We start from the raw sequence: 56,954 nt of genomic DNA, 5'->3' as shown, positions 1-56,954 counted from the left end.
CGTAGTGCAGTGCTGGCTCGAAGCCGCGACGGACGACGTCCTATCGCTCTACGCCGACACGGCAGTTCGTCACGTCGCGGCGTTCCCGCCGCTCGTCGGCAAGGACGAGATCGCGCGAGGTTTGCGCACCGCTCTCAACGGCCGGGACCTCGAAGTGCGTGCCATCCATGAATCCGGAGAATGGGCCACCCTTGAGTGGCGCCACGGCGAGGGCATCGGGTGCAGCGTCTTCCGTGTTGTCGACGGCCTGATCGTCGAGCACCGCGAATACTGGGATCGCGCTTCGTTCTTTTTCCGCTCGGTCCGCACCTGACAGCTCTTCGGCGCACCATCAGCCGCTAGCGACTCTTCGTACAACACCGGTACGATTGCGGCATCCATCGAGCAGTTCCGCTTGTACCGGGGCCGGCAGATGAGACTTCGATGTCGGGCGCCTTTCGCGACCCCACGCCTCTTGGCAAACCCCGCGCGGTTTGCCCTCAACTGTTGCTGGAGTATCCATGTCTGACTTCCAATTCCCCACTGATCCGCCGCGGTTCGTTGCCGTCCCGAGCGCTGGGCGAGGGCGGGTGATCCTGGTCTCGGAACCCCTGAACCCGGCTCCGACTGCCGTCCAGGTCGCCACCGCCCCCGCCGATGTAGACGTCAAGCACCTCGTGGAGGTGCTGAACCGAACGGCATGGACCGGAGACGAAGCGGAGCTGGCCACCGTGCTGAAGGCGCTGCCTGGCGACGTCGCACAATCCTGCCGGGACGCGATTGCAGCTGTTCCGCCTTCCGCCAGCGTTGCGCTTTCGGACGACGAGCTGCCTGTGCAAGTGATCCGCGAGTTCTGGACCAGTTTGCGTGCGCCTGACATCACTGAGGCTGCGGACGCCGCAGTCACCCTTGGATTGCAACTGTTGATCACGAACAAGCTAGACGACGACCTCGGTGTGGAACTCCACGCGCGTCTCCTGTCTGCGGATCGCGAATCTACGACCCGTGAAGGTACGTGGTGGCCGTTACCTGATGGCCGATCGGTCATCGGCCGAGTTTCAGCGACAACGAACTTCGCGGAGCTGTTCGATGACCCGCGCTGGGAGACGAATCACGCGCGCGCCTTCTGGGGGTGGGTGGCGGACGACGAAACCATGCACACCGCTACCTGGACCGTGGAGTTTCTCGACACTCCACTTGAGCCTGACCGCAACTTCCGCATCTTCGTCACTGCAGATGAGGGCAGCGATGACGAAGAGCTCGGCGTCATGTCGCCTCGCAACCGATTTGTCCTTTGGCTCGCTCTGTCGGAGATTGCTGCCGATCTGGATGGCGCCGTGGCTCTTCCGCCCTGGGATCCAGAGCGGTGCCTTACCTGCGCGGGCATGCCTCAGATCACCCGAGGGCAACCAATCGAGTGGTGGCGACGAATGGGCATCTCGGCGACCGAACTGGAGGAGGCCGCCCGCACGGGTGACCTTGCTCGGCTAGAGCCACAGACCATCGCCGAAGAGGCGCTCATTGCGTTGGCAACGCGTAGGACCTGGATCGACATGGCGTTCGACCGAATCGAGGACGAGGGGTACCGCGACGCATACGAGGCACTGCCCCACGGTGGCATGGACGGCGAGTTCCGCGAGATCCTTCCCGAGCTCACCGGCGATACTGACATCGAGCTGCTGTGGACGCCGCGCTTCGATGGCATCGAGGACCCGTCCGAACTCGCCAATACCATTCTCGGAATCGGAGACTACCGCCCCACCGCCTGGCACGAACCTTTCAACCGCGCAACGTGACCCGGGCAGTTCGATGAAAACCGCCATTCGTCGGCACTAACGCTGACCAGGCGGGGCGAGGTATCTCGCGAGGGTGTCGATGCCGGCTCGAGCCTCTTGTTCGAGCTGGTGTGTGTACTTCCGGGAGATGTCCTCGGACCCGTGGCCGGAGATGCCGGCGTACACGACCCACGGGATGCCCGCGTGCTCAGCCATCGTCGTGTAGGTGTGGCGGAGCCAGTGGGTGGTCGCGGGGCGCTTGATCCCGGCAGCGGCAAGCGCTGCTCGGAAGGCGGTGTTGCTGGCCTCATTCGTGAGCGGCCTCCCCGTAGGTCGATGCCACACCAAGTCGTGAGGGTTTGGGTCGCTGTCCTTCTCGATGTGCGTCCGCAGTGCTGCGGAGACCTCGGGCGTGAGCGGTGCTACGCGCGGCTTGTAAGACTTCGGGCGTACGAGCGCCCAGCGGCCTTCGAGTAGCTCGTACTCGAGGCTGGGGGCGATGTCGAGGATCCGCTGCGGGCATCGTCCTGCGACCTTGAAGCCGCAGGTTCCGCCGCAGCCGTGGAGTGACGTGACCTCGACGAGGTTCCAGGACACGTGGGCGAGGTTGTGGTCCAGGTCGAGATCGTTGTGTCGAAGGCCGCGCATCTCGCCGTCGCGTGCACCGGAAAGAAGGGGAAGATTCCACCTCGGATCTCCGAGAGCGATGAGTGCCGCTGCCTCATGCCGGGTGAGCGAGTCTCGCGCGGCAGGGGCCTGCTTAGGCAGATCGACCGCCTCGGCGACATTGCGATTGATCATCCCGTTCTCGACGGCGTAGCCGAGCATCGCGGACAGTGTCCGGTGGGCGCCGGCGACGGAGGCGGGTCCGACCCCGCGGGCGAAGATCGCGCTGTGCAGTCGCCGTACGTCGGTGGGAAGGAGCTCGGCGACGACTCGCTTTCCGAGGATGGGGATGATGCTCGTGGCCAGGTGGGAGCGGTAGCCCTGCATCGTCTTCGGCTTCAGGCGGTCGCCGGCTTCCTCGAGCCAGCTGTCGGCGAGGTCGCTGACGCGGGTGCGGTGGTCGAGCGGTTGACCATGCTCGGCGAGCTGCTGCATGAGCTTGCGAAGCTTCTTGACGCACTCTTCGCGGGTCTTGGCGTGGACGTACCGCTGTCGTCTGCTGCCGTCGGGCTTGAATCCGTCATCGACGACCCCGCGCCAGAGGTCGCGACTTTTCAGGTAGTACAGACCGCCCTGCCCGTGGTCTCTGCGCTTTGGCATCCGGGGTCACGCCGACGGAAGATGCTCCGGGTGGGTAGGGAGCTGCTCGATGAAGCGCTCGAGATCGGTGACCAGGTAGAGCGGCTTGCTGCCGGAGAAGTGTGGGGTGATGTCGCCGAGTCGAACGTGATGGCGCAGCCGGGACGGGCTCAATCCAAGCGCGGCGGCCGCGGTGACATGGTCAACCGCGACGACGGTCTGTCCTGTCGTCGTGACGGTGGTCACGCGCGCGGTCGACCCACATTCGACTCCAGCCCCTCCATGCGACCCGCCGCGCGGGCGCTGCGGATCCAGTCCTGCGCGGTGCGCTCCGGGACGTCCAATTCCAGCGAGATGAGCTTGACGGGGGACCCGTCCGCGAGCGCCGCCGTGCCGTAGAGGATCTCGATGACGTCCCACCGTTCGTCCTTGACGCCCCGCTTGACGACGGCGGCAGCCATCCATGGCGGGATGATGCGTCCGTCCGCTGATGACGTCAGGTCGGAGACGGTGAGCCAGCGCTCGGCCGGTCCGTCTTCGAGCTTAACCATGATGCATCGCGGGATTGCGGTCTGCAGGATCGCCTGCGGGGCTGTGTGGCGTAGCCGGTAGTCGCTGAACTCGCCGCTGATCGCCCGATTGAGGATCGCGGTGACCACATAGCGACCCCGCTCAGCGCTGTACATCGCCTCGATTGTGGTCTCCACGCCGGCCTGCTCATCGCGTGTCGTCGCCACGAACGCCGGGGCAATGCGCAATGCGGACCCGACTGGCTGCGTGGCTGCGCGCCCCGTCATTTCTTCGCCATCGAGTGTCTTCACGTCGACCTTCACCCCCTTATTTTGCCTAACCGCATCGGCATTCCACGAAGCCTCTTGCTAACTATACGCCTAAGCGGTCTACTAATGCCAAAGGAATTTTGAATTCCACGGTTTCGAAGTTCGGAGGTCCGTCATGCGGGTGATCGCGATAGCGAATCAGAAGGGTGGGGTCGGGAAGACCACCGTTGCGATGCAGGTGGGCGCGGAGCTGTCGCGGCGGCATCGGGTGCTGGTGGTGGATGTGGACCGGCAGCAGTCGACCGTGTGGTGGGCGCAGAACGCCAGCGACGGGCTGCCGTTCGATTTCGCGGGCAGCCAGCACCCGAACAAGCTGAGCCGGCTGCGGGAACTGGGCGCGGACTACGAGGTGGTGCTGGTGGACACCCCCGGCAGCCTCGAGGACACCGCCGTGTTGGAGACGGTGCTGGACGCTGCTGACTTCGCGCTCATACCCGTCACCCCTGAGCCGCTCGCGGTCGACCCCACCCTGCGCACGCTCAGCCGGCTGATCGAACCGCGCCACCTGCGCCACGGGGTGGTGCTGAACCGGATCGACCCGCGCGTGCCGAATCAACTGCAGACGTGGCAGCGGCTGCTGGACTGTGAGCTGGGTGTGCCGCGGCTGGAGGCGCATCTGCGGCAGTACAAAGTGCAGTCGGATGCCCCGGTGCTGGGTCAGCTGGTCACGAGCCTGCGGCGAAACCGGCGCACCGAAGGACCGATCGCGGACATCGCCGCCATTGCCCGGGAACTCGAGCAGCTGCTGTCGCCGTCGCCGGCGGGAGCGTGGGGATGATGGCCAGAGTCGATCTCGCCGGCAGGCTGAGCGACGCCCGCGCCCGGGTCGCCGCGGAGACGACGCTCGGCGAGGGTCCGGTCCCGATGTTCGCCCAGCTGGCGCGGAAGGACGCCCGGATCCGTGACGATCAGGCCACCGCGTTGACCGCCCTGGCGGATGGGGTGATGCGGCGCCGCCGGTTCAAGGCGGAGCGGATCACGGAGAACACGCTGATTCGTGTCGCGATCGATCTGCTGCTCGCCCACGCGGACCGGCTGCGTGGCTCGACCGAGGACGAACTCCGCAGCTCCGTGACTTCGGCGCTTCCGAACTCTGCGGCTCCCGTACTCCCGGACTCCGGACCTTCCGGACGGGCCGCCGCTGTGGAGTCGACGGCGGTGACCGGCGGCGGTGCGGGAGTGCTCGCGAGCGGTGCACCGGCGTCTGCGGACTTCGGGCGTTCGGACGTTCGTGAGTTCGGCAGTTCGGCGCCTGCTGTCCTCGCTCGGAGGGAGGACTCCGCATGAGCGCCGGGTTCGATGGTGAGGAGGATCGCTCCGCCGCGGAACGAAAGAAGGAGGCGCGTCGCGTCTATCGGGAGCGCAACGCGGAGCGGATCAGTGCGGGGAAGCGGGCGTGGCGGGAGCGGAATCAGGAGCACGTCCGCGCTTACCGGTCCGGGTATGACGCGGAGCACCGCGAGGAGGTGCTCGCGCAGAAGCGGGAGTACGGCAGGCGAGACAGTGCCCGGAAGGCTGCCGAGCGGCGCCGGAAGGAGTCGAGAAAGGTCTCGTCGAAGAAGTACTACGAGGCGCACAAGGCGGAGCATCGCGAGTACACCCGGCAGTGGCAGGCGCGGAAGCGTGCGGAGGATCCGGAGGGGTATCGGGCGATGCGTGCGAAGGCGCAGCGGCGCTGGTGGGAGGCGCACAAGGACGAGTACAACGCGAAGCTCCGGGCCCAGCACCGGGAGAACCCGGAACCGAAACGCGCCCAGGCACGCGCCTACTACGCCGGCCACGCCGAGGAGATCAAGGCGAAGAAGCGCGCCTACTACGCCGCCAACCGGGAGAAAGTACTCGCAAACAATCGGGCCTGGAAGGAACGGGAGAAGCGCCGCCTCGAGGCCGGGCTCCCGCCCCGCCGGATCCACACCACCCCTGCCGCAGAGCGCCGCGCCAACGCCGCCGCCGCCGCCGCATTCTTCGCCCGGGCTCGGACACCAGAGGAGATCGCGGCGATGCGCCGCAAGCCGCGGCCTGTCATCGAACTGCTGCAGAGGACGCCCCCGGAGCTGGTTGCGGCGTTCGAACGCGACAGCAAGCGCGCCCGGATCGAACACGCCCTCGCCACCGATGGCAGCCACGCCGGCCGCCGCCAGATCGCCGAATCCCGGCGATGGCTCGCCGCCCAACAACCGACGCGCCGACAACAACGGCAGGCGATCGAGGACGCCCGCATGGACGCGATCGGCAAACAGGTCAACGACCGGCTGCGGCACCGCGACCCCCCGCGGCGTCGCCATCACCTGGACCCCGACCCCGCCGCGCCACATCCGATGCTGAACCCGAACACCACGATGGGAATGAACCGATGACCCTCACCCCGACCGGAGAACCGCTCATGCTCGACCCTGCCGCCGCCGAGGCCGCCCTGTACAGGGTAGCGATCTGCGCCTTCACCTGGCACCCCGACAAGGAGGTCGACGAACCCGGCTGGACCATCACCGAGGACCTCGACTGGTGCCTCGCCCCACTGGCCGGGGTCCCGAGCGACCAGCTCACCGACCTGCGTGCCACCGTCCAGACGCTGATCACTACCCCGACCGCGGACCGGCAGGCCTTCATCCGTCACCTCGCCGCCCTCAGCGGCGACACCTCCTTCGACAACCTCTAGCCACCGGCATCCGGTGCATCTCGGAAGGAACCGCCATGAACATCCCCGCCCACCTCATCCCGCTGCTCGCGGCCACCGCGATCGGCTCCACCCTCGTCGTGCTGCTGCTCCCCGTCGCCGCCGCCCAACTCATCCGCGGCCATCCGCTCCGCGCCGCGCGCGCCACCGGCGCCGCCGTGCTCTGTGTTGGGGTCGTCGCCGTGCTCGCAGCCGGACTGGCCGCATCCGCCCTCCCTGCCGCGCTGACCTGACCTGACGAAGTCACGAAACGAGGCAACCATCATGAACACGACAACGACGTCCCCGACCCGCGCCGCTGCGGGATCGCACCCGGACAGCATCGTCGCGTGGGACCGGCTGGAAGCGACCATCGACCGGCTCGCCGACATCCTCGATCAGCGACTCGCCGGCCACGATGACCAGCTGGTCTGCAGCCTGCAGTTCCCCGAAGCCGAAGCGCTCGCGGAGGTGCTCGACGCGGGCAGGCACACCCACACCGCGGCAAGGCTGATGCACCGGTGGGCGCTGACCGAACCCGACTGGGACGACGACCACGCCCACGAAGAGACCGTCCGCGGCTGGCTCGACCTCGACCGCCAACCGCGCCTGCCGGGCGTGGGTCGCTAGCCTGCCGGGTCGGGGTGCCGGGGGAGCGGGGCGAGCGCGCGTTGCACCGAGTTTGCGCTCACCCCGAGCACCCTCGCGATGTGGGTGATCGGGCGATCTAGGTTGCGCAGCTCGACCGCCATCGCGACCTTCTCCGGTGTCATCACCGTCGGTCGGCCGGGTCGTTTCCCGGCGGCGACCGCGGACGCCATCCCCGCCCGGGTGCGCAGACTGACCAGCCGGCGCCGCAGCCCCTCCTCCGCCGTCAGCACCTCGGCAGGATTCACCGGATTGTCCGCACCGGTGCACAGTGCCGGCTCGGTCAACGACCGGAACTCCACCCCCCGTGCGGTGAGCGCGCTGACGGTGCTGATGAAGTGGGTGACGGCGTGCGACAGGTGCGCCGCGCTCGGCGCCACCAGCACATCGCCGGCCTCAAGGAATGCCAGGCAGTCGGTCAGCGCGGGGCGTTTGCGGGGGTCCGTGGTCTGGTCGTCCACGAACACCCGCATCACCCCGGCCCCGGTCAACGCCGTCACGTCGGGGGCAGCGTCCAGGTCGGGGGCGAGCTGCCGGGTGTACCCGACGAGGCGGGTCACCGTGACACGCCCCCACGCTCCGGACCCGCCGGCGAGGCGATCACTGGCGCGGCGATGTCGATCGGCCCCACGGTGGGGGTGAGGGTCGGTCGGAGGGCGACGAGTGCGGCGACGGTCTTCTGCTCGATCGCGGTCGCGAACTTCCCGCCCGCGGGGACATGCAGCTGCGGGATCACGTCCCGCAGCGCCGTCTCATGCAGGTCCACCAGCAGCTCACCCACCCCGTCCGGCATCGCCCGCAGCGTGGTGGCGTAGTCGGTGATGTGGTGCAGCTCACTCAACCACTGCGTCGCATCGAACCGGCCCATCCGGGCCGACTGCGCCGCAACCAGCGCCGCCTGCGCCCCCGCGAGCCCGGTCTCGGTGTGGGTCCCGTCGAACACGGTGCGGCCGTCGCGGGCAACCACGGTCACCCGGTCAACCCACCCGGAATCCGCTACGGCCGCCACCAGCCGGCGGGTGGCGGCGAACGCCTCATCATGCGCCGCGCGGTCGGTCAACACCGCCGGGCGCCGCGCCTGCACATCGCGCAGATACCCGGAGGTCACCGACAGCAGGCTCTCCGCCCGCGTCGATCCCACCACAACAAGCCGGGTGGTGAACCCCTCCGCCGCGAACCGTTTTGCGGTGCCGGCCGCGGCGGTCAGGTTGCCGAACGAGCCTTCCAGCACAAGCGACCGGTGATGCTCACGCGCGTACCGGATGCACCCGGCCACCCACCCCGCCACCGCCTGCGCAACCTCCGCCGAAACCGCGCCCCCTTGGGCAAGGAAGCCGGGGTGGAAGGCACGCAGGTCATCGCCGCTCACCACCGCGGCGCCGCCGTCCCCTCCCTCACGTCCCGCCAAGCGACCTCGTCCGGCGCCGGGCTGCCCGGCGAGCAGCGTGAACGTCGGAGCCGGGCTCGAAGCGTTCCCGGGGAAGCACAGCGGCAGGATGTCGCGCCGCAGGATCTCGTCGCGAACCGCGTCGTCCACGATCGAGGCGCTCACTGCGGCACCTCAAGCTCACGGATCCGACGGTCGATGCGGTCCGCGAGCGCGGTCACCGCGGCCCGGTCGAACCCGCCCACCGTCTCCACCTCGCGACGCCACTCCGCCAACTCGACCCGGGCCTGCTCCGCCTCGTCACCACCGGCGCGGGCAACAGCGATCAGCAGTGCGGTGAGTGTGGTGGCGTTGTGGCGCATCCGGTCGTCTGTGACCACATCGTTGACTCGCCATGGCGAGGTCGCTCCGGGCATCGACCCTCCTCGCGGCCCATCGTACCGAGAACCCAAAAAGGGTGTGCCACCACTTTTGGTGTTGATCGCGGAATTCGAGTGGTCAGCCGCGGGCGGCTGGCAGTACTGGTCCGCCCGCTGCCGCGGGCGTTGTTCGCCGTGAAGCCTGCGGCAGTCTACGGTCGGCGCCGCTGCGCGCAAACAGCTGACGCTGCCGGCTCCTCCGAGACTTTCGGCACGCGGTCGCTGCGCTCCCTTATTTCGCGCCGAAACTCTCTCCCCCTCCGCCCTCCGGGTTGCACTCCACGTCGCGCTCCCTGACAGGCACTTCGTGCCTTCACCGGCAAACAACGAAAAGGGAGAAAGACATGACCATCAACACCACCCCCACCGGGACGGTCGAGCACATCGACCCCGGCACGCTCATCGTCGAGACCAACGTGCGCACCACCGCACCACTCGAACCCGGGTTCGTCGACAGCATCCGGCAAGTCGGGGTCCTCACCCCGTTGTTGGCGTGGCGAGACACCGGCGGGGGAGTACACGTGCGTGCCGGGCAACGCCGCACCCTCGCCGCCCGTGAAGCCGGCATCCCCACCGTCCCGGTCTACGTCGTCGACGCGTGCGATGACGACGCGGCGCGACGGATCGTGGAGCAGCTGATCGAGAATGACCAGCGCGAAGCGCTCACCGATGCCGACCGCATCCAGGCCTGGCGTGCCCTCGAACTGGAAGGGCTATCCGCGACGGCGATCGCCAAGCGCACCGGTACCAAACGCGACCGGGTCAAGACCGGCCTGGCCGTCGCTCAGAACACCACCGCCACCGATGCGGTCAGCGAGGCAGGGTTGACACTCGATCAGGCGGCGATCCTGTTGGAGTTCGACGGCGACACCGACACCGTCGCGGAACTGACCGAGGTCGCGACCACGGATCCCGGGTACTTCCCGGTCGCGGTCGAGCGGGCACGGCAGGACCGGGTCGCGCGGGACGCGAAAGAGAAGGTCGAGCAGGAGGAAGCCGCCAAGGGGCACCGGATCCTCGACGAACGCCCCAGCGACTACAACACCGCCCCGTACCGGGTGCGGATGCTCCGCACCGCCGACGACGAACCCGTCGACCCCGACACCATCCAAGGCAAGCCCGGCGTCGCCGTGTACGTCGCCACCTACTACGGGGGCGAGGCACGGGCGGAGTACTACATCGACGACCCCGCCGCGCTCGGATTCACGGTCCGCGAAGAGTCTGGCTACGGAAGCGGCGGTGCGCCGTCGGGACCGATGACCGACGAACAGAAGGCGGAACGGAAGGAACTGATCGCCCACAACAAGGAATGGGATGCCGCCGGGACGGTGCGCCGTGAATGGCTGACCCAGTTCCTCGCCCGCAAGACCGGCCCGAAGAACGCGCAGACCGTGATCGCCGAAGCCCTCACCACCGCCCGATGGAAGATCGCCGAAGGCCTCACCCGAGGCTCCACAACCGCGAAGATGCTCCTCGGCATCGATGGCAGCGACTACGGCGACCAGATCGCCGAGTACCTGACCGCGCACCCGCACCGTGCCGTGCACGTCACCCTCGCGGTGGTGCTGGGCGGGATCGAGCAGAACACCAGCCGCAACACCTGGCGCGCACCCGGCCCGGACACTGCCTGGTACCTGCGCACCCTCCAGGGCTGGGGCTACCCGCTGTGCCCCGTCGAACGCATCGCCGCGATGCTCACCGACAACACCACCGAATAGCCGGCAATGGGTGGGCATCCCGGATGGATGCCCGCCCGCGTCCCGACTCCCAGCCCTACCCGAAGGAAGGAAATGTCATGAACACCGTGACCGTGTACACCACCGGACCTGGCTGCCAACGCTGCAAGCTCACCAAAGACATCCTGACCCGCAGAGGCGTGGCCTTCGTCGAGGTCGACATCCGTGAACAGCCCACCGCACGCGAGTACGTGGTCGACGAACTCGGCTACACCGAGGCTCCCGTCGTCGTCGTCGACGAACACGACCACTGGAGCGGCTTCCGCCCCGACCACATCGACCGGATCGCCCGATCATGAGCACGCTCATCGACCTCTGGCTTGAAGCCGCACACGAGGCGTATGCGCTCCGGGCACAACTGGCCCACCTCGAGGAAGCCTGGCTCCGCGCCGAAGCCGACGCGGACTTCTGGTACTTCCAGGCCTGCAATCGCAATCTCCCGGAAGCGCCAGCCTAAGCACAACAACCCCGATGCGGTGACACAGGCAGATGCCGTAGCCGAGGTGCGCCGGATTATCGGGACGCAACCGAACGCATCCCTGAAAATCGGTCAAGGGCTGGTGAAGCGAGCGGCGAGGGCGCATTGTTGGTTCGGAGGTTCAGATGATCACTGTCGATCAACAGAATCTGGTGTTCGAACCGCTCGACGAATCAGCGTGGCGGCTGTGCGACACCAACATTGACGAGCACGACGCCGCGCGTCTGGTTGCCTACGTCGAACGAGTGGACGGCGGCTACGAGGCAATCTGGCTGGGGCTTGGCGTGCGCCCCAGCTGGTATGCATCGCGGGACGATGTGCTCCGTACCGCTCGAGGCCTGCGGCGACCGGACGTGACGAGGACGCAGTCTATCCCGGACCCGATTCCCCGGGTCGCGCCGGTGTGAACCGTGCGCCCCGGGCGGGCCATCCCGTGGGCGCCACACCGCGCGTAGCGAGCTCTCCCGGAATCTCCCTGTCTCGTGGCGTTAACACGGGTGCCATAGCATCGCATCAGCACCGCGACCACTCCTGAGAGTCAGACCCGGGATGAGGTGATTGCATCGTGACGGCACCGGGGTACGAGGTGAGCGTCTGGGAGCGCTACGCCACCGAGTTCACACTTGCTTTCGGTGACAATCCGTCGCGCATCCGGGCGGTCCGAGTGGCTTACTACGCGCACGGGTTCGACGTCGACTTGATTGCGCAGCTCAGCGGCTTTCCAGTCTGGAGGATCCGACAGGCGTTATCCCACGGGCTTCCACAGGCGAGCTGAACGGACGTCGACCACAGTCCCAGAGCTGCCTCGCCCATCTGGGATCGGTAACCGGGCACTGCGGCATGGCGCTGACGTGGGCAGCAATGAGCGCGACCTCGACACGAGCAGGCGGCACTGCTCCGTTCGCTTAGTGCTCGCGCTGCCAGCGGCGCGCGGCCGGGCCACGCAGACGATGGCGGCGTGCGAGTTCATCCTCGTAGGCGGCCAGCCACACGACGGCGCGTTCACGTCTGACATGGCCCTTCGCCGCGTCCCATACCGCCGGCGACAGCGCCACAAGCAGTACACCGACGAGAGTAACTGTCATGATTAGCCTGGCCCACCATGACGAAGCGAGCGTTGGATCAGGCTGCACCGTGATAAGTGGCGCTGCAATGACGACGAAGATAGCCAGGACCAAGCTCGCGATACTGAGCTGCGTCGCGACGCTGTCGTCGGCACTCTGGGCACGCAGTTTCGCGAGAACGTTGACTTGAGTGGATCGACTAGCGAGGGCAAAGTCGTTCAATCGATCCGCCGTGACGTCCACGTCGTTGTGGATGTGCGGTTCAGCCTTTCTGCGTGCCACAGTTCGTCCTCTGCCGATGGTCCAGGAGAGAGCACACTATCGGTCAGTGCCGACATCGCTCGCAGCCTTATGTGCGAGTTAAAGGATCGGCCGAGCGCACACGATCCATCTCCGGGCAATGCTCAACCGATCACATCTATGCGAGAACGCAAGAGGCGTGCACGCCTGTGCAGTATCCCCTATGCCGCTACTATCCGGGCCATGGGGTTGTTCGACCGATTCAAGAAGAAGGATCCTTCGCCGGCACCTGCTGAGCCAGCCGCTGAGGCAGATGTGGTGATCCGTGTCGAGGTCACGACTCGAGCAGAGCGAAGCGGGCCTCCCCCGGGGTACGTGTCGCCGTACATCTCGAGCGGCCAGGCGGAGTCGCTGTTGGTTCCGGGACACGATCGACTCCCGCCTCTGCACTTCGTGCGACGCGATGGCGCGTGGTGGTTGGCTGAGGACTCGACTGGACTACTCGTGAATGTCGGTAATCGGCGGCTACGCGGACTCGGAATCTGGAGTTGCCGGGTGCGAGGCGACGGCTACGCTCCTGGATCTCTCCGCCTGGGGGTGGCCGAATTGGTCCGCGAGCCCGATAACGCGCACGACCGGAACGCGGTGTCCATCCGGCAACGAGGGCAGCACGTCGGGTACTTCAATAAGGGCATGACGCCAGGGGTCGCGAAGACGCTCGATCGTGGAGACAAACTGCAGGCGGTCGGAGTGTCCGTCGATCCGCCGAAAGTGGTTGCCGCGAGCCCAGAGATCATGGCCCACCTGGTGCGCCGCATGCGGGGCTTCGATCAGTTGACTGATGCTTAGTCAACTGCCCCACTCAATAAGCCAGACTCGCGTCCACACCCGTCCACATTGAATCCCCGTCCGACCACTCGTCGTGTCGGCTCACGTTGATAAGTTCGATCGTGGCGTCAGTTCTGGGGTAAGAGGCGCCACCTCGACACCAGGGATGGTTATCGACAATGGGGGAAACATGAGTAGCACCACGGAGATCGCTGCGGGCTGGTTCCCGGATCCCACCGCCAGGCACGAGCGACGCTACTGGAACGGCGCCGCATGGACGGAGCACGTCTTCACGGCCGGTTCGCAAAGCATCGACCCCATGCCGTCTGCAACAGACGTCGAAACCGCGGAGGAAGCTACCGTGGCGGACGCACCCACGTCGCGCCGAAGCGCCCGGGAGTCCGTAGCCGCTCAGAACGGTGTCTCGACACCTCCCACGCAGCAGGTCTCCGCCGACGGCGACGCCAAGTCGCGCAAGGTCTCGTTCTTCGGTGCGAAGAAGCAGGCTGAGTCGCTGATCACGGAGAACGAACGCCTCGAAGCGCTCATCTCGCAGTACGGCCTCAACGACGTCAGCCAGCTCGACGACATCAAGCGCGGGCTTCACCACCAGATTTCGGCCGCGGAGCAGGAGCTTGCGCGACTTCGGGCTGAAACGGGCGCTTCTGAGGCCGAGCGGGCACAGGTTCAGGACGAGATCGTGAATCTTCGCGATACCGCGCACCTGCAGGAGTATGGCCTGTTCGACTTCGAGAACCCTGCTGAGTCATCGGTCGCGCTCGCGACCGAACTCGAATCCGTGCGTTCCGAGATCAAGCGCCTGGTGCGGGCAGGCGACGCGACCGTCGCCACATCCAACTTCACCTTCAACAACAGTGCAGCCAAGGGCCGGAAGTTCGTCAACGACATGTCTAAGCTGCTTCTTCGCGCGTACAACGCGGAAGCGGAGAACTGCATCAAGACCGTGCGCGCAAGCAACCTGGATGCCGCGCAGAAGCGCCTCTCCACCGTTTCCACGCAGGTGGAGCGCCTGGGGACGATGATCGACCTCCGAATCACGTCGGGTTACCACCGGCTGCGGTTGAAAGAACTGGAACTCGCAAGCCGTCATCTGCAGGCGCTGCAGGTGGAGAAGGAGTTGGAACGCGCGCGGCGTGATGAGTTGCGTGAGCAGAAGAAGGCGGAGCAGGAACTCGCGCGGGAGAAGGAACGCCTCCAGAAGGAACGCACGCACTATTTGAACGCCCTTGCCGCTCTCGAAGCGAACGGCGATGTCGAGGGTGCCGACCGGCTCCGCGCGAAGCTCGACGACGTCGAGCACGCGATCGAGAATGTCGATTACCGCGCAGCGAACATCCGCGCCGGCTACGTGTACGTGATCAGCAACATTGGTGCATTCGGCCCCGACGTCGTGAAGATCGGACTCACGAGACGACTCGATCCCATGGACCGCGTGAACGAGCTCGGCGATGCATCCGTTCCGTTCCGATTCGACGTGCACGCGCTCTTCTTCGCAGACGATGCAGTCGCTATCGAGACGATGCTGCATCAGGAGTTCGCCGACCAGCGTCTCAACAAAGTGAACCTCAGGCGCGAGTACTTCCGAGCAACGCCGGAGCAGGTTCTCACCGCACTCAGGGAGCACAACGTGGAGGTGCTCGAGTTCACTCTGGACCCCACCGCTGCCGAGTATCGGAGCTCCATCGCTCCGCAGGGGTAGACGGCTGCTCCCGCCGATCCGTATACGGGCATTGCCCGGTGGAGGCACCAAGAGTACGGCTCAGGGCACGTCCATCTGCCATCAAGATACGGCGCTGCCCGGCCCTCACGCACCGCTTGTTGGACAGAGCCGTAGACGCCGCAGGCGACCGGGTCAACCCGGTGGTGCGCGTCCGGGCGCTCGAGACACGATGGACGCGTCACCGCATGAGAGAGGAGACGCCCATGTCCGACCGCACCGACACTGGACCGGTCGACCCGGATACGGGTCTGCCCGCCGAGCCGAGCCTTCCCGAACCGAGCGTGGAAGAACCCGACCCTGACCTTCGGATAGACATCGCTCGCGACACAGGCCTCGACGAAGTGCCCGGCAGCGGCTCCTGACATCACCCTCACCAGGGCAACCGCCGCGAGAAATCGCCAACCCGCTTGGATCCGCATACGGGCGCAGGATGGGATGGGAAATGGTGAACGTGCTTGGGGTCAATTCGCGAGCCTGAAGAGAAAGCGCTGTCGACAGAGCGACCATCAGGCACTCAATGGAAGTCATTTCTGGCGGAGACTCACCCGCAGCTGGTCCCCTTGTAGCGGGAACTTGGAGACAACGCCGGCATCCTGGAGCGCCTTCAGGAGGGTGCGTGCCTGCGGCGAATCGGTGATCTCCGTGACACCAAATCCGGGATCAGCGACCTTCGACCAGGGCTTCCCAAGCGTCCGGAGGATCTCGCGTAGTTCGTCGCTGGTCATACGATCGATGAACTTGGCTAGCAGGCGGATGGTCGTGTCGACGCCGATTTCTCCGTTCAGCATCTTGATGCTGCCGGCGCGGAGTGAGTATCCGCCAGCGAGAGCTCGATCGGCGTAGGCCTGGTAGGCTTCGCGCGGCAGTTTCGAGTAACTCGGGAAAGCCTTGGCGACCGCCAGGTGCAGCGCTGCGTGCGCAGGATCGCGCAGGAGCGGCGCCACGAATGTCTTGTCAAGCGTGGTGGGTGAGACGACCTCAACGAAGCTTTCGGAGTTCGCCATCGCGTGCGACTGCGTGGCCCAGTCGACCATGAGTCGCGGGGCGAACGCGTCATCGTCGTCTTCGATCAACTCGGCGGCGAGCAGGTCTCCGACGAGCGATCCGGAACGAGGCTCGATCTGTTCCGCCAGCAAGACTCCGGGATCAAGCGCGCCCGTAAGCTTCACACGGTGGCCGGCGTCGAGGCTACCCGCCGGGGAGTTCAGGATCGCCAACGCGAGCTGTACCCGTTCGTGCGGTTCCTCAGCTGCGGAGTCGCCGATCTCAGAGACTGTCGCTAGGGATGCTCCGAGGTCGTCGTCGACCTTCCCGTACTGATCGATGTACGCCGCAACGTTCGTGAAGGTCATCGGTGCCCGCAGGTTGCGCACGATGGTTGGCCACGAAGCGACCGGCACTTCGCTCAGCTGCGCGACACGACAGTTCGGATCGGCGTTGGTGACGACGGTATCGACCGCCGTCGAGTCGGAGTCACCAGCCGCCACGAGGAACTTGATCAGGAGCTCGGACGAAGAAACGGTGTACTTCGTCGTGTCTGATGCGACGAACGCCTGCACATACTTCGCGGTAGACGTTGCGGCGTAATCGAAGGCTTCCTCGTGCGCGTCTTTGAGCCGGTCTAGCGACACATCGGACCCGGCGATCAGTTCGAGGTTCTCACGGGTCAGCGCGTACGAACGGGTTGAGCGGAAGCTCGAGATGGCGTCGTCGGAGAGTCCTGAGATTGATGGGACGACAGCGCCGATGTACGAAATAAAGCGCACGACGGTGGCGGCAGCATCGGGTGACGCGCCCGGCGCGAGCCCCGGCAACTTCATGTAGACGCCTTCAACAAACGTGCGAAGGCTATCCGAGACTCGATAGCGCACGTCCCGCGCACGGTTTGCGATGGCGGTGTCCATGAGGACCACACGCTCGGCGGGAGAAAGCGCTGGTGTGGTCTGGAGGTGGAGGTAGATCTCGGACACCAGCGGGGTGAGCCGAGCGACGAACTTCTCCTTCTCCGAACCAGATTCAAGGTAGCGGTCGATGAAGTCGCTGCCGCCGGCGCTGTTCGCGATGCTCGTTACGACCGTGCGTGCGTCCGTCGGCCGCTTGGCAAGGAGATGGTTCATAATCCCGATGTTGAACATGCTCGGTTCGACGAGAACTGAAACTCCCTGATCCCAAAGGATGGCATCCACGTCGTCCGCATCGAGGGGGTAGTCAGGCTCGGCCTGACCGTGATCGATGAAGCGCATGACGTAAGTCATCGCGTCCGGACGGATCAGCTTGCCGTAGAACGAGGAAACGTGGAGCGGAAAGTACGACGTGATGTAGCCGTTGATAACTAGGTCGGCCGCAAGCCGCGAGGGGAGGATCTCCTCTACCCATCCTCGAAAGCTAAGGGAATTCGCTCCGTCCAGCTTTGAGTGGGTGAACCTCGCATCGGCCGCCAGCTTCTTCCAGGTATAGCGCTGGAGCAGCACGGAGTCCGCGGTGTTCTTCTCGAGCTTGCTCGCGGCGTCCGCAACGGCATCTTCTTCGAACTGCGTCGAGTCGAGCGGTCGGCCGATGAGGGCCTCCACCACGTTCTGGTTAAGCTGCATCTGCTGGGTGTTGTAGCCCGAGGCGTAGACCTGGATGGTGAGCGAACTGCCGTTCTCAACGAACGCGCGCCAGAATGCCGGCGAACGCAGCTTCTCATCGCCGATCGTCACACCTGCGAGCTGGATGTCTGGCGTCACGAGCCCGGTTCCGCGGGCGGCAGCCAGCGCGGAAACCTGCGCGCGTAGCCGCACGCCTACTTCCTGGGCGTACGTGGAAGCTGCCGAACGTTTCACAAGGCTGGCGCGCAACGACTGATTCTCAGCGCGGAGACGGTCAGCGTTCGTGCGAATGAGATCGCGCCAGGTCTCCCACAGGATGTCGAGGCTGCTCTCCGCGTGGCGGATCTTCTCGAAGTCGCCCATGTGCGCGTTCTTGAAAAGAATCATCGCGAAGAGTCGGTCCGGGTCAAGCTCGGGCACCGGAGTTTCGACGTCAAGAAGCCGGTGTTTGAACACCTCGTACTCATTCAGCGCGTTGTGAACGAGTCGCATGTCCGCGAGGTGGCGGGCCGCGAGATCGATCAGGTCCTTCGAGATCGCGTGCCCACGCTTCTCGAGAAGGTCGGACATCAGGTCCCGCGCATTCTTATGCGTGATGAATGGGACCACGGGGATAACAAGCTCGAAGAACTTCGTCCGGTTGGCGCGTGCCAGCTCAGCACGCGCCTCGTCGGTTGCCGCGGCAGTCAAGTCCTGTCCGAGCTTTTCGAACACACTGTCTCGCACGGCGTAGATGAACCGGATCTTCCTCCCCCCGAGCTGCTGCGCCGCATTCAGCAGCCCGTTCAGTGATCGCAACGCTTCAAAGATGTTCGGATCGTTGAATCGATCAAGGTCCTCAATGATGACGATGTCGTGCTTTCGATTCGTCTCGAAGAAGTAGATGATTTCGTCGAGATACTCGTCGAAGTAGCTGACTGACCGTGGCGGGAGGGTGATCGTTGCCGGGCCCGCCGTCACACGCTCTATTCCGACCCGCCCGCGGGCCAGTGCCCTCGTGAGTAGCGTGATGCCCCCGGCGATGAGGGCGACGACAAGGAATAGACCGGCTACGGCAAATGCGTGCGGGCGATCCGCGAAGGTGATGGACAGCGACGGCGAAACCACCAGGTCGAGACCGAGGATCAACCCGAGCACGACGGTTATGGCTCCTGCGGCAGTCGCGATCCACAGCTCGGGCCCCCAGCGAAAGCGGCCGATCCGTCGGAACCGCGACTCCGGCGCTTTTGCGGGCCGCTGCTGGTAGAGAAGTTGCTTGACGATCTCTTTCTGGATTCGGTTTGTGATCGAGGTGGCTGCCGGGTTCGTCTCTCCACCGGGCGTGACAGGTTCGGGCTGCACACCGAGGGTGAGAAGAGACAACTCGACCACACGGCCATCGAACTCTTTCGCGACCTCACGAAGGATGCTGCTCTTGCCTGTGCCGTAGGTGCCAGCGAGCGCGATGTTCCGCACGTCAGGCTTGGTGTCGATCGTCTTCTTCAGGATCGTGAAGTAGACGCCGTGCGCTGTGAAGGAGTACTCGGGCGCCAGACTCGCCAACGTCGGAGCTGACTCATCGAGTTGCGCAGCGGCTGGTTTGCGTGCCATTCGAGCCCCATCTGTCTCTTGCGCGCGCTGAACCGCAGCGCGGATTGCGACGCCCCCGGTCGCTGGTCGCTTTCGAGATCTTACGAGTGGTATGAACGCCCCACACCGAGCTAGTCGATCTCGGCGTGGCGAGCAGCGCCGCTTTGGCCAAGTCCGCACCATGCGGCGTGCTGCACCCTTCTCGGTTCGCGTTCTGGAAGCAGGGAACACAGATGCCGTTCGTCCCAGACGGATACCTGGCTACGAGTCCGGCCCCGCGACAAATCCGACCGCATGGGGCTGAACCTTCGCCGCCCATTAGGCGCCCGGCTTATCACGCAGCCTCTCGGACACCCGCACAACTTGGACGTGACTATTCCGTGTCCCTGGCCGGCTCCGCCCAATCGTTGTGAACCCGCGTCGATGCGCAGTCGGATAAGGCGTCGAGTCAACGTAGGTCGCGTTCGGCGTGAGCCAGCTCGCTCTGCAGCGCCTGAAGCGTGGCGTCGATCTCGCGCGTTCGGTGATCATCGCCGTACATCGTCGCGACGCTACGCCAGTACTCGTGCGTCGCGATGTCAGCCTTCGAGCGAGCAACAGAGGCCTCAATCTCTTGCCGCTGAAGGGAGGCGTCCTCGCGACTCGCTCGCCGCGCGCGGCTGATGTCTGTGCGGAGCACAATCAGCCCCCATACCAGGAACCCGGTACCGACAACGGCCAGCCCCAGCGGCAAGGCCTCCCATAGGGGAAACCGGAGCAGAGGCGCGGCAGCGATGCCGAGCCAGGCAGTCAACGCGAACCCGTAGAAGGCGAACGCCACAATTATCCGAGTCTTTCCCCGCACCTTCGCACTATAGCTGTGGATAGATTGCGCTTCCCTCCCGTCTCGGTGGAAGCGATCAATCCCACTAGTTCCCCCATCGCGGGTCCCTGTCTGACATCTCATATACGCTCCCAAACGTGCCGAAACCCAAATTGCCCGCGTTGCGTGAACTCGACTTCGGAATGTTGGACGCAGGCGACGAGGCCTCGATTCCCGATTCTCGGTCCCTCACCGACGGCTACTACGACCACAAGAGTCTCGCGCGTCGAATAGCAGCGGGTTCAGCGTGGCTTGTCATCGGGCCAAAGGGCTCGGGCAAGTCGGCTTGCTTCGAGCACCTCAGGCTCGACTGGTCGGGCTCCCCAATGCACTTCTTCTCGTTGTGGCAGCTCGGCGGTTGGCCCGTTGGAGACGTAACGAAGATTCAGATGGGGATAAGCCAGGGTGACGCATCCGCGCAAGGCGCGTGGGAGTTCTTGCTACTGCTCCGCCTGTTCGACTCGCTGACGAGCGACCAGGGCGCCAGTATGCCTGGCGAGGTGCTGCGTCTGCGAAAAGATCTTGAGAAGCAGGGATTGCTCGGCAATCACGATCTGCGCACTCGATTCGTCGATTGGTCCACCTCCACCGTTCGATTTTCCGTCCTCGGCATCGGGGCAGAGGGCACGACATCGACAAATCCGGCTACCCTGTATCACCTCACCACCTACCTACGCGACGCGTGCTCACGAGTCCGGACCAGCTCAAATCATCGCCTCGCGCTTGACGGTCTCGATCAATTCTTCGCCGAATCAGACGCTGACTGGCGGTCGCTCGCTGGGCTGGTTCACGCGGTCCAGGCGGTCAACGTGTTCTTCCGAGGTCAACGGCTGAACGCAGGGGTTGTGCTTGCGATTCGATCCGAGATCTTTGCATCACTGCCGAGTACGGATTCCGCGAAGCTACTCGACCACTCGGTTCGACTGGACTGGACGGACGAAGGCTTCGACAGCCGTAATCTTCTCTGGGACATGGTGAACAAGAAGGCCTTGGTCTCCATTCGGCAAGGATTCGGGGCCAACCCATTTAAGGATCTCCGTAGCGCATACCTACAGGAGCCCATGCACCGAGGCATGTACCTCGAGATGCCTCAATATCTCCTATCCCACACGCGGCTCTTGCCGCGGGACCTCATCGCGCTCATGCGACAGATGCAGGAGGTGCACCCGGGCTCCGGTGCAGTCCGATCCGAAGAAGCCTTCGAGACGGTCCGCCGTTACAGTGAGCGGTATTTCGTCGCCGAAATCTTCAACAACCTCCATGGCGCGCTCGAAGACGCCGTGGGCAGAAAAACGATGGCGTTCAAAGAGGCCCTCGCGTCCGTGCCGAATCGAGTATTCACGGCCGTGTCGATCGGACACGAGCTTCAGGGCGTCTTCGATGCTGAAGAACTTCGGCCAGCGCTCCGGAGGCTGTACGAGATCGGAGCGGTAGGAGTTCGTCGCGGCAGTCGCGGCAACCAGCACACAGATTTTGTCTTCCGCCGGACCGAGGGCGGCTCGTTTAGCTATCAATCAGAGTTCGCCTTGCACGCTTCTCTCGTCACCGCGTGGAACGTGCCGCGGTGATCACCTCGCGCAAATTCGTTCGGATGCCGGTCGGTCAGCGACTCGAATCCTTTCCCTTCTTTTCCTTGCGTTCCTCCTGCACCTCGGCCGAGGCCATGTGGAGTCCGGTCAAGCTGAAGAGGCCGGCGATTGTGACGCCGAACAACGCCCAGGCAGCGATGCCCCAGCCGCTAGCCAGCCCGCCAGTCTGAACGCCAACGACTGCGACGATCAGGCCCAGGACTGAGGCGCTCGCGGAGTAGGAAGCGACTCGGCGAAAGACGGCCGAGCGTCGCGCCTTCATCGTCAGGTTGCGGCGCTCTGCCATGAATGCGAGCAATACGAGCGGGAACACCGCGGTCAAAACGGCGGCGGTGTCAGCGGTCATAATCACGCCCACACGTTACAGCCGGCCCACTTGGCCGCGAGCGCTGGTCGGGCGGCGCGCTCGCAAGCCGGTCGTTGATCGAGGCGCCAACGATGGCGGCAGCGCCATCGGATCTGTGGCGCCAGCGGCTACGGATAGCCGGGTCGATGAGGTGCACGATGAGGGCTTCGTTTGCGAACGCCAGGTCCATACCCACGGACGCCGCCCGCGGACGAAGCCCGCGCTGACGAAGATCGCCCGAGCAACGAGCAACGAGCAACGAGCAACGAGCAACGAGCAACGAGCAACGAGCAACGAGCAACGAGCAACGAGCAACGAGCAACGAGCGACGAGCAACGAGCGACGAGCGACGAGCGACGAGCGACGAGCGACGAGCGACGAGCGACGAGCGCCAAGGACGAGGAAGCGCGACCAAGAAAATCGGAATGCACGCAGGCACTTTCTGTGGAAGTCGTTTCGAGTTAAGCAGTTTGGGTCTACTCTGGTGGAATGCGGGGTGGCCTCGAGAGGTGGAAGCGAGGTGTCGAATCGCAGGGGGTTCGGCAAGCGATCTCGTACGCCTTGAAGGGGTCGTGCGACTCGCATCTGCGATCGACCGGGGTGGACGCGCTCGCCGGCTACGGCGGCGACTCGGCGGGCGTGACCCGGTTCACGGTAGAGGCCGGCGTGGTCCGCACGGACGCGCTGGACGAGACCGCGTTGCGGCGGTGGGTGGATGGCTGCGACCCGGTGACGGGGGAGCGACGCGGCCGGGACCTGCGTTCCGCGGACGCGGATCTGATCCTGGATGGGACGATCAACGCGCCGAAGTCGTACAGCATCGCCGCGCTCATCCACCCGGAGTTGGCGGCGGCGTTCGAGGCGCTGCAGGACCGACTGCGCGACCGCATCATCACCACCTGGCAGGCAGAGCTGAACGCTCGCCGCGGCGCCGGCGGGCGCATCCGCGAAGCCCTGCATCGGGTCGAGGTGGTCGAACTGCAGCACCGCCGCTCCCGCGCGCTGGACCCCCACATCCACCGCCACCTATGGCTGAGCGTGAAGGTGCTCGGCTGCGACGGGCAATGGTCCAACGTGGACTCTCGGGTGGCGATGAAGCTTCACACCGTCATCAACGCGGAGGGGGAGCTCGCGGCCCGCACCGACCCGGACTGGCTGCACGCGCTCGCCCGCCACGGCTACACCCTGAACGCCGATGGCGAGATCGCAGAGTTGGTGCATGTGGTGCGGCCACTGTCACGGCGGTCGACACAGATCGAAGCGAACCGCGCGATGCTGCTCGCAGCGTGGCGGGCGGAGCATCCCGGGCAGGAGCCGAGCCCGGATCAGCTGCATCAGATCGACCGGCTGGCGTGGGCGAAGGCCCGACCGAACAAGCCCGACACCATCGACGAGACCGCCTGGGAACAACTCATCACCGACGAACTCGCCACCCTCGATCCCACCATCCTGCAGCCTCGAGCCGCCGTGTCGGTGAGTGCGGCCGCGTTGGACGAACTCGATCTCGGTCTGCTCGCGGCGCGCGCCGTGGTGGACGCGGATGCCCGCTCGACCGCGTGCGGGGGACGGTTCAGCCTGTTCGATCTGCGTGCCGGCGCGACTCGCGCGCTTGCCTCGTCGGGCGTCGTCGGCGCGCGGGAGGAGCTGCAACCGGTGATCGATGAGGTCCTGCGACGCGCCGTCGAGTTCACCGTCGACCTGTTGGTGGAGGAGGGCGACCGGCCCGCCCATGTGAAGGGCTACATGGCGACCGCGACCGCAGCGCTGAAGGTCGAACTCGCCGCTAGACTCGACACCCTCACCCACCCCGGTGCCCCGGCATCCGAGGAGGAGATGGTCGCCACCGCGGGCGAGGTTCTGCGGGAGGGGGTGGTGCTGGACCGTCAGCAGGTGGCGGCGGCGGCGGCGATCGCGGGTACCGATCGGCTGGTGTCGGTCACGGGTCCTGCGGGTGCGGGGAAGACCACCATGCTGCGTGTCGCGAAGACCGCGTTGGCCCGTCGCGGACGAGGGATGGTGGTGGTGGCGCCGACGAAGAAGGCGGCGTCGGTCGCCGGCCGCGAGCTCGGCACCACGGCGTCGAGCCTGCACGCTCTGCTCGCCGATCACGGCTACCGGTGGGGTCGCAACGACGCCGGCGCCGAGGTGTGGACCCGGCTGGCTCCGGGAGACTTCGACCCCGCCACCGGATACGTATATGAGGGACCGCGGCGATTCCGGCTGGCGGTGGGGGATCGGATCGTGGTGGATGAGGCGGGCATGATCGACCTGCACACCGCGAACGCGCTCGCCACTGTCGCGTCAGATACCGGCGCCGGGATCGCGATGGTCGGCGATCCTCTGCAGGCCCGCCCGGTTGGCCACTCCGGCGCGATGGCCGCCCTCACCCGACGCGCCACCGCCGTCGTCGAACTCACCGCGGTGCACCGGTTCCGTGACCCGGACTACGCCGCGCTCACGCTGCGGATGCGGGAACCCGCGTCCAAGGAGGCCGCGCTCGCGGTCGCCGTGGAGCTGGACTCCCGGGGCCTGATCCATCGGGTAGCGGATCAGGTTCAGGCGCGGGATGTCATGGTGGAGGCGTACTTTCGGTGGACCCGCGACCACCACCGCGTCGCCCTCGTCACCGGCACGAACGATGAGGCCGACGCGATCAACGAGGCCATCCAGCAGCGCCGCGTCGATGCCGGCGAGCTCACGCTGCACCGAATCGCGGTCGGGCAGGGCGAGCAGCGCATGCTCGAGGGCGACGTGGTGCAGACCCGCCGCAACGACCGCGACGCCGGCGTCGAGAACCGGGCCGTCTGGACCATCCGCCACATCACCCCAACCGGTCTGGAGTTGGTCAGCACCTCAGATAGTGGCGACGCCCGCACGGTCACCCTCGACTATGCGGCCCGCCACATTCACCTTGCCTACGCGTCGACGGTGCACGGTATCCAGGGGGAGACCACCGACGCTGCCGTCGTCGGACCTGGCGTGGACGCGTCCGGGCTCTATGTTGGGATGACCCGCGGCCGCAGCCACAACGAGGCGATCGCGATCGCCGGCACCGACGCGGCGGCGCGGGACCGGATCGCGGACAGCATGCTCCGCGGCATCCCCGAGGTGAGCATCGACGACTCGCTCCGCGCCGCCCGCACCGAGCTGAGCCGCGCCGCCCGCCCACCTATACCCGTTCCGTGGACCGACCACGTCCGACGGCCCCTCGGCCACGCACTCGACATCGACCGGGTGCACGCCGAATACCAGAGGCGAGAGGCAACGGCTCGCAGCGAGGTCGACGCGGCCACGCAATGGCTGCACACCACGTGGCGCACCCTCGTCGACCTCGACGCCCGGATCGCCGGCGACGCCGCGACCGGACACGGCCGCACCAAAGGTTCGGACGGTGAGCTCCACGCCACTCGAGAAACCCTCGCCGACGAGTACCAGACCCACACCCGCGCCCACGCGGACCTCGTCCGCACACACCGCGAGCGGGCCCACCAGCTCGACGTTGCCGAGACCGAACGCCGCATCCGGGCTGCGCTGGACCCCGCGCAACACCGCGTCGAGTCCATCGCGCGCCAGTCGCACGCAGCATCACTCGCCTCGTCGACCACTCCCACGGCGCCGTCGCTGCGCCGCTGAACGTGGCATGGCTCGACCGCGCGGTCCTCATGCGACGGCGCTGACCGCGTTCGCCCACACCCAACAACGCAGCTCCTTGTCGCCCACGGTGAACTGGATGCCGCAGGCAAGGTCGTTCCAGACCACCACGACCGCGTCGACGAGCATCGCGTGCGGGCCGAACCGCACCCACGCCTTACAGGGCTTCGGCTTCGGGTCCCGAGTTACCGGCAGGGTGTCTTCCTGACGCTCTTGCGGGGTAAGGGACTGCAGCGGATTCTCGTCGGCGATGCGCTGCAGGATGCGGTTGTCCATCTGCCGGTCGTAATACACGGCGTACCTTTTGCTGGTCCCCATCCCGGACATCCCCCCATCCGGCCGCATCTCCGACTCTAGCAAGACTCGAAGTTATGTTCTATTCTTGTGTGTCATGGTCGAGGTGGCGGTAGAACACGAAGTGACTCTATGGATGGTCGACGACATCCCGGTGCGGATGTTCTACGCGGGCAGGCGGTGGCGCGTCACCGACATCCCGACCCGGTTGCGCGACTCGATCTGGGCGACCCCTGGCGAGCCGTCTCGTGGGTTGTATGGGTGGCGGTTCCAGGCGACGGACGAGGCGGGTGAGGCGACGGTGTTCGACGTCTACCGGGCCGAGACCGACTGGCACGTGCACCACTGCTACATCTAGCCCCGACCGTTGACGTGATCGCCAGGGTCAGGCGGAGGGGATGCTGCCTATCACCACGATCCGGCAGGAGCGGCAGGCGAAGCCGTGGCCGGCGTCGCGCAGCACTGCCGAGCATTCCGGACAGCGCGGCTGTTCCGCGTCGTCGAGAGGGTCGCTCATTGCGCCGACACTACGCCGGAGCGGGAGTGGTTGTCCGGATGGTGGGGAAATGTGACGCCAGCCAGCCGGAACTCCGTTTTCATTGGGTGGGCAGAGCGGCGGGGCGAGAGTACAGTGACTCTCGCCCCGCTGTCTGTTGGTTCAGGTCAGCGTGACAGTTCGGCGCCGGCGTACGAGGCCGGTGTCGCTATCGGCCCCGAAGCGTCTGCTGCGGGGCCGTTAGCTTTTGGGGAACGGTCGACGCTGACGTCGGCGAATTTCAGCGACGCGCCGACGTTGTCCGCGACGATGTCGCGGGTCTCCCGAGACTGTCCGGTCTCCCTGTCGACATACGTGCCGAACCGGAGATCGCCGGCGACGATCACACTGTCGCCCTTGCGGAGCGAGTCGGCGACGTGCCGGGCCTGCTGATTGAACACGACGACCCGGTGGAACACCGTGCCGACGTCTTCCCACCGGTTGGTGGTCTCGTTCAGGCGGCGGTCGTTGACGGCGACGGTGAACCGGGCGTACTCGTTACCCGATTCGGCGTTGCCGTGTTCCGGGTCACTGGTGAGGTTGCCCTCGATGGTGACGGGGATCCTGGTAGTCATCCTTCTTCCCTTCTTTCAGGAGGCCCCGCAATAGGGGTCTCGGTGGCGTGGGCCTGGGTGGTCCACGCGTTCCATTCCTGCTCATCGGTGATCCCGTGCCATGAGCGGGGTTTGAGGGGGTCGTGGCCGCGGGCGCAGCCGCCGGAGTATGCCTTCGCGATGCGGGGGAGGGCGAGGCTGAGGCGTTCGTGCCAGCCGATGGGGCCGAAGCCGGCGTCGGTGGAATCGAACGCGACGGTGTGCGCGGTGTGCAGGGCGGAGAGTTCTTCGACGAGCTGCCCGTGCTTGTACCAGCAGGCGGGGACGACGGATTCGGAGATCCGGTAGCGGACGGTGAACCACTCCACCCAATCCCGCAGCGCCGTCCACGCGTCGGGGGCCCTGTGGTCGGGGAGGGTGCGCCAGTTGATGATGTGCGCGCCGAGCGGCTCAGACGACCCATACCGGTGGTTCGGGTCATACCCGGAGACATCGTTCGCGACAGCGTCGTCATAGTCCGGCGGCGGGGGCAGGTCGGTCATGCGGCGTCCCCGCGGTCGGGCTGCAGCTTCTGCCGCAACCGGGCGAGAGCGAGGTGGCTGGCGGCACGGCGGGTGCGGTTGCGGGAGAGGACGGCGTCGCGGTCGATGAGCCGGTGCAGCAGGTCGTGGCAGTACGGGTGCATCGGCACCAGGTCCTCGTGACGCTCGAGCGCGCGGAACTCGCCGTCGTTCATCTTGACCCCCCGGTAGTCGAGATGGTGCAGCTCCAAATGGGATCGGGTCGCGACCCGCCCGCAGCCGGCACAGGTGAGCGCCAGGCCGGTGGTGGCGTGGTGGCTGAACCAGCGGTCGCGGCGCGCGAACCACGCGTTCGAGCGGAGGAACTCGTTGCGGTACAGGTTGAAGAGCGCGGGACGGCGACGGTTGCTCATTCTTCCCTCACCTCTTCCACCGGTTCAGGACTCTCGGACTCCGGAATTTCGGCAGTCCGGGAGTTCGAGACACGGGTGGTCGTGTCGAACACGGCCCGCTGCTCCTGCTCGGTCGCCCGCTTGCCGGACTGGATGGTGCGGGCGTCGCGGCGTTCGTCCCAGCCGGCCAGGTCGAGCAGCACGCTGCGCCGGTTGCGGTAGGCGAGCAGCCCGACGCTCGGTGGCAGCCGGCGGATCTCGTCGACCGACATCAGCGCGCGGCGCTCAAGATGCTCACTGGTGGAATGCCCGGCCTCGCGGGTGGACCAGGAACGCTGCTCCCGCCGGGTGTCCCTCGTGCCGAGGAGAGATTCGACGTCGCGGAGGTGGTCGACGTGGCTGGCGCCGCCGAGCAGGACTTTGGCGGTAGCGGCGGCCCAGATGGTGTCGGCTTCGGCGCGGGACCAGGACGTCTCGGCCTGGGAGAGGGCTTGCAGCACGATGAAGGTGCATATCCCGCGTCCGCCGCCGTCCGCCATGATGCGGGGCAGGTTGCCCCACCGGAACATGTTCGCGATCTCGTCCAGGATCAGTCCGAGCGGGTGGGGGAGCCGGGACCCGGGGGAGGCGAGCGCGGTGGTGCGGGCGACCTCGACGATGTCATCCAGCACGGCACCGAGCCATCCGCCCATCGCCGAGGCCCCGGACGATGATCCGATGAGGTAGAGCGTGTTCGCGGCGTCGAGGAACTCGCGCGGGTCGAACACGGGGTCGCCGGGGCGGGGCAGGAGGGCGTCGCGGATCTGCGGAACCGCGAGCGGGGCGACGGCGCCCTGCACGCCGAACCAGATGGAGGAGACGAGCTTCTCGTCCGCGGAGATGGTGGCGTCCAGGCTGTCGCCCCAGCCGGGGGTGCCGTCGGTCTTCAGGATGTCGACCGCCGCACGGGTCTGCGCGGGTGAGGTGCCCCAGTCATACAGCTCGGAGATCGTCTTCCCACCGACGGCCGCGGCGTGCAGCAGCCGGCCGAGGACGACTCCGGAGGCTTGCGCCCATTCCTCGTTGGTTCGGGAGGTGCCGAGGGCGGTGCCGGTGATGATGGCGGTGCCGCGTTGCATGGCGACGAGAGGGTCTTCGCAGCCGGTGATCGGGGAGATGCGGAGGGGGTGGCGGATGCCGGAGAGGCCCTGCGGGTCGAAGACATGGACCTGGCCGCGGGTCTGCCGCATCCGCATCGTCGCGGTGAGGTTGTCGTTCGTGGTCGACGTGGTGATGAGAGGGCCGGACCAGTCGAGGATGGCGGAGATCAGCACCCGGTACCCCTTCCCGGACCGGGGTGGTCCTTCGAGGGCGACGGAGTCCTCGATCGACACATACACGTCCTGCTCTCGCGACCGCCCGACGCGCCATCCGACATCGGTTGCGGTGGGCTTGGGGATGTCGGGTCGGAGCTGTGTGGCCCGGCGGAGGACGGCTTTGGCGGAGAGGTGGTCGCGGATCTCGGAGGCGGTGGCGAACCCGGGGCGGGTGCGCAGGTCGGTGATGAACGCCCGATCCGACTCCCGATACCGGCGCACCGCCAACACCATCCACACCGCCAGCCCACCGATCAGCAGCACCGCGACCACATCCACGATGCGGATGATCGCGACCGGCAGGGTGCAGCCGGTTTCTCCGGTGTAGGTGTCGGGGTTGCCCGTGACGGCGAGGACGAGACCGGAGAACAGATTCACCGGGACGGGGCGGGTGCCGCAGGTCAGCGTGGTGGTGGCTTCGGCGATGAATCCGAACGCGAGCGCGAGGAGCATCGCCGCCGCGATGAGGATCGCCGCCGCCTTACCGAGGATGCTCTGATTCATCGGTCGCACCTGGCTTAGAGGCCTTCGGCGGCGGAGGCGGCGGCGCTGAGCCACGCGTCGCGGGTGCGGGGGCGGAGGGTGTCGAATCGGAGCGGTCCGGCTTTGAGGGCGGGGTCGAACGGGATGGTGTGGACGGCGCGGACATGGCCGGTGAATCCGTCCGCGATGCGGCGGGCCGCGGTGGTGCCGGTGGGTTCGGATTGGGTGACGAGGATCACTGCGCGGTCGGCGAGGGCGGCGGAGCGTTCGTCGCGGCCGCGGAGCGCGTCCAGGAGGAGGGCGGCGGATTCGGCGGATTCCGGGTTGGCGAGGGTGGGGATGACGAGTTGGTAGGAGGAGTCGATCATCCGCAGCCATCGTTCGGCGGATTCGTCGTTGCCGGAATCGAAGATGACGAGGCGGTAGAACCGGGCGGCGACCTGCATCAGCAGGTCGAAGTCGGTGGCGTGGATGCGTTGGTCGGTGGCGAGCAGTTCGGGGTTGGAGCGGAGCACGTCGTACCGGTCGGCTGTCTGGTGGTGCACGTACCGGCTGATGTCCGACACCCCCGCGCCCGGTGTGAGCAGTCCGGGGGCGGCAGGGAGGAGGTCGCGGAGGGTGGTGTCGTACAGGCCTTGTTCGGTGCGCCAGCCCAGAGTGCCGCGAGTGTCGTTGTTGTCCCACGCCAGCACCGTCCCGCCACCCTCCCGGGCGTAGACGGCGGCGAGCATGGCCGTGGTCATCGTTTTGCCGACCCCGCCCTTGCCATTGACGACGGCGAGGGTGCGGCATCCCGCCCACTGCCTGGCCACCAGCGCCCGCTCCTCGGCCCGCCGCACCTCGGCTGTGGAGGGGCGGACGGTGATGCCGAGGCCGGCGAGGATCCCGCGCCACCCGGTGACCGGGGGTGTGGTGTCGGTGGTGGGGGTGAGGAAGGTGGGGCGGGGGGACTCCGCAGCCGGCGCGGAACCTGCGAGGAGTGCGTCCGGCTGCGAAGTCGCTTCCCTCACCTCCTCTCCACGTCGAGTCGTGATGGTGTCGTCGATGTCCTGGTACGGCCCCAGAGGAAGATCATCCTCATCTGACCCCTCCTCGTTACCGATCGCGGCGCCTGCCGTGATGGGGATGAGGGTGAGGTCGCCGGCAGGGTCGACGAGCAGGTGGTGTTGCCCGCGGTCGCCGGAGGTGACGAGCTCGACCGGGGTGCCGGTGCGGCGGGCCTCGTCGCTGGCGCGGCGGATCACCGCGTGCCGGATGTCCTCGTCGGCCGTGGCGGTGAGCGGTTCGGTGTGCCCGTCGGTGGTGATGAACGTCGCCGTGGGGCCGGTGACGGTCGCGTAGGTGCGGGGGTGGATGACGGTGGTCATGATCACAGCTCCTCGGTCAGGTCGCGGGTCTCAGCAGTGAGCCAGCCATCCACACCGGCATCGGCTGGGTCTGCGGGTTGGGGCCAGTAGTCGTCGAGCGCGCCGGTATCGATGACCCGCACGGTGGCATCGTCCTGGTCGGCGGGGCCGACGGCGTCGTCAGTGGCGAACAACTCGTACTCCCACGGAGTGCTGGTGGCGAAGCAGTCCACCAGGTAGGAGTACTGGCCGACGTAGGCGAGGAACTCGCCCTTGCGCAGCTGCCGCGCCATCTCGACATGCGGGCCCGGCAGATTCAACCGGGTGCGGAGCGCGGCTTGTTCTTGGTGGTTGACGCGGAAGATGAACTTGTTCTCGATGTCCCCGACGATCGAGTAGGCGAGGGACCGTTCCAACGAGCCCTCTTCGCCGACGGCGTCGAGATCGCCCATCTTGTGCAGGATCACGATGTTGCTGATCCCGTAATGCCGCGACAGCTTCAGCCACTGCTGGAACATCTGCAGCGACGCCAGCGACGTCATGTCCCGCCACCCCTCCTCCCGCACCACATACCGCGTCCGCCGCGCCGCCCTGTCACTGATCACGGCCTGGATCCACGCCGTCGAGCACACCTGCGTGAGCTGCGCGGCCAGATCCCCGCGGGCGAACAACTCGGACGTATCGGTGACCACGATCGGGGCGTCCTGGTCAAACTCCAACGTCGACTCGTCCTCGAACAACCCGGACAGATCGCCCTCCACGAATCGGCGCAGCACGAACCGCGGCTGGATCGCCCCCTCCGCAGCCCGGAACGCCGCCTGGGTGTCGCCGGCGAGGTGACCGAGCTCCTCGTACACGCCGCGGAGGGTGGGGCGGTCGCCGGTGCGGGTGATGCACCGTTCCAGGGCGTCGAGGATGGCGGCGTGCTCGACCGCGGTGAGCCGGTTGCCGAGGGTCATCTCGATGAGGGCGATGAGGGTGCCGATGCGGCGCTGCTTGACCATCTGCTCGTGCTGCTCATCCGACGTGCCGGTGCGGCGCGGGCCGCGGTCGAGGGGGTTGAGGCGGGTGCCGGTGCCGCCGCCGAGTCGGATCACCCGCCCGCCGGGGATCGCTTCGGCCACGGTCACCCATTCGCCTTTCGGGTCGGACGGCACCACGACCTGGTGGCCGAACGCGATGGAGCGGGTGACGAGGGTCTTCACCGTGGCGGACTTCCCGCCCCGGTAGGCGCCGAGCACCAGGATGTTCGTGGAGAAGGTGCCGCGTTCGGTGGCGTCGACGTACGCCTCCCACGGGGAGAAATGCCAGAGCGCGTCGGCGTTCAGGTCGACGCCGAGGATGGGGCCGCGGTGGCCGAGGCCGCTGTCGGCGACGAACGGGTAGATCCCGGCGATGTGTTGCGAGGTTGCCTGATGCGCGGGGATCCACGCCTTCGCGAGATTCCAGTACCCGCCCTGCGTGATCCCCGGCCCGAACGGCCCCGGAACGGCCGGCTCCGGCAGTGATCGGTCCCGCCGCGACGACCCGGCCGGCGTTGCCTCGGTGCGGGCTTGGGTGAGCTGCTTCTGCAGGTCGCGCTTCTCGCGCCGGCTGAGGCCGGTGGGGGTGAAGGTGGCGGCGTGGCGGGTCATCACTTCATCCCCAGCCCGATCGGGATCGCGTTGACCATCAGCGCCTCGGCCTGCTGGCAGTACAGGATCTGCGCCTCCATGCCCGCCCGTGACAGTGCGTTGCGCATTCCGGCGATGGCTTGGTCGAGGCGTTCTTCGTCGGGGGCGGTGACGGTGAGGTAGGCGCCGTATTGGAACTCGCCGTGCCCGTTGGCGATCTCCTGCTCCTGCTGCTCGAGCGCCTTCCAATCCGCGGCATCCGCCGCCGACCCGTCCGCGCCGCGCTTGGCGCGCAGTTTCTCGTTGCCGCGCCACACCTTCTTCTCGTCTCGGATCCGCTTCAACGCCTTACTGACCGGGACGGGGGTGAGGACGATGGAGAAGATGTGGGTGATCGCTTCCCCGGTGTGCGGGTGCCGGGCGAAGACGATCGGGGAGAGGAATCCGACGGGGGAGTCGGAGCGGGGCCATTCGTGCACCCACATGGTGGTGTGCACCGCGGAGTCGGTGACCACGATCCCGTTGCGGCCCTTCGGCTCGTCCAGGTACATCGGCCCGATCGCGACCGGGTCCACGCCGGTGAGGGTGTCGGGGCGGTTTTGCACGGTCGCGGCGAACTCCGGATCGAACGCCAACCTCCCCAACGCGGCGACCTCGCGGGGGGACAGCCAGCGCCGCACCTTGATCTTCGCCGCCGACAGCGCGTCAGCGAGGTTCCCGGCCTCGATGTGCGCCAGCGCGACGATCGCGTCCTTCCCGCCGCCGAGCGCCTTCAGCTGGGAGCCGAGGGTGACCAGGTCGAGGGTGAGGACGAGGTAGTTGCGGTGCGCGACCTCGAACCGTTCGGCGTGGTCCATCACGTCCTGGTAGTTGCGGGCCACCGGCGACTCCGGGTTCAGGTCCCGCACGCGCCGCACCGTCTCGTAATGCTCCCGGGCGGCACGGATCGTGGTGGGCAGGGTGCGTTCCTGCAGCGTCACCCGCTTCACCCCCGGCCGTTGCGTGAACGGGCCGAGCACGCGGTCGAACTGCTCAGCCAGGTCGAACCGTTCCGGCAGGTCGTGCATCAGGAACCCCTGCACCTCCAGTTCCGCGATCACCGACACGGACCGGTCGTGCGGGTTGTACGCCGCGGCCGTCCCGTTGCTGTCCCACAGCTGGATCGACGCGCGCGTCCCCGGCAGGTTCAATGTCCCAGTGAGTCGGGGCTGTTCGGGGCGGAACGTCTGCGTCGTGGCACCGGCAGTGTGACGGACCTGCTTCATCAGCCACAGGCCCGCCATTCGCGGCGTGGAGACGCCGTGGATGCTGGTGAGCGCGGTGATCCCGAACAGCAGGTACAGCGGCGCACCGTAGAGGAGCCCAAGTGGCCCGAACCGGTTCACGAAGACCAGCACGACCACGGCGGCAGCGGTGAGGAACGCGATCTGCCACCCGTCCATCCCCATGACGACGCCCTGCCGGGACCGGCGCGGCAACCGCACCGGACGCAGGTACTCGGGTGTGGTGCTCATGACGGACTCCCCTCAGATCGAGGCGGTTGCGGTGACGGTGCCGACGGCGGCCTCCCCGACGGAGGCCCCGAGGCCGACGAGGTCGATGGCCGGCCACCGCCCGGGGCGGGCGTGCGACTCTGCGCGGGAGCGGCCACACCGCGCGGCGCGTTCGCCTGCCCGGACCGCGCGGCCGCCGGCTTCGCGGCAGGTCCGCTGGACGACGGGCTTGTGCCGGACGGGCGGATCCCAGACGGGAGGCCGCCGAGGCGGGTGGGGATGGCGGCGACCCCGCGGGCGCCGGTCGCGGCCATCCGGCCACCGTGGGAGCCGAGCCGGGAGCCGATGCTGTCGGCGGCGACCGCGCCAGTGAAGCTGAACAGCCCGAAGATCGCGAACGGCGCGAACGCCACCAGCACCAAACCGATCAGCAACGGCCACGACTGCGGATTCCAGATCGTCTTCACCGACGCGAGTCCCTGCACGATGAGCGTGACGAACCCGATCGTGAGCGGTGCGGTCAGCAGCAACACCATCACCGCGGACAGGTACCCGACGACCCACTGCGGGCCGATGCGGCGCACCGGGAACAGCATCCACGCCACCGGGCCCACCATGATGAGCGCGGCGAGCGCGATGTTGCGGAACGCGAACACCAACATCAGCAAGAACATCCCCAGCATCAGCAGCCCGTGGATCAGGAACGCGAAGAAGTAGTTCGCCTGCCCGCCCGCCCACATCACCGACTGCAACGTCGAGTACAACGATGCCGGCCCGTCGCCGTTGAGGATGTACCAGGTCATGTCGTCGACCGCGTTCAACAGATGACCGGTCAGCCACAGCGTGATCGGCACCGCCGGGATCGCGATGAACGTCCGTACCAGCGCGCCGACCAGCTCGTCCCGGTCGCCGGAGACGACGGCGGCGGCGATCGCCCACACCATCGCCCCGAACGTGATGATCAGGATCGCCCACTGCCAGAACGACCACTGATCCACCGCCGCCGACCACAACAGCGTCGACGTGTCGAACCGCATGTTGTCCGCGACCAGGAACATCACCCCGGTCGCCGTCAACGCCATCCCGCGCCCCGCGTTCTCAAACGTGAGGCACACCGCATCGCCAAGGCTGCACCCGTACTTCACTGTGAGAGCCTTTCCTCCGTCGGCTTGAATCGCCGGGATGTGCCCTTCGTACGTCGTGCAGACGGTGGCCTTCTGACCCGCAAGGGCAACGCCCATGAAGCACTGCTGCGCGGTGACCTTGGTCGGATCTGTCGGCGTGCAGGTGACTTGCCCGCTGGCGGTCTGGCAGTCGACCGGCGCTGCGGGGGCCGACCACGGTTCTCCCGTCACGGTGGCCAGCGACACCGGAGCCGCAGTCTCGACCAGGGCCGCATGGGCTGCGGTGCCTGATCCGAGCACGAGCGCGAGACCTGTAGCGAGGCCGAGCCGGAGCACCCAGCGGAGGTTCATCAGAAGCCGAAGTCGAAGTTCACGAACCACGCGAACAGGCCGGATGCGGCGCCGAGCACGGCGGCGGCGATGAAGATCCACAGGATGTTCTCGCCCGCCCAGGTCCGCACCCGATCGTTCGCCAGTCCACGGAATGCCAGCGCGGCGCCGGCGATGATCAGCATGATCAGCACCACGAGCATCGCGCCGGCGAGGATGTAGGACGCGACGACTTGGAAGCCTTGGAAGAACGGGGCGGAGAAGTCCGGTTGGATGTCGGGAACGTCGACATCCGCCGGGACGATGAGTGCGCGCATGGGCTGCTCCTTGCTGGTTGCTACTTCAGTTGCAGGCCTTGGCTGGCCATGAACGGCTCCGGATCTACCGGAGTTCCGGACTTCTGAACTTCGAAATGCAGATGGCAACCGAACGACTTGCCGGTGTTGCCCTCCGCCCCCAGCGGTGTCCCCGCGGCGACCTGGTCGCCGACGGAGACGCGTAGTGATCCCCATTGCATGTGCCCGTAGAGCGTGACGAGCTCATCCCCGTGATCGATGCGGACCGTGTTCCCGTAGCCCTGCCACGATCCTGCGGTGATCACCCGTCCGGGACCGGCGGCGTAGATTGTGGCGCCGCAGCCCTGGGCCATGTCGTAGCCCTGGTGGTTGGTGGAGCAGTAGCCGCAGCCCTGTACCGGGTTGTAGCCGAAACCACGTCCCTTCGAATAGCCGCCGGCCAGCGGGAACGCCCACTCGCCGCTCGCGACCGGGACGGCCTCAACCTTCGTCGGCACCGAGCCGGCTGCGCTGCCCGCGAAGGCGAACGGGATCGCCAGCAACGGGGTCAGCACGAGTGCGGCGACGAGGGTGACGATCAGGAGTGCCCCTGTCAGGATCTTCCGGCCAGTCCTCGAGTTGAGGGCTGCGGCGGTGATCACCGGGGCTCCCATGTCAGGGCTCCAACGGCTCCGTGAAGTAGCGGACCACCTTGCAATCGCCCGCCCGCTGCGCGGAATCCGGTGTCGGCACCGACCTGGGACCGCACAGCACCTGCACGCTCACCCGCACCCGCTCCTCATACGACGTCTCCCCGCCGCCGCCATCGGACCGGGTGAACGTCATCGTCACATCCGACGTGCCGATCGACATGTCACCCGACGTGTCATCCGTCACCGGCACGTACACGACGTCACCCGTGGTCGTTGCGACCACACGTCCGTCTTCACTGGCCAGTGAGTCCCACTCCTCCTGAGGCAGCACGACTCCTGTTCGCAACTCGACCTGCGCGTCGTCGACAGATGTCTGTTGGTCTGCTTCCGACGTGTAGCGGGTGTCGGGGGTGAACCAGGTGTCGAGGTAGTCGAGCCACGATTCTCGGGTGCCCTTCGTGGTGTCGAAGGTGGCGGCGGCTTTGAGGGCGGCGCGAATGTACACCTCGCGGTCCGTCGTGATCGGCTCCGGAAGCCAGCCCTGATCTGCGACTGACGCGTCGACGATGTCACCGGTCGGTGGCTCCGCCGTTGACGTCGAGGCAGTCGGCTGGGGTGTGTTGTTCCCGGTCGGACCCGGTGCGGGCTGTGCAAGCAGAGAACTCACGACGATCGCCACGACCCCGGCGATGAGGACCAGCCCGCCGACGATGGCCCACACGAGTCCGCGGCGTCCTGGCGTCTGGTTCGTCGTCACCGATCAGCCCTCCTGATCATTCAGGACGGCAACCGTGCGCGGACGGGACGCGCTGGGGGACGGTCGCCGTGCACGCAGTCTACGCACGGCCCAGCTACCGGTGGACTCCAGAATCAGGAGATTGTGTATAACTCCGTGCATTGATGTACTTGGGGAGGAGTGACCTCGCAGACCAGCGCCAGCGCCAGATTTTAGACCCGCAATCAGGCAGATGTCTGTCCGCCGTTCGGGGGACACGACGCGTTCAATCGACCGTCTCGCCGATCGAGGGGATGCCTGGTGTCCGAGCATGAGCCATACGGTATAACAAGATAGTCTCAAAGTAAACAACTAAACGGGATGGCTGGCTGGACCGACACCTGGTGGGCGCGGCACAATGGCGTCATGCCCCGACTCGCGCAACCGGCCGGCTCCGAAGACGCTGAAGAACCCATCGCGCTCCTGGGCAACCTCGTCAAAGCTGCGATCCTGCGCTATGTGCGTGTCAACCCGGACACCACGATGAAGCCGATCTGCGATGCTCTGGCGCTGGGTCCGACGACGATCCATCCCCGCCTTGTCGAATTGGAGACCGCGGGACTCGTCATCGCCGACCCTCCGATGAGCGAGGGTCAGTCCCGCGGCGGCGTGTGGGTAAGGTACCGGGTGAACAACGAAGCCGTCACCGACCTGTACCTGCGGCTGGGGGTGGCGATCGGGGAGTTCTAGTCTCCGCCTGCGCGTCGTCGACACCTTGCCCGCGGTCGTTCAGATGAGCAATCCGCGGGGCGATACTCCTCAACGCCGAGTAAGCCATCCAACCCCTGAAACTGAGCATCGCTGGCATGGGCCCGATACCGTTCCAGATCGCTGCGCCCACGAGGATCCCAATGTCGATGCTGCGAGGATTCATGCCAGCATCCGGCCTGTATGCCGCCAGGCGGCAGCCCGCCGGCCGAGTTGATTGTTCGGAGCGTGTCCACTAACAGCGCGCTGAGCCTCGACCAGCCTGCGCAGGAACCCAGCCCGACCCCCTTTTTGCGGAGTCAACGAGATTAGAACTTCTCGAGGTGTATCCGTGGGTGCTCATGACCCGACGCTTGGTGAGGGGGCCATTCCAGCGGGGCGCGACCGAGGTGGTCGGTGAGGTGATGAAGGCCGCCGACGGGACCTGGCGCCATTATCCGCCGACGGCGACGCGGGATGGTGTGCTTTCTCTTATTCGGGCGTGAGCGACCAGCGGCCGAGGAGCTTCGTGGCCAAGGGCTGCTTCGACCGCGACTTGGCCGAGGATGGTGGGGTGAAGCTCAACCGTGGTGAGTCGGGGCCGAACGTCCTCTGCATAGTCGCCCCCGCCGAAACCTGCAATTGCGACGTCCGCGCCGGGCGTTAGCCCGAGAGTTCGAAGTGCCGCACTTGCCCCGATGGCGGCCGTGTCGGTAGTGCAGCAGATCACGTCGAAGGCACGGACTCCGTTGGCGCCCAGCGAAACTATGGATTCAAACGCGCTCTCGCGACCATCGCCGGGAGATTTCAGCAACTCGGGCGCGAGCCCCCACTCGGCGAACGCGTTCTGAAGGGCCGCCACTCGCGCAGCCTCGGTGCCGAGCAAAATGGCGGGTCGGTGGTAGTCGCGAGAACGAAGTGCGTCCACAAGCTCCGCAATGCCGGGGTGCTCGTCGACGACAGCTGCGTCGAATGGCTTAATGGTCTCGCCCACGACTACCACCCGCCCTCCTTCGGCGCGATAGTCGACGAGACTTCGCATGGCTGTCCCCCGAATCGCGGGGTCGCCGCTCAATGCCTTCGCCTGCACGATGATGGCTCGCGGATGCTGGCTGCACAGTCGTGCGACAGCGCGTGCGGAGGAATCGGGTTCTTCCCGGGTGGTCGAGGCGACCGTTGCGAGAAGTCCTGCATTCGCAGCGGCTCGCACCGCGCCTTGCGCGATCGACGCGGAGAGCGTTTCGGTGAGGTCGGCCACCAGCACGCCCACTGTCGGCGAGTTGCCGCGAGCCATCGCTTGCGCGGCGAGGTTAGCTCGATACCCCAGTTCTGCTGCCGCCAGCTGCACTCTGGCACCGGTTCTTTCGCGCACCGTACCCGTGCCGTTCAGCGCTCTCGAAGCGGTCGCAACGGATACCCCGGCGCGCTTGGCGACGTCCTCAAGACTGGCGCGACGGGGGCGTAGGGGCGCCGATGGATCCACTGACACGGTGGGTATCCTGACACATCATGGATCGCAGCGAGCTCTTGGAAGGCAGCCCCGTGGAATATGAGCGGGGCCGGTCGGTGACCATTCGGGATGTCGCAGCCCGGGCAGGCGTCGCGCTGTCAACGGTGTCGCGCGCGCTGAACGGCGACCCCACGGTCGGTGCTGAGCTGTCGGACCGTATCCGCGCCGCCGCCCGTGACCTCGGCTATGCAGCGAACCCGGCCGCCAGGGCGATGAGGACCCGGCAGGACGTAGTTGCAGTGCTCGCCTCTGACATTGGAACGGAGGCCGTGGGTCAGCTGGCAGCCGGAATGGAGACCGCAGCGCAGGCCAATCGAGTAGTCAGTACCGTCTCATCTGCGGGCGGAGATCCCAACTCTCAGCTTTCCGCCCTCATCTCGCTCTGCGAGCTTCGTCCTCGCGCGGTCGTGCTTACGGGTGGCTGGGTGTCAGACGAATCGATCGCCGCAGGGCTGAGCGCTGAGCTCGAACGGTTCGAGGGTGAGGGTGGCCGCGTTGTAGTTGTCGGACCTCCGCCGGGTCGATTCTCCTCCGTGCGGTTCGACGATTACGGCGCCGCGAGACTCTTGACGGATCACGTACTCCGGAGCGCACCGCGATCCGCGCTTATCCTCGCCGGAGGGGCGCGGCACCACGCATTCCGTGACCGCGCCCGCGGGTATGAGGATGGGCTCCGGGGTGCGGGGTTGTCCGACATTCGAGTTGTTCACACGCCGGTGACGAGAACCGATGCAGCCGACGCGGTCGAAGAGGCGCTGCGAGAGCGCCGACCCGATGTCGTCCTCGCTGGTAACGACCGCATGGCGCTCGGTGCCTTGCGCGCCCTGGAGGCCGCGAACCTGGCGGTGCCCGGGGCTGTCGCACTCTGCGGGGTTGACGATATCGCCATCGCACGGGATGCCCAGCCAGCGCTGACCACGGTCAGGTTCCCCTTCTTCGAAGCGGGTGTCGCCGCGCTGGAAGCCGCCTTGACGGGTGCCGACTCGGCGCCAGTGGACGCAATTCTCCACGGCGAACTGATTGTTCGCGCAAGCACCCACTCCGGGTAGATCTCGTTGGTTGACAGATGGCCGGACGTCGGTTATGTTCTGAGGAAACGTTTTCTGAAAGCGTTTTTTCGCACCGCACCACAGCTCCCGAAAGGACAAAGATGTTCGCTATGAATGCCCGCCGTACAGCAGCGGGGATCGCCCTCGCCGCAAGCGCGGCTCTCGTTCTTGCCGGCTGCGCGTCCAGCAGCCCCGGCGACACCCCGAACGCCGCACCAACGTTCGACCCGGACGAAGAGGTGACGCTGAATCTCGCGTTCTGGGGCAACGACGTCCGTGCCGAGCTCTACAACGAGGTCATCGCCGCGTTCGAAGAGGCGTACCCGAGCATCACGGTCAACTCCTCCTTCCTAGGCTTCCCTGAGTACTGGGAGAAGCGCCAGACCGAGGCGGCAGGCAAGAACCTGCCCGACGTCATGGCGATGGACATGAACTACCTGCGCCAGTACTCCGAGAACGGCCTGCTGCTCGATCTCGACCCGTACCTCGGCAACATCATCGAGACCGAGCCGCTCAGCGACAACATCCTCGGCATCGGCGTCGTGAACGACACCACCTTCGGCATTCCGACGTCGACCAACGCCTGGAGCATGTATACCAACCCGAAGCTGCTCGAAAGCGTCGGGGTGGACGACTTCGAGGGCGGCAGCTGGGAGGACTACCAGGACTGGATGGCTGAGGTCACCGACGCCGGCGGTGGAACGGTCTGGGGTGGCACCGACTACACCGGGCGCCTGCAGAGCTTCGAGATCCAGCAGCGCGCGAAGGGCGAGGACCTCTTCACCGACGACGGTGAGCCCAACTTCACCAAGGACGACCTGGCCGCGTACTGGGAGTCGGGCGTCGACATCCGCGACGGTGTCGTCGTGCCGCAGCAGAAGCTCGAAGAGGTCTACCCCAAGTCCGGGTTCGACACGGCTCTCGCAGCGAGCGAGCTGACGTGGGACAACTTCGGCTCCGGGTACCTCGCGAATCTCGGCGAGGGCTACACCGAGCTCAACCTCGTCGCTCCGCCGGTCACGAAGGAAGGCGCGAAGGACCTTTACCTCAAGGCGTCGCAGCTGCACTCGATCGCAGCCAACACCGAGCACCCTGAGGCTGCGGCCACGCTCGTCAACTTCCTGATTAACTCCCCGGAGTCTGGCGAGATCTTCGGCACCAACCGCGGCCTTCCCTCGTCGTCGACGGCGCTGGAGGCGGCCGAGCTCGACCCGGTCAGCCAGCAGATCGCCGACTACGAGGCATCGATCGCCGACCGCCTCGGCGACGCGCCCCCCGTGCCCGTCAACGGCTACGGCACCCTGGAGGAGAAGTTCCGACAGATCGGCATCGAGCTGAACTTCGGTGCGATCACCGTCGATGAGGCCGTCGACCAGTTCTTCACCGAGATGGACGTCATCCTCAACCAGTAAGCGGCACCCCAAGCGGGTGGCGTCCGCCTTGTCCCGGACGCCACCCGCGGCCGCCGAGCGTCGGCACTTTGCACGGGTTGGTGCCCCGTCGTCGACTGCTCGGACACGGGGCGCGGGAACTCTCCGCGCTCCCGCGCCCCACCCCCCCCGTCGCGTGCCCGTGCGACTTCCGGGCCCGACTGCATCCCCACGTTGCGGTCGGGCCCGGCCACCACCCTCAACTTCCGGAGAATCTTGTGAGCACCACCGCCACCCGAGTCGTCGTGACCGGTGAGAAGTCATCGCAGCGGTCCCTGTTCCGCCGGTCTCGGCCTGAGCTTCTGAACCGACCGGGTCAGCGGCAGCGCGTAGTGCGCGAGTCGCTGGCGGGATACGGATTCCTCGTCCCGTGGCTGGTCGGGTTCTTCGGCCTCACCCTGATCCCGATGGCGTACTCGCTGTACCTGTCATTCACCAGCTACAACGTCTTCGCGCCGCCGAAGTGGATCGGGCTGGACAACTACATCCGAATGTTCACCAACGACCCGACGTTCATGCAGTCGGCGCAGATCACCTTGGTCTACGTGCTGGTCGGCACCCCGATCACCCTGGCCGCCGCGCTGGGCGTGGCGATGCTGCTGAACTACCGCGACAAGGGCGCCGGGTTCTTCCGCTCCGCGTTCTACGCCCCTTCCCTCATCGGCGGCTCGGTGTCGGTCGCGATCGTGTGGCGGGCGATGTTCGCCGCCGACGGCCCGGTCGACAACGCCCTCTCCGCGATCGGCATCGACCTAGGCGGCTGGATCGGCAACCCCGCACTCGTGCTCCCAGCGATGATCCTGCTCGCGGTGTGGCAGTTCGGCGCCACCATGGTGATCTTCCTCGCCGGACTGAAGCAGATCCCCAAGGAGCTGTACGAGGCCGCCGAGATGGACGGCGCAGGACCCTGGCACCGCTTCCGCGCCGTCACCCTGCCGATGCTGTCGCCGGTGATCTTCTTCAACCTGCTGCTCGGCCTCATCCACGCGTTCCAGGTGTTCGCGTCCGCCTACATCATCAGCAACGGGTCTGGCGGCCCTGCCGGCATGACGAACTTCATCACCCTGTACCTCTACAAGCGCGGCTTCGCCGATGGCCAGATGGGCTACGCCGCCGCGATCGCGTGGGTGCTGCTGATCGTCGTCGCCATCATCGCCTTCATTCTCTTCCGCACCCAGCGCAGCTGGGTCCACTACGCCGGAGACAACCGATGAGCACAACATTCGGCGAACCCGCCATCGACACTCTCGAGAACCAACTCAGCGCAAGCGCGAAGCCCAGCAGCCGCCCGAATGTCAAGCGCGGCACGTGGCAGACCGTGATCTGGTTCGTCGTGCTGATCGCGGTCACCGCGGTCGTGCTCTACCCGCTGGTGTGGCTGCTGTTCTCGACGTTCAAGCCGAACAGCGAGTTCGGCCAGAACATGGGCCTGCTGCCCGAGAACCCCACCATCGCCAACTACGCGAAGGTGATGGAGGGCATCGCGGGCGTGCCGATGTGGCGGTTCTTCCTGAACAGCTTCATCATCGCCGCGGGCTCCGTGATCGGCATCCTGCTGTCGTCGTCGCTGGCCGCGTACGCGTTCTCCCGCATCCAGTTCAAGGGCCTCGGCATCCTGTTCGCCGCGATGATCGGCACGCTGCTGCTGCCGTTCCACGTCGTGATCATCCCGCAGTACATCCTGTTCAACAATCTGGGGCTAGTGGATACGTTCTGGCCCATCCTGCTGCCGAAGTTCCTCGCCACCGAGGCGTTCTTCGTGTTCCTGCTGGTGCAGTTCATCCGTCAGATGCCGCGCGACATGGACGAGGCCGCCCGCATCGACGGCGCCGGGCACATGCGGATCTTCTGGTCGATCATCCTGCCGCTGATCAAGCCGGCGCTGATCACCTGCTCGATCTTCGCGTTCATCTGGGCCTGGAACGACTTCCTCGGACCCCTGCTGTACCTGACGAGCCCCGAGAACTACCCGCTGCCCATCGCGCTGCGCCTCTACAACGACCAGACCAGCGTCAGCGACTACGGCGCCACCGTCACCGCGTCGTTCATCGCACTGATCCCCGTCCTGCTCTTCTTCCTCGTGTTCCAGCGCTTCCTCGTCGACGGCGTCGCCACGCAGGGGCTCAAGGGATAGGACCCCACCATGGACCGCCGAGAACTCCGCGCCGCGCGTCGCGCCGACGCGTCCGGGGCCGGACCGACGCTCGAGGAGCGGGCTCCGGCCCGCTACCCGGGCGCCAAGGGAGCCTTCGCCCTGTTCGGCGAGGTGCTGCTGACCGGGCTGCTGGTCACCGCGGCCGGGATCCTCGTCGTCACGCTGCCCGCGGCGCTGGCCGCCGGCATCCGTCATCTGCGCCGCTACGTGAACGCCGAGCAGTCGCACGTGAAGACGTTCTGGCAGGACTGGAAGCGGGCACTGCCCGGCGGCCTGGTCGTCGGCGTCGCCGCGGTGCTCGTCACGTTCGTGCTGACGCTCGACATCTACCTCGCGAACTCCGGCGCCCTCCCCGGCGGCGGGCTCATCTCGATCGTCGGCTGGGCCGGCCTCGTCGTCGGCGCCGTGGCGCTGCTCGTCGCCGCAGGTGCGTGGACACCCGAGCGCGGCTGGCGGGCGGCGGTGCGCAGCATCCCGTCGTCCCTTGTCGGCGACCCGATCGCCGCGCTCTATCTCGCGGCCGCGGCCGTGCTGGTCGGCGTCATGACCTGGATGCTCGCGCCGCTCATCATCGCCGGACTCGGCTGCGCCACCTTCGCCGTCGTCACCCTTCCTGCCCGGCGCAGCCGGATTGCCCACCTCACACGATCGGAGATCGGTTCATGAGCACCCGTCGATATGCCCTCATCGGAGCGGGGCATCGCGCAGAGATGTACGTCGACGCGATCATCGGACGGTACAGCGACGACGCCGCCCTGGTCGCGATCTGCGAGCCGAACCCGGTGCGCGCGCAGTACTACGTCGATCGTGTCGTCGAAGCCGGCTTCGCCGCTCCCGCGGTCTACGGGCCCGACGACCTCGAGGCGATGGTCCGCGAGCAGCAGGTCGACCGCGTCGTCATCTGTGCACGCGACGATCTGCACGCCCCGCTCATCGTGCGGGCGCTCGATGCGGGCGCCGACGTCGTCGTCGAGAAGCCGCTGACCATCGACGGGCCCAGTGCCGCGGCGATCGAGGACGCCATCGACCGCACCGGCCGGCAGGTCGTCATCACGTTCAACTACCGGTACTCGCCGCGCAACTCCGCGCTGCGTCAGGTCATCCAGGTCGGCACCATCGGCGAGGTCACCTCGGTCGACTTCTCGTGGGTGCTCGACACCAAGCACGGCGCGGACTACTTCCGCCGCTGGCACCGCGAGAAGGAGCACTCGGGCGGACTGCTGGTGCACAAGGCCAGCCACCACTTCGACCTCGTGAACTGGTGGATCCGCTCCGCACCGCGCCGCGTCTACGCGTCGGGTGCGCTGCGGTTCTACGGCGCCGACAACGCCGCCGCCCGCGGCCTCGGCGACCGTCCTGCCCGCGGGACGCACGACGGTGGCGATGCCTTCGAGCTCGACCTCCGCGACGACGAACGTCTCAAGGCTCTGTACCTCGACGCCGAGGAGCACGACGGGTACCTGCGCGACCGCGACGTGTTCGGCGAGGGGATCACCATCGAGGACAACCTCGCCCTCGTGGTCGACTACGCCTCCGGTGCGACGCTGAGCTATTCGCTGAACGCCCACTCACCCTGGGAGGGGTATCGGGTCGCGGTCAACGGCACCCTCGGCCGGGCCGAGCTCGAGGTCGTCGAACGCGGCGCCGTCCTGGCTGACGAGGGCCTGCACCCGGTGCTCGACCCGTCCGCCAGCGACGCCGGCACGACCGGGTCGCTCCGTCCCGAGGGCGAACGCCTCATCGTGCAGCGTCACTGGGAGGCCGCCTACGAAGTGCCGCTCGAGGGCAACAGCGACGGCCACGGCGGCGGCGACGCGCTCCTGCTCGCCGATGTGTTCGAGGGCCCGGGCGACGACCCGCTCGCCCGTGCCGCCGACTGGCGCGACGGCGTCCGCTCCATCGCGGTCGGCATCGCCGGCAACCGCTCCCTCGAAACCGGCCTCCCGGTCGACGTGATCGCTCTCGGCCTCCGTGCAACCGCCAGCGACCCAACGATCAACGCCGATATCCCGGAACTCGTCACTAGCTGACGCACGTCACACCCACCGCGGCCCCGCGAAGGCCCCCGCTCAGCTCGATCACTCGGAGGAACACCGATGTCCCTTGTGCAGGCAGGAAGACGATCCATCACCGCCGTCGTAGTCGCGGCCCTCATAGGGAGTGCTCTCCCGACACTGCTTGCCCCAACGCCGGCGGTGGCCTCCACGACGCAAGCCGACGTCGAGCTTGGCGCCGGTAATGCCGAGATCCGCGCCAGGGGCGAGGCTGCTGATGCCGGCAGTTCCCCAACCGTCACAGCCGCGGACACCCCAGCGGGTACCGGGACCACGTACTACCTTGACTCCAACGCTGGCGACGACGCGAGCAACGGAACGGCTCCAGCTACGGCATGGCGGACGTTCGCGAACGTCAACACCCGGGTGTTCCAGCCGGGCGACCGCATCCTGCTCAAGGCCGGCTCGGCATGGACAGCGAACGGCGATGAAGTCCCCTGGGTTGACCTGTTCGCAAGAGACGCGAGTGGGAACGCAATTGACGCTGACGGGAACATCGTCGACCCGAAGCGAGGGGAGCCCGCCGTCAGCGCCGAAGGCGACCACGAGATCAAAGACCGCCTCGCGGGACTCGACTCCAAGCCGTTCCTTGCTCCCAAGGGCTCAGGAACTGAAGCGGCCCCGATCGTCCTGAGCAGCTATGGCGAGGGCAGCGTTCCCAAGATCGTCGGCAACGGAAAGGTCACCGACGGAATCCTGCTGTTCAACCAGCAGCATTGGGATGTTTCGAACATCGAGATCAGCAACGCCATCGCGGGCTTCGACCCGATGAACGACGATGACTGGACCAACGCGAAGGGACTCCGTGATCTGCGGGGGCTGCGCATCGCGGCACAGGACGGCGGCCGACTCGAGGGGATCGATGTCCACGACATGTACATCCACGATGTGACCGGCGATGTCTACTGGATCTCCGGAAACCTCAATCGTGGGGTGCCCGGCGTCTACGGCAAGCAGGGCTACGACGGCGGCAAGCGCACCGGCGGCATTGTTGTCGAGACCCTTCAGCCCGCCCCGGGCGCCGCCCCAACGACCTTCAACGACGTCGTCATCGAAGACAACGTGATCCGCAACACGTCCTTCGGCGGGATCATGATCAAGCAGTGGCACGGCGACAAGACGGGCACATCCGAGAACTGGGCCCGTCCGTACCAGCAGTCCGGCAGCCGCCCCAGCGGAACGTTCCAGCCGCATACCAACATCGTCATCCGCGACAACTACCTCAACAACTCGGACACCATGTACGGCTGCAACACGATCATCGTGATCGGAGCGAGGGGCGTGCTGATTGAAGGCAACGAATCGGTCGGCTCAGGAACCTCCGCGATCGAGATCGACTACTCCCTCGACGTCGTCATTCAGCGCAACCACATCTGGCACACGATCGTCAAGGCGGGTGGCGTCGACTCCAACGGCATCGACCCCGACCGCAACGCCGACGACGTACTTATCCAGTACAACTACATCCATGACACCGGCGACGGCATCCTGCTCTGCGGCTTCGGTTATGGCAGCGCAATCGTCCGCTACAACGTGATCAAAGACGCCGAGAAACGATATCTCAACCCACACGGGTCCGCCGGGTACCAGTACGTCTACAACAACTTCTTCGTCAACACGAAGGTCAACAACTCCACTAAGACGGCGGACTTCGTGGTCTCGTCGGGCGGAACGAGCTACATCAACGCTCCGGGCAATCCTCACTATCTCAGCAACAATGTCTTTCTGAACACGGCGGCGGATGTGACGGCGCGCTTCGCAGTCGGAGCTACGAACAACTCGATGCACTACGACACCAACAGCTACTTCGGACCGGGAGTCACGCCGCCAAGCGCCGACACATCGGCGATCACCGGCAACCCGCGACTCGTCGGTGATCCCACCGCCGACATCGAGAACGTTGCCCTGTCGCTCGAGTCGCCGCTGCTCGCCGGCGGCAAGGCTGTCGATCACACCGGCAAGTTCGAGATCACCGGCGGCGCTCAGATGGATGCTGCGGACCTCGTGCCGTCGACCGACATCCTCGGCAATCCGCTGCCCGCGACGCCTTTCGTCGGTGTCGCCGCCACCAGGCCCGCCGCTGGCCAGGCCGTCGTCAACGGGTACGTCGTCGATCTCTACGGCACGCGTGTCGCCGGGGCAACCGTGAGCGCCGGCTCGACGACGGCGACCGCAGATGCAACAGGGTTCTACTCGCTTACGATCGCTGCGGGACCCGTGCAGCTCTCGTCGTCGGCGACCGGGTACGCGCAGGGGGCCGTGGTGTCGCTCGCTCCGGCCGGACGAGAGGTGATCCGCAAGGACATCGCGCTCGGTGAATCAACGGTGACAACTGGCACCCTCACTGGCACGGTCAAGAGCGCTGGCACCTCTGTCGCCGACGCAACGGTGTCTCTCGAGAACGCGTCGGGCCCGGTGGCGGCAACCACCACGGCAGCAGACGGCTCCTTCACCTTCTCCGGCGTGCCGAAGGGAGGCGGGTATGGTGTCTCGGTTTCCAAGTCCGGCTACGTGACCGCCTCTGCCAGCGATATCGAGATCCGCGCCGGGCTGTCCACAGCGATCGCGCTCACCCTCGCGGAGGACTTCGCGGGTACCGACTACCTTCTCGACTGGGAGTTCAACGACCTGCCGACAGGTGCCCTGGCCGGCGCATCCGGCATCACGACATTGAACGGCGGAAGCTCGACATTCAATGTCGTCAGCGATCCGAACCAGTCCGGGAACAAGTACCTGGTGTTCGCCAAGCCCGCCTCGGGCAATGCAGGGTTCTACAACACCGCGCCCGCGAATGTGACCGGCATCGTCACGCTCGAGGCGAGGATCAAGCGCGCGACCGCCGGAGCAACGGCCGATCAGTTCGCCATGTACTCATTCCAGGACGGGAACGGCTGGTCGCCGACTAACCCGACGGCCTCCGACAAGCGGGTGGCCACGTTCGGGGTGAGCAAGTCGAACATCATCACGCATGATTCCTCGACGACCGCAGTCAACGCGGCTCCCTTCGCAAAGGACCGATGGTACGTCGTGCGTGAGGTGATCGACCTGGACAAGGGCACCTTCGACTTCTATGTCGACGGGCAGCTCACCATCGATGACAGACCGCTTCGCACGAAGCTTCCCGAGATGGATCGCTTCCTCTTCCACGCGACTTCCTCCAACGTGGGCGACCTCTATATCGACTACTTCCGCGTGAACAAGGGGCATGCCTACAACTACGGCGACGCGCGCCTGGCGAACCTCGCGGTGGACGGCCAGGCCATCGCGCCGGGAGCGGACGGCACTTACCGCCTGTCCGTGGCGGCGATCAATGACAGTGTCTCAGTGCTTCCGACTACCGTCAGTCGATTCGCGTCCGTAACGGTCAACGGCACTGCGGTCTCGGCCGGACATGCCGTCACTGTCGCGGACCTCGCGCACGACACCATGAGCGATGAGACGGCCGGCGACAACGAGATCACCATCGCCGTGACCGGCGACGATGGAAAGACGACGAACTACCGTCTGGTCGTGGACCGTCCGGATCCGTCGAGTTACGGCAACCTCGCGGGCCTGGCAGTGGACACGGTCACACTCAGCCCCGACTTCGAGCCCGCGACGGTGGCCTACGCCGCGACGGTTCCGAACTCACTCACCTCAGCGACCGTGCGATTCACGCGCGGGGTCAGCACGCAGAGCGTGTTCTACGGCGCCGAAGAGCTCGCGGGCGACTCGGTCACCGTGCCATTGCAGGTCGGCGCGAATCAGGTATCGCTGTTCACCTACTCCGCCAACGGCGACGAGACCGTCGAGTACACCCTCTCGCTCACGCGCGAGGCCGGCGCCGACACGACGGCTCCGGCAGTATCGGCGACCACCTCGCCAGCCGTCGCTGACGGAGCGGCTGGGTGGTTCGTGTCCTCGGTGGCTGTGACCCTGATGGCGACAGACGACTCGTCGGGCGTCGCGAAGCTCGAATACAGACTCGATGACGGTGACTGGACCGCGTACGGCGAGCCGGTCAGCGCGCCGGGGGGCATCACGACGCTCAGCTATAGGGCGACCGACGTCGCAGGGAATGTCTCCGAGGTCGGAACCGTCGAGGTGAAGGTCGACAAGACCGCCCCCGAGGCATCGGGTGTTCTCGCCGATCGGGCTGTGCAGGTCTCGGCATCCGACGCGGGATCCGGCATCGCCAGGATCGAGTACCGGATGGATGATTCTGATTGGGCGTCCTACTCAGCGCCTGTCGCAGCGCCGGACGGCTCTGCTCACGAGGTGTCGTTCCGATCCGTCGATGTCGCCGGGAACGTCAGTGCGGTGGGCAGCGTCAGCATTCCGGCGGCGTCGTCTGTCGGTCAGGTTCCGGCGGCTCCGTCCGGACTGACGGTCGCCCTCGGGGATGCCGCAGCGCGATTGACATGGGTGGCGCCCAGCTCCGCGGGTTCAGCGCCCGTCATCGGTTACACCGTCACCGCTACGCCCGGCGGGAAGACCTGCACGACGGGCGCGGTGACCTGCCGGATCGACGGGTTGACCAACGGGATCGCGTATACGTTCACAGTCACGGCCAGCAATGTGGTGGGTACGTCGCTGCCGTCGGCGGCGACCTACCCCTCGACGCCGACGTTCGCACCGGGCACGTCCGGGAACGTCTCGGTGTCGGTGAACGCGAAGGCGCAATGCGTGAACGGGAAGCCCTCGCTGGCCGTGTATGTCCTGAACAAGGAGTCGGTGTCGGTGACAGCCGACGTCACGACAGCCTACGGATCGCAGTCGGTGTCCCTCGCGCCTGGAAAGGCGGCGTACCTCACCTTCGCCACCCCAGGAACCGCCATTCCTCCAGCCAACGCGTCGATCGTGGCGACGAAGACCGTCAGCGGCGCGGCCGTGAACACCACCTATGAGGCGGGATACACCGCTTTGACCTGCGGCTGAGCGTGGGGCCGGCCGGGATCACTCGATCCCGGCCAGCCCCCACCGCAGAACCCCCTTCCGTAAGTCACGATCGGCTCGCTCCACAGCAAAGGACGTGATGCATGACTGTCACCTCATCGTGTGGTCCGCGAGCGGTCGCTCTCGCGGCTGGCATCGCCGTCACATTCATCGGCGTACGATTCCGCGGCGGCCAGGCCCCTGCGGCGACGATCGGCGCACGCTAGTCATGCCTCAGTTCGATCTGCCGCTCGACCAGCTGCGAACCTACCGGCCAACCGTCCGTCGTCCTGACGACTTCGACGAGTTCTGGGATGCCACGCTGAGAGAATCTCGAGACCTCGCGGTTGCACCGCTCAGCGAACGCGTCTCCACCGGGACGCGGCTGGTGGACACGTACGATCTCACCTTCTCCGGGTTCGGGGGACATCCCGTCAAGGCATGGGTACACACTCCTGCAGGTACCACGCGTCCCCAGCCGACCGTGGTTCAGTTTCTCGGATACAGCCTGGGACGCGGGCTCCCGTGGCAAGGACACCTCTACGCCGAAGCCGGCTACACGCACATCGTGATGGACAGCCGCGCGCAAGGATGGAGGCATGTCGGTGCCACGCCCGATCCGGCCCTCGGGGCCGGGACGGCGACGGTGCCCGGAGTGGTCACTCGAGGCATCGAGCACCAGTCGACCTATTACTACCGTCGCCTCTACACCGATGCGGCGCTGCTGGTCGACTCGGCGCGCACTCTGCCGTGGGTCGACGCCACGCGGATAGCCCTCGCCGGCGTCAGCCAGGGTGGCGGATTGGCGATCGCCGCAGCGGCCCTCAGCGAGGACATCACGTGCGTTGCGGCGGACGTGCCATTCCTGTCCCACTTCGAGCGCGCGATCCAGATCACGGATGCCACCCCTTACAACGAGATCGTCGCCTACCTCGCCCGTCATCGCGATCGCATCGAGCAGACCCTCAATGTGCTCTCCTACTTCGACGGAGTGAATCTGGCCCCAAAGGCGACGGCGCCGGCCCTCTTCTCGGTGGGCTTGAGGGATCAGACCTGCCCGCCGTCGACAGTCTTCGCTTCCTTCAATGCGTGGGGGCATGGGGACCGTGCCATCGAGGTCTACCCCTTCAACGAACACGAAGGCGGCGCCGAGCACCACGTCGAGGCAAAGCTCGAGTATCTCGGCAGCCGACTGGGCTGAGCATGCCGAGCCCACCTAGGCGTGCGAAGCATCCGGACTCCGATCTCTCACACTGTTGACAGCGGCTCGTCAGGTAACGGCGCCCACGTGCCAGGGAATGAACTCCTCGCCGCCGATCTCGAGTTCCTCGCTGACCGTCTGCTCGCCGGATGCGACGGCGAGGATCTTGTCGAAGATCTCCTGGCCCACCGCCGCAATGGTGGCGGTGCCGTCCACGATGCGACCGGCATTGATGTCCATGTCCTCGTGCATGCGGCGGTACATCGGCGTATTCGTCGCCACCTTGATCGAGGGGGAGGGCCGGCATCCGAAGACCGAACCGCGACCCGTGGTGAACACGACCACGTTCGATCCACCGGCCACCAGGCCCGTCACCGACACCGGGTCGTACCCTGGTGTGTCCATGAACGTGAACCCACCCTTCGGTGCGATCGGTTCCGCGTACTCGTAGACGGCGGACAGATCGGCCTGACCTCCCTTGGCGACGGCGCCCAGCGACTTTTCGAGGATGGTGGTGAGCCCCCCGGCCTTGTTGCCAGGCGATGGATTGTTGTCGAGCGAGCCCTCGCCCGCCGCCATATACGACTTCCACCACTCGATGCGATCCAGCAGGCGCTCGGCGACCGCGGGACTGATCGCTCGCCGAGTAAGCAGATGCTCGGCCCCGAACACCTCGGGCGTCTCGGCCAGCACCGTCGTTCCGCCATACGCCACGATGCGGTCCGAAGCCCAGCCCAGCGCTGGGTTAGCCGTGATCCCGCTGAAACCGTCGGAGCCGCCGCAGTTCAGGGCGAGTACGAGCTCGCTGACGTCGACGTTCTCGCGTCGACGTCCGTCGAGCACCGGAAGCATCTCTTCGACCGCGGAGATCCCCGCGGCGACGGAAGCGCGCACCCCGCCCACCTCCTGGATCGTCAGCGAGCGCACCAGCGTGTCGTCGGGGATGTCGGCGAGCAGGGGATTCGCCGTGTCGGCGGGCGCGGGTCCGACAGTCGGTAGCCCGAGAAAGACACCACCACCCTCGCGATCGGTGAGCTGTGAGGTCGAGATCATCTCGCAACCTAGTCCGAGCACGAGCACCCCGCCGATGTTGGGATGGGATGCATAGCCGCGCAGAGTGCGCAGCAGCAGACGCCCGCCCTCGCTGGTGGGAACCAGCCCGCAGCCCGACTGATGCGTGAGGGCGATGACTCCATCGACGTGGGGGAAGGCCATCAGCGCGCTGGCAGGGAACTGTCTGGCGATCAGCTGCGCCGTTGACGCCGAGCAGTTCACGGAGGTGAGGATGGCCAGGTAGTTCCGTGTTCCCACCCGTCCGTCTGCTCGGCGATAGCCCCGGAATGTGGGCCGAGGGCCGTCGGGAACCGTCAGGGCCGTGCTCACCGTTGCGATCTCGTGTATTGAACTTGCCTCGAAGTAGCCCAGATTTCGTGAGTGCACGTGCTGTCCCGGCTCGATCGGCGCGGTGGCAAGCCCGATGGACTGTCCGTACTTGTGCACCGCCGCCCCCACGGGCACTCTCCGGCGGGCGACCTTGTGCCCGCGCGGCACCGTCTCGCGCACTGTCAGCGAATCGTCGCCGAGCGGAACCCGCTCGCCCGGGTGCAGCTCGCGCGTGGCGACTGCGACGTCGTCGTCGGAATGCAGCAATAAGAGGTCCGCACTGGTAGGCGCCGGATGGGGAGTCATCGTTTTCCTCTCCGCGTGACGGTCGGCGACAGCGCCGGTCACAACTTGGGACGAGATCCAGTATGCCTCAAGAAAACGTTTCCTGAAAGCGTTTTTTTCGCTATGGTGTACGCCATCGCCCGGTACTTCGATCGGGCGGAACTCGATTGTCTGGATCCGCATGACATCTGCACTCGTCCTTCCGGATGCCGCCACCCGCCCGTGGGAACTGCACGAAGACCGTGCGCTTCCTGCCGACCCGGCCGCCCGTGAGATCGCTCGGTCTATCTATGCCGAAATCAAGAATCTTCCGCTCGTATCGATGCACGGGCACGTGCCGGTCGAGTGGTTCGCCGACAACAGCTCGTTCGGCGACCCGGCGCAGCTGCTGGTCACCCCCGATCACTACCTGATGCGCATGCTGGTGTCGCAGGGGGAGGACCTCGCCGCTCTGGGCGTCCTCCCCGAGGACGGCAGCAAAGCCGCCGAACAGGATCCGCGAGCCATTTGGCGCCGATTCTGCGAGGGATGGCATCTCTTCCGTGGCACGCCGACGAGGTTCTGGCTCGAGACAGAACTGGTCGAGATTTTCGGTGCCTCGGAGCGCCCGTCCGCGGAGACCGCGGACGCGCTGTTCGACAGGATCCAGGCTGTCATCGACGAACCGCAGTTCCGACCGCTTCCGCTGCTGGATCGGTTCCGAATCGAGGTCATCGCCACCACGGACCCGGCCTGGTCGTCTTTGGAGCAGCACAAGGCGCTCAGGGACCGCGGGTACGGTGCAAGGATCCTTCCGACATTCCGCCCGGATCCGCTGCTGCAAGTCAATCGCGCCGAGTGGCGTGGAGAAGTCGGGCTGCTGTCTGATGCCAGCGGCGTCGACGTCTCTTCGTACGAGCGGTACCTGGACGCACTCCGCGTTCAGCGCGCCGCGTTCAAGGCCGCCGGTGCGCGGGCCACGGACCATGGGCATTTGACCGCGGAGACGCAGCCGCTCGGCTACCGGGAGGCGAATCGGATCTTCGACGCCTCGCTGCGCGGCGAGGCGACCGCCGACGAGGCGGCCTCGTTCAACGCCCACATGCTGCTCGAGATGGCGTCGATGGCTGCTGAGGATCAGTTGGTGATGCAGATCCACCCGGGCGTGCTCCGCGACCACGACGGGACGGTGGCAGCGAGGTTCGGGCGTGACAAAGGCTATGACATCCCCATCGCGACCGAGTACACCCGGGCGCTGCGACCCCTGTTAGAGCGGTTCGGCCACCATCCCGGGTTCCGGGCCGTCCTCTTCGCCATCGACGAGGACGTCTACTCTCGCGAGCTTGCGCCGATCGCCGGCGTGTACCCATCGGTGCGATTGGGTGCGCCCTGGTGGTTCCTCGATGCCCCGGATGCGATGCGTCGGTTCCGCGAGGCGGTCACCGAGACAGCCGGCTTCGCGAACATGTCGGGGTTCGTCGACGACACTCGCGCGTTCTGCTCCATCCCGGCCCGACACGACCTCTCACGCCGGATCGATGCGGGCTATCTGGCCCGGCTCGTGCTCGAGCACCGACTCGATCTGGACGAAGCGATCGACACCGCCATCGACCTGTCGTACCGGCTGGCCCTGACTTCGTACGAAGGTCGATGAGGGTGCAGCAGCTGAACGCTCGGGCCATCGCCAGGCCCGAAAGACCGTCCACGGTCCTTCAATTCGGAACCGGCAACTTTCTGCGCGGATTCGCGGACCAGATGATCCAACGAGCGAACGACGCCGGGCTCACTCGCCATGGCATCACCCTCGTGCGCAGCGCGGGGGGCGCGAGCAGCACCGCCGACGCGCTGCGGGCGCAGGACGGGATCTACCACGTTCTGCTCGAGGGGATGGAGGATGGCCGGCTCTCCAGGGACTGGACGCTCGTCACGTCGGTCCATCGCCTCGTATCTGCGGTGGATGACTTCGCTGCATATCGGGAGAGCTACCTCTCGCCCGACCTGAAGATCATCGTCTCCAACACCACGGAGGCCGGAATCGTCTGGGAACCCGACGACCTCGACGCACAACCCCCCGCCTCCTTCCCCGGAAAGGTCGCCGCCCTGCTCCGGGACCGCTGGGAGCACTACGCGGGATCGCCCGACGGGGGTCTGCACGTCATCTGTTGCGAGTTGATCGAAGACAACGCGACCACCCTCCTCGAACACGTGCTCCGCCACGCGCAGGGCGCGGGGCTCAGCGACGATTTCACCGACTGGGTCATGCAGTCTTGCCACTTCCACGACAGCCTCGTCGACAGGATCGTGCCAGGATTCCCCGTCGGCGAGATCGACCAGCTGGAGGCTGAGATCGGGTTCGCCGATCGATGCCTGGTCAAAGGCGAGCGGTACGGGCTTTGGGCGATCGCCGGCGATCCGTCGTTGCGGGAGATCTTCCCCCTCGACCGAGTCGGTCTGCCGGTGCGATTCGTGGAGGACATCGCCCCGATCCGCACCATGAAAGTGCGGATTCTCAACGGGCTGCACACTTCGATGGCGGCGATCGGCCTCGCGTCCGGGCTCGCCACCGTGCGAGCGGTGGCAGCCGATGCCGATTCGGAGTCCTTCCTGCGCCGCTTGCTCGACGACGAGATCCTGCCGTCGATTCACGGCGAGCAGAGCGAGAAGGATGCATTCGCCGAGGCAATTCTCGAACGTTTACAGAACCCGGCGCTGGAGCATCGCCTCGCCGACATCGCGTTGAACTCCTTCGCGAAGTGGCAGGCCCGTTGCCTGCCCGTCGTGGTGGACGCGTGGCACGCCGGCCGGCCTGCGCGGCGCACGACGTTCATCCTTGCGACGTTGATCGCGCTCTATGCGGGTCGCGCCGGCATCGAGTACGAGCCTCGCGACGATGCGCGCATCGTGTCGGCCGTGCGAGAGGCGCT

At 66.4% G+C, this 56,954-nt stretch carries 54 protein-coding genes (2 of these 54 cut by a window edge); 29 read left to right on the top strand and 25 right to left on the bottom strand.

Translation table 11 applies throughout. From position 1 onward, the window contains the following. Together ACVN90_RS17310 and ACVN90_RS17305 are read left to right on the top strand one after the other, a co-directional pair. Positions 1–313: the 3' portion of a nuclear transport factor 2 family protein gene (locus ACVN90_RS17310; protein ID WP_475099440.1), read on the top strand. It extends 14 nt beyond the left edge of the window; the window shows 313 of its 327 coding nt (coding positions 15–327); its start codon lies beyond the left edge, outside the window; it ends in the stop codon at positions 311–313. A 256-nt stretch (positions 314–569) separates the two neighbouring features. Next, entirely contained in the window at positions 570–1,775 is a 1,206-nt protein-coding gene (locus ACVN90_RS17305; RefSeq protein WP_475099439.1) for a hypothetical protein, read from the top strand. 36 nt (positions 1,776–1,811) lie between these two features. On the opposite strand, the gene ACVN90_RS17300 is transcribed toward ACVN90_RS17305, so the two are convergent. From ACVN90_RS17300 to ACVN90_RS17290, 3 genes are read right to left on the bottom strand one after another with little or no spacing between them, the layout of a single operon-like run. Next, positions 1,812–3,020 (bottom strand): tyrosine-type recombinase/integrase, encoded by a 1,209-nt coding sequence (locus ACVN90_RS17300; protein ID WP_475099438.1) that lies wholly within the window; start codon positions 3,018–3,020, stop codon positions 1,812–1,814. A gap of 6 nt (positions 3,021–3,026) precedes the next feature. Then, the gene (locus ACVN90_RS17295; protein WP_475099437.1) at positions 3,027–3,245 is read right to left on the bottom strand and encodes a helix-turn-helix domain-containing protein; all 219 of its coding nucleotides are present in this window, start codon (positions 3,243–3,245) and stop codon (positions 3,027–3,029) included. Further along, positions 3,242–3,832: a hypothetical protein gene (locus ACVN90_RS17290; protein ID WP_475099436.1), complete on the bottom strand. Its 591-nt coding sequence runs from the start codon at positions 3,830–3,832 to the stop codon at positions 3,242–3,244. The genes ACVN90_RS17295 and ACVN90_RS17290 overlap by 4 nt, the downstream gene beginning before the upstream one ends. A 121-nt stretch (positions 3,833–3,953) precedes the next feature. Here ACVN90_RS17290 and ACVN90_RS17285 point away from each other — a divergent pair, with 121 nt between their 5' ends. Genes ACVN90_RS17285 through ACVN90_RS17260 form a run of 6 tightly spaced genes read left to right on the top strand, consistent with a single transcriptional unit; the run spans position 3,954 to position 7,121 of the window. Beyond that, positions 3,954–4,616 carry an AAA family ATPase gene (locus ACVN90_RS17285; protein ID WP_475099435.1) on the top strand — a complete coding sequence of 221 codons (663 nt, stop codon included), beginning with the start codon at positions 3,954–3,956 and terminating at the stop codon, positions 4,614–4,616. Continuing rightward, positions 4,616–5,125 (top strand): hypothetical protein, encoded by a 510-nt coding sequence (locus tag ACVN90_RS17280; RefSeq protein WP_475099434.1) that lies wholly within the window; start codon positions 4,616–4,618, stop codon positions 5,123–5,125. The genes ACVN90_RS17285 and ACVN90_RS17280 overlap by 1 nt, the downstream gene beginning before the upstream one ends. Beyond that, positions 5,122–6,195: a hypothetical protein gene (locus ACVN90_RS17275; RefSeq protein WP_475099433.1), complete on the top strand. Its 1,074-nt coding sequence runs from the start codon at positions 5,122–5,124 to the stop codon at positions 6,193–6,195. Before ACVN90_RS17280 ends, ACVN90_RS17275 begins: the two co-directional genes overlap by 4 nt. Then, positions 6,192–6,494, top strand: coding sequence for a hypothetical protein (locus tag ACVN90_RS17270; protein ID WP_475099432.1), 303 nt, complete (start codon positions 6,192–6,194; stop codon positions 6,492–6,494). The genes ACVN90_RS17275 and ACVN90_RS17270 overlap by 4 nt, the downstream gene beginning before the upstream one ends. Positions 6,495–6,529: 35 nt before the next feature. After that, entirely contained in the window at positions 6,530–6,745 is a 216-nt protein-coding gene (locus tag ACVN90_RS17265; protein ID WP_475099431.1) for a hypothetical protein, read from the top strand. A 31-nt stretch (positions 6,746–6,776) separates the two neighbouring features. After that, positions 6,777–7,121 carry a hypothetical protein gene (locus ACVN90_RS17260; protein ID WP_475099430.1) on the top strand — a complete coding sequence of 115 codons (345 nt, stop codon included), beginning with the start codon at positions 6,777–6,779 and terminating at the stop codon, positions 7,119–7,121. Here ACVN90_RS17260 and ACVN90_RS17255 read toward each other — a convergent pair. Genes ACVN90_RS17255 through ACVN90_RS17245 form a run of 3 tightly spaced genes read right to left on the bottom strand, consistent with a single transcriptional unit; the run spans position 7,118 to position 8,942 of the window. Next, the gene (locus ACVN90_RS17255) at positions 7,118–7,699 is read right to left on the bottom strand and encodes a recombinase family protein (protein WP_475099429.1); all 582 of its coding nucleotides are present in this window, start codon (positions 7,697–7,699) and stop codon (positions 7,118–7,120) included. The genes ACVN90_RS17260 and ACVN90_RS17255 overlap by 4 nt on opposite strands. Then, positions 7,696–8,691: a zeta toxin family protein gene (locus ACVN90_RS17250; protein ID WP_475099428.1), complete on the bottom strand. Its 996-nt coding sequence runs from the start codon at positions 8,689–8,691 to the stop codon at positions 7,696–7,698. Before ACVN90_RS17250 ends, ACVN90_RS17255 begins: the two co-directional genes overlap by 4 nt. Further along, complete coding sequence (locus ACVN90_RS17245) at positions 8,688–8,942, bottom strand: hypothetical protein (protein ID WP_475099427.1); 255 nt, start codon at positions 8,940–8,942, stop codon at positions 8,688–8,690. The genes ACVN90_RS17250 and ACVN90_RS17245 overlap by 4 nt, the downstream gene beginning before the upstream one ends. 347 nt (positions 8,943–9,289) lie before the next feature. Here ACVN90_RS17245 and ACVN90_RS17240 point away from each other — a divergent pair, with 347 nt between their 5' ends. From ACVN90_RS17240 to ACVN90_RS17225, 4 genes are all read left to right on the top strand, one after another. Continuing rightward, positions 9,290–10,663 (top strand): ParB/RepB/Spo0J family partition protein, encoded by a 1,374-nt coding sequence (locus tag ACVN90_RS17240; RefSeq protein WP_475099426.1) that lies wholly within the window; start codon positions 9,290–9,292, stop codon positions 10,661–10,663. A 77-nt stretch (positions 10,664–10,740) separates the two neighbouring features. Continuing rightward, complete coding sequence (locus ACVN90_RS17235) at positions 10,741–10,980, top strand: glutaredoxin domain-containing protein (protein WP_220288666.1); 240 nt, start codon at positions 10,741–10,743, stop codon at positions 10,978–10,980. Next, complete coding sequence (locus ACVN90_RS17230) at positions 10,977–11,138, top strand: hypothetical protein (protein ID WP_475099425.1); 162 nt, start codon at positions 10,977–10,979, stop codon at positions 11,136–11,138. The genes ACVN90_RS17235 and ACVN90_RS17230 overlap by 4 nt, the downstream gene beginning before the upstream one ends. A gap of 146 nt (positions 11,139–11,284) precedes the next feature. Next, the gene (locus tag ACVN90_RS17225) at positions 11,285–11,566 is read left to right on the top strand and encodes a hypothetical protein (RefSeq protein ID WP_475099424.1); all 282 of its coding nucleotides are present in this window, start codon (positions 11,285–11,287) and stop codon (positions 11,564–11,566) included. Between the two features lie 498 nt (positions 11,567–12,064). Here ACVN90_RS17225 and ACVN90_RS17220 read toward each other — a convergent pair whose 3' ends face one another. Beyond that, positions 12,065–12,505, bottom strand: coding sequence for a hypothetical protein (locus tag ACVN90_RS17220; protein ID WP_475099423.1), 441 nt, complete (start codon positions 12,503–12,505; stop codon positions 12,065–12,067). A gap of 555 nt (positions 12,506–13,060) precedes the next feature. On the opposite strand from ACVN90_RS17220, the gene ACVN90_RS17215 reads away from it, so the two are divergent. From ACVN90_RS17215 to ACVN90_RS17205, 3 genes are all read left to right on the top strand, one after another. Beyond that, positions 13,061–13,312 carry an HIRAN domain-containing protein gene (locus tag ACVN90_RS17215; RefSeq protein WP_475099422.1) on the top strand — a complete coding sequence of 84 codons (252 nt, stop codon included), beginning with the start codon at positions 13,061–13,063 and terminating at the stop codon, positions 13,310–13,312. A gap of 169 nt (positions 13,313–13,481) precedes the next feature. Then, on the top strand, positions 13,482–15,011 hold the full coding sequence (locus tag ACVN90_RS17210) for an SNIPE associated domain-containing protein (RefSeq protein WP_475099421.1): 1,530 nt from the start codon (positions 13,482–13,484) through the stop codon (positions 15,009–15,011). Positions 15,012–15,235: 224 nt separating this feature from the next. Continuing rightward, positions 15,236–15,394, top strand: a complete 159-nt coding sequence (locus ACVN90_RS17205; RefSeq protein WP_475099420.1) for a hypothetical protein — start codon at positions 15,236–15,238, stop codon at positions 15,392–15,394. A gap of 162 nt (positions 15,395–15,556) precedes the next feature. On the opposite strand, the gene ACVN90_RS17200 is transcribed toward ACVN90_RS17205, so the two are convergent. Both ACVN90_RS17200 and ACVN90_RS17195 read right to left on the bottom strand, forming a co-directional pair. After that, on the bottom strand, positions 15,557–19,213 hold the full coding sequence (locus tag ACVN90_RS17200) for a YobI family P-loop NTPase (RefSeq protein WP_475099419.1): 3,657 nt from the start codon (positions 19,211–19,213) through the stop codon (positions 15,557–15,559). A 427-nt stretch (positions 19,214–19,640) separates the two neighbouring features. Beyond that, entirely contained in the window at positions 19,641–20,012 is a 372-nt protein-coding gene (locus ACVN90_RS17195; protein WP_475099418.1) for a hypothetical protein, read from the bottom strand. A 140-nt stretch (positions 20,013–20,152) separates the two neighbouring features. On the opposite strand from ACVN90_RS17195, the gene ACVN90_RS17190 reads away from it, so the two are divergent. Continuing rightward, positions 20,153–21,622, top strand: coding sequence for a P-loop ATPase, Sll1717 family (locus tag ACVN90_RS17190; RefSeq protein WP_475099417.1), 1,470 nt, complete (start codon positions 20,153–20,155; stop codon positions 21,620–21,622). Positions 21,623–21,656: 34 nt separating this feature from the next. Here the strand turns inward: ACVN90_RS17190 and ACVN90_RS17185 are convergent, their stop codons facing one another. Next, positions 21,657–21,989: a hypothetical protein gene (locus ACVN90_RS17185; protein WP_475099416.1), complete on the bottom strand. Its 333-nt coding sequence runs from the start codon at positions 21,987–21,989 to the stop codon at positions 21,657–21,659. Positions 21,990–22,589: 600 nt separating this feature from the next. On the opposite strand from ACVN90_RS17185, the gene ACVN90_RS17180 reads away from it, so the two are divergent. After that, positions 22,590–25,622, top strand: coding sequence for an AAA family ATPase (locus tag ACVN90_RS17180; RefSeq protein ID WP_475099415.1), 3,033 nt, complete (start codon positions 22,590–22,592; stop codon positions 25,620–25,622). Positions 25,623–25,649: 27 nt separating this feature from the next. On the opposite strand, the gene ACVN90_RS17175 is transcribed toward ACVN90_RS17180, so the two are convergent. Continuing rightward, positions 25,650–25,958, bottom strand: a complete 309-nt coding sequence (locus ACVN90_RS17175) for a hypothetical protein (RefSeq protein WP_475099414.1) — start codon at positions 25,956–25,958, stop codon at positions 25,650–25,652. Positions 25,959–26,070: 112 nt separating this feature from the next. Between ACVN90_RS17175 and ACVN90_RS17170 the strand changes: the two genes are divergently transcribed. Then, entirely contained in the window at positions 26,071–26,292 is a 222-nt protein-coding gene (locus ACVN90_RS17170; protein WP_475099413.1) for a hypothetical protein, read from the top strand. 27 nt (positions 26,293–26,319) lie between these two features. On the opposite strand, the gene ACVN90_RS17165 is transcribed toward ACVN90_RS17170, so the two are convergent. From ACVN90_RS17165 to ACVN90_RS17110, 12 genes are all read right to left on the bottom strand, one after another. After that, positions 26,320–26,451, bottom strand: a complete 132-nt coding sequence (locus ACVN90_RS17165) for a hypothetical protein (RefSeq protein WP_281176440.1) — start codon at positions 26,449–26,451, stop codon at positions 26,320–26,322. Between the two features lie 146 nt (positions 26,452–26,597). Further along, positions 26,598–27,044, bottom strand: coding sequence for a single-stranded DNA-binding protein (locus tag ACVN90_RS17160; protein ID WP_475099412.1), 447 nt, complete (start codon positions 27,042–27,044; stop codon positions 26,598–26,600). Then, positions 27,041–27,565: a hypothetical protein gene (locus ACVN90_RS17155; protein ID WP_475099411.1), complete on the bottom strand. Its 525-nt coding sequence runs from the start codon at positions 27,563–27,565 to the stop codon at positions 27,041–27,043. Before ACVN90_RS17155 ends, ACVN90_RS17160 begins: the two co-directional genes overlap by 4 nt. Then, positions 27,562–27,957 (bottom strand): hypothetical protein, encoded by a 396-nt coding sequence (locus ACVN90_RS17150; RefSeq protein WP_475099410.1) that lies wholly within the window; start codon positions 27,955–27,957, stop codon positions 27,562–27,564. The genes ACVN90_RS17155 and ACVN90_RS17150 overlap by 4 nt, the downstream gene beginning before the upstream one ends. After that, positions 27,954–29,849, bottom strand: a complete 1,896-nt coding sequence (locus ACVN90_RS17145; protein ID WP_475099409.1) for a type IV secretory system conjugative DNA transfer family protein — start codon at positions 29,847–29,849, stop codon at positions 27,954–27,956. Before ACVN90_RS17145 ends, ACVN90_RS17150 begins: the two co-directional genes overlap by 4 nt. Beyond that, on the bottom strand, positions 29,810–31,141 hold the full coding sequence (locus ACVN90_RS17140; RefSeq protein WP_475099408.1) for a MinD/ParA family ATP-binding protein: 1,332 nt from the start codon (positions 31,139–31,141) through the stop codon (positions 29,810–29,812). Before ACVN90_RS17140 ends, ACVN90_RS17145 begins: the two co-directional genes overlap by 40 nt. A 2-nt stretch (positions 31,142–31,143) precedes the next feature. Then, on the bottom strand, positions 31,144–32,754 hold the full coding sequence (locus ACVN90_RS17135) for a hypothetical protein (protein ID WP_475099407.1): 1,611 nt from the start codon (positions 32,752–32,754) through the stop codon (positions 31,144–31,146). After that, positions 32,754–34,247 carry an SCO6880 family protein gene (locus ACVN90_RS17130; protein ID WP_475099406.1) on the bottom strand — a complete coding sequence of 498 codons (1,494 nt, stop codon included), beginning with the start codon at positions 34,245–34,247 and terminating at the stop codon, positions 32,754–32,756. The genes ACVN90_RS17135 and ACVN90_RS17130 overlap by 1 nt, the downstream gene beginning before the upstream one ends. Then, the gene (locus ACVN90_RS17125; RefSeq protein WP_475099405.1) at positions 34,244–35,701 is read right to left on the bottom strand and encodes a hypothetical protein; all 1,458 of its coding nucleotides are present in this window, start codon (positions 35,699–35,701) and stop codon (positions 34,244–34,246) included. The genes ACVN90_RS17130 and ACVN90_RS17125 overlap by 4 nt, the downstream gene beginning before the upstream one ends. Next, a complete protein-coding gene (locus ACVN90_RS17120) occupies positions 35,701–35,997 on the bottom strand; it encodes a hypothetical protein (protein WP_475099404.1) in 297 nt (98 codons plus the stop codon). Before ACVN90_RS17120 ends, ACVN90_RS17125 begins: the two co-directional genes overlap by 1 nt. 20 nt (positions 35,998–36,017) lie before the next feature. Continuing rightward, positions 36,018–36,617, bottom strand: a complete 600-nt coding sequence (locus ACVN90_RS17115; protein ID WP_475099403.1) for a M23 family metallopeptidase — start codon at positions 36,615–36,617, stop codon at positions 36,018–36,020. A gap of 13 nt (positions 36,618–36,630) precedes the next feature. Continuing rightward, positions 36,631–37,365, bottom strand: coding sequence for a hypothetical protein (locus tag ACVN90_RS17110; protein WP_475099402.1), 735 nt, complete (start codon positions 37,363–37,365; stop codon positions 36,631–36,633). A gap of 339 nt (positions 37,366–37,704) precedes the next feature. Here ACVN90_RS17110 and ACVN90_RS17105 point away from each other — a divergent pair, with 339 nt between their 5' ends. Then, positions 37,705–38,073, top strand: coding sequence for a hypothetical protein (locus ACVN90_RS17105; protein WP_475099401.1), 369 nt, complete (start codon positions 37,705–37,707; stop codon positions 38,071–38,073). 451 nt (positions 38,074–38,524) lie between these two features. Here ACVN90_RS17105 and ACVN90_RS17100 read toward each other — a convergent pair whose 3' ends face one another. After that, a complete protein-coding gene (locus ACVN90_RS17100; RefSeq protein ID WP_475099400.1) occupies positions 38,525–39,559 on the bottom strand; it encodes a LacI family DNA-binding transcriptional regulator in 1,035 nt (344 codons plus the stop codon). A gap of 20 nt (positions 39,560–39,579) precedes the next feature. On the opposite strand from ACVN90_RS17100, the gene ACVN90_RS17095 reads away from it, so the two are divergent. The 8 genes from ACVN90_RS17095 to ACVN90_RS17060 all read left to right on the top strand — a co-directional run bounded on the left by ACVN90_RS17095 (position 39,580) and on the right by ACVN90_RS17060 (position 52,383). Further along, positions 39,580–40,629, top strand: coding sequence for a LacI family DNA-binding transcriptional regulator (locus ACVN90_RS17095; protein WP_475099399.1), 1,050 nt, complete (start codon positions 39,580–39,582; stop codon positions 40,627–40,629). Between the two features lie 110 nt (positions 40,630–40,739). Further along, complete coding sequence (locus ACVN90_RS17090; RefSeq protein ID WP_475099398.1) at positions 40,740–42,041, top strand: ABC transporter substrate-binding protein; 1,302 nt, start codon at positions 40,740–40,742, stop codon at positions 42,039–42,041. 236 nt (positions 42,042–42,277) lie between these two features. Continuing rightward, a complete protein-coding gene (locus tag ACVN90_RS17085; protein WP_475099397.1) occupies positions 42,278–43,273 on the top strand; it encodes a carbohydrate ABC transporter permease in 996 nt (331 codons plus the stop codon). Continuing rightward, positions 43,270–44,193, top strand: a complete 924-nt coding sequence (locus ACVN90_RS17080; protein WP_475099396.1) for a carbohydrate ABC transporter permease — start codon at positions 43,270–43,272, stop codon at positions 44,191–44,193. Before ACVN90_RS17085 ends, ACVN90_RS17080 begins: the two co-directional genes overlap by 4 nt. Positions 44,194–44,202: 9 nt before the next feature. Continuing rightward, positions 44,203–44,880, top strand: a complete 678-nt coding sequence (locus ACVN90_RS17075) for a DUF624 domain-containing protein (RefSeq protein ID WP_475099395.1) — start codon at positions 44,203–44,205, stop codon at positions 44,878–44,880. After that, entirely contained in the window at positions 44,877–46,244 is a 1,368-nt protein-coding gene (locus tag ACVN90_RS17070) for a Gfo/Idh/MocA family protein (RefSeq protein ID WP_475099394.1), read from the top strand. The genes ACVN90_RS17075 and ACVN90_RS17070 overlap by 4 nt, the downstream gene beginning before the upstream one ends. A 66-nt stretch (positions 46,245–46,310) precedes the next feature. After that, positions 46,311–51,185 (top strand): OmpL47-type beta-barrel domain-containing protein, encoded by a 4,875-nt coding sequence (locus tag ACVN90_RS17065; RefSeq protein WP_475099392.1) that lies wholly within the window; start codon positions 46,311–46,313, stop codon positions 51,183–51,185. Positions 51,186–51,411: 226 nt separating this feature from the next. Then, entirely contained in the window at positions 51,412–52,383 is a 972-nt protein-coding gene (locus ACVN90_RS17060; protein WP_475099391.1) for an acetylxylan esterase, read from the top strand. A gap of 69 nt (positions 52,384–52,452) precedes the next feature. Here the strand turns inward: ACVN90_RS17060 and ACVN90_RS17055 are convergent, their stop codons facing one another. After that, a complete protein-coding gene (locus ACVN90_RS17055) occupies positions 52,453–54,234 on the bottom strand; it encodes a UxaA family hydrolase (RefSeq protein ID WP_475099390.1) in 1,782 nt (593 codons plus the stop codon). Here ACVN90_RS17055 and uxaC point away from each other — a divergent pair. Then, a complete protein-coding gene (gene uxaC, locus ACVN90_RS17050) occupies positions 54,233–55,684 on the top strand; it encodes a glucuronate isomerase (protein ID WP_475099389.1) in 1,452 nt (483 codons plus the stop codon). The genes ACVN90_RS17055 and uxaC overlap by 2 nt on opposite strands. Next, positions 55,681–56,954: the 5' portion of a tagaturonate reductase gene (locus ACVN90_RS17045; RefSeq protein ID WP_475099388.1), read on the top strand. The gene runs 175 nt beyond the window's last position; only the first 1,274 of its 1,449 coding nucleotides appear in the window; it begins with the start codon at positions 55,681–55,683; its stop codon lies off the right edge, out of view. The genes uxaC and ACVN90_RS17045 overlap by 4 nt, the downstream gene beginning before the upstream one ends.

The organism is Microbacterium sp. F01 (assembly GCF_056156365.1).
The sequence above is the reverse complement of the archived record's forward strand: the minus strand, read 5'-3'. Positions and strand labels throughout refer to the sequence as shown.

Bases quoted from the DNA above. Each gene is read 5' to 3' on its own strand.
- ACVN90_RS17230 (WP_475099425.1), top strand. From the start codon at position 10,977: ATGAGCACGCTCATCGACCTCTGGCTTGAAGCCGCACACGAGGCGTAT.
- ACVN90_RS17120 (WP_475099404.1), bottom strand. From the start codon at position 35,997: ATGCGCGCACTCATCGTCCCGGCGGATGTCGACGTTCCCGACATCCAA.
- ACVN90_RS17175 (WP_475099414.1), bottom strand. From the start codon at position 25,958: ATGGGGACCAGCAAAAGGTACGCCGTGTATTACGACCGGCAGATGGAC.
- ACVN90_RS17060 (WP_475099391.1), top strand. From the start codon at position 51,412: ATGCCTCAGTTCGATCTGCCGCTCGACCAGCTGCGAACCTACCGGCCA.
- ACVN90_RS17200 (WP_475099419.1), bottom strand. From the start codon at position 19,213: ATGGCACGCAAACCAGCCGCTGCGCAACTCGATGAGTCAGCTCCGACG.
- ACVN90_RS17285 (WP_475099435.1), top strand. From the start codon at position 3,954: ATGCGGGTGATCGCGATAGCGAATCAGAAGGGTGGGGTCGGGAAGACC.
- ACVN90_RS17300 (WP_475099438.1), bottom strand. From the start codon at position 3,020: ATGCCAAAGCGCAGAGACCACGGGCAGGGCGGTCTGTACTACCTGAAA.
- ACVN90_RS17210 (WP_475099421.1), top strand. From the start codon at position 13,482: ATGAGTAGCACCACGGAGATCGCTGCGGGCTGGTTCCCGGATCCCACC.
- ACVN90_RS17080 (WP_475099396.1), top strand. From the start codon at position 43,270: ATGAGCACAACATTCGGCGAACCCGCCATCGACACTCTCGAGAACCAA.
- ACVN90_RS17245 (WP_475099427.1), bottom strand. From the start codon at position 8,942: ATGCCCGGAGCGACCTCGCCATGGCGAGTCAACGATGTGGTCACAGAC.
- ACVN90_RS17090 (WP_475099398.1), top strand. From the start codon at position 40,740: ATGAATGCCCGCCGTACAGCAGCGGGGATCGCCCTCGCCGCAAGCGCG.
- ACVN90_RS17275 (WP_475099433.1), top strand. From the start codon at position 5,122: ATGAGCGCCGGGTTCGATGGTGAGGAGGATCGCTCCGCCGCGGAACGA.
- ACVN90_RS17240 (WP_475099426.1), top strand. From the start codon at position 9,290: ATGACCATCAACACCACCCCCACCGGGACGGTCGAGCACATCGACCCC.
- ACVN90_RS17165 (WP_281176440.1), bottom strand. From the start codon at position 26,451: ATGAGCGACCCTCTCGACGACGCGGAACAGCCGCGCTGTCCGGAATGC.
- ACVN90_RS17235 (WP_220288666.1), top strand. From the start codon at position 10,741: ATGAACACCGTGACCGTGTACACCACCGGACCTGGCTGCCAACGCTGC.
- ACVN90_RS17265 (WP_475099431.1), top strand. From the start codon at position 6,530: ATGAACATCCCCGCCCACCTCATCCCGCTGCTCGCGGCCACCGCGATC.
- ACVN90_RS17160 (WP_475099412.1), bottom strand. From the start codon at position 27,044: ATGACTACCAGGATCCCCGTCACCATCGAGGGCAACCTCACCAGTGAC.
- ACVN90_RS17260 (WP_475099430.1), top strand. From the start codon at position 6,777: ATGAACACGACAACGACGTCCCCGACCCGCGCCGCTGCGGGATCGCAC.
- ACVN90_RS17170 (WP_475099413.1), top strand. From the start codon at position 26,071: ATGGTCGACGACATCCCGGTGCGGATGTTCTACGCGGGCAGGCGGTGG.
- ACVN90_RS17150 (WP_475099410.1), bottom strand. From the start codon at position 27,957: ATGAGCAACCGTCGCCGTCCCGCGCTCTTCAACCTGTACCGCAACGAG.
- ACVN90_RS17095 (WP_475099399.1), top strand. From the start codon at position 39,580: ATGGATCGCAGCGAGCTCTTGGAAGGCAGCCCCGTGGAATATGAGCGG.
- uxaC (WP_475099389.1), top strand. From the start codon at position 54,233: ATGACATCTGCACTCGTCCTTCCGGATGCCGCCACCCGCCCGTGGGAA.
- ACVN90_RS17135 (WP_475099407.1), bottom strand. From the start codon at position 32,754: ATGACCCGCCACGCCGCCACCTTCACCCCCACCGGCCTCAGCCGGCGC.
- ACVN90_RS17140 (WP_475099408.1), bottom strand. From the start codon at position 31,141: ATGACCACCGTCATCCACCCCCGCACCTACGCGACCGTCACCGGCCCC.
- ACVN90_RS17075 (WP_475099395.1), top strand. From the start codon at position 44,203: ATGGACCGCCGAGAACTCCGCGCCGCGCGTCGCGCCGACGCGTCCGGG.
- ACVN90_RS17125 (WP_475099405.1), bottom strand. From the start codon at position 35,701: ATGAACCTCCGCTGGGTGCTCCGGCTCGGCCTCGCTACAGGTCTCGCG.
- ACVN90_RS17065 (WP_475099392.1), top strand. From the start codon at position 46,311: ATGTCCCTTGTGCAGGCAGGAAGACGATCCATCACCGCCGTCGTAGTC.
- ACVN90_RS17270 (WP_475099432.1), top strand. From the start codon at position 6,192: ATGACCCTCACCCCGACCGGAGAACCGCTCATGCTCGACCCTGCCGCC.
- ACVN90_RS17055 (WP_475099390.1), bottom strand. From the start codon at position 54,234: ATGCGGATCCAGACAATCGAGTTCCGCCCGATCGAAGTACCGGGCGAT.
- ACVN90_RS17105 (WP_475099401.1), top strand. From the start codon at position 37,705: ATGGCTGGCTGGACCGACACCTGGTGGGCGCGGCACAATGGCGTCATG.
- ACVN90_RS17225 (WP_475099424.1), top strand. From the start codon at position 11,285: ATGATCACTGTCGATCAACAGAATCTGGTGTTCGAACCGCTCGACGAA.
- ACVN90_RS17185 (WP_475099416.1), bottom strand. From the start codon at position 21,989: ATGACCGCTGACACCGCCGCCGTTTTGACCGCGGTGTTCCCGCTCGTA.
- ACVN90_RS17205 (WP_475099420.1), top strand. From the start codon at position 15,236: ATGTCCGACCGCACCGACACTGGACCGGTCGACCCGGATACGGGTCTG.
- ACVN90_RS17130 (WP_475099406.1), bottom strand. From the start codon at position 34,247: ATGAGCACCACACCCGAGTACCTGCGTCCGGTGCGGTTGCCGCGCCGG.
- ACVN90_RS17280 (WP_475099434.1), top strand. From the start codon at position 4,616: ATGGCCAGAGTCGATCTCGCCGGCAGGCTGAGCGACGCCCGCGCCCGG.
- ACVN90_RS17070 (WP_475099394.1), top strand. From the start codon at position 44,877: ATGAGCACCCGTCGATATGCCCTCATCGGAGCGGGGCATCGCGCAGAG.
- ACVN90_RS17155 (WP_475099411.1), bottom strand. From the start codon at position 27,565: ATGACCGACCTGCCCCCGCCGCCGGACTATGACGACGCTGTCGCGAAC.